Annotated in this window: 54 protein-coding genes, 1 other RNA gene, 1 pseudogene and 1 riboswitch (2 of these 57 running past the window's edge); of the genes and pseudogenes, 18 read left to right on the top strand and 38 right to left on the bottom strand. The window is 68.3% G+C overall.

Going from position 1 to position 55,792, the window contains the following annotated elements:
* The 3 genes in view from ftsL to mraZ are tightly spaced (each overlapping or abutting the next) and all read right to left on the bottom strand, a layout consistent with a single transcriptional unit that may run on beyond the window.
* A protein-coding gene (gene ftsL, locus CSC78_RS05215) for a cell division protein FtsL (RefSeq protein WP_162336844.1) crosses the window boundary here: on the bottom strand, positions 1 to 112 show its start. Its footprint begins 152 nt before the window's first position; 112 of the gene's 264 nt are visible here — the first part of the coding sequence; the start codon lies at positions 110 to 112; its stop codon lies off the left edge, out of view.
* Entirely contained in the window at positions 109 to 1,077 is a 969-nt protein-coding gene (rsmH, locus tag CSC78_RS05210; RefSeq protein ID WP_274379345.1) for a 16S rRNA (cytosine(1402)-N(4))-methyltransferase RsmH, read from the bottom strand. The genes ftsL and rsmH overlap by 4 nt, the downstream gene beginning before the upstream one ends.
* Entirely contained in the window at positions 1,074 to 1,520 is a 447-nt protein-coding gene (gene mraZ, locus CSC78_RS05205; RefSeq protein ID WP_162336843.1) for a division/cell wall cluster transcriptional repressor MraZ, read from the bottom strand. The genes rsmH and mraZ overlap by 4 nt, the downstream gene beginning before the upstream one ends.
* A gap of 319 nt (positions 1,521 to 1,839) precedes the next feature.
* Between mraZ and CSC78_RS05200 the strand changes: the two genes are divergently transcribed.
* Positions 1,840 to 2,610 carry an NRDE family protein gene (locus CSC78_RS05200; protein WP_162336842.1) on the top strand — a complete coding sequence of 257 codons (771 nt, stop codon included), beginning with the start codon at positions 1,840 to 1,842 and terminating at the stop codon, positions 2,608 to 2,610.
* A gap of 204 nt (positions 2,611 to 2,814) precedes the next feature.
* Here the strand turns inward: CSC78_RS05200 and rnpB are convergent.
* From rnpB to rsmI, 4 genes are all read right to left on the bottom strand, one after another.
* Positions 2,815 to 3,164, bottom strand: an RNA gene (gene rnpB, locus CSC78_RS05195) — RNase P RNA component class A.
* A gap of 114 nt (positions 3,165 to 3,278) precedes the next feature.
* The gene (locus CSC78_RS05190; protein WP_202924121.1) at positions 3,279 to 5,072 is read right to left on the bottom strand and encodes a DUF885 domain-containing protein; all 1,794 of its coding nucleotides are present in this window, start codon (positions 5,070 to 5,072) and stop codon (positions 3,279 to 3,281) included.
* 103 nt (positions 5,073 to 5,175) lie between these two features.
* On the bottom strand, positions 5,176 to 6,975 hold the full coding sequence (locus CSC78_RS05185) for a DUF885 domain-containing protein (RefSeq protein ID WP_162336840.1): 1,800 nt from the start codon (positions 6,973 to 6,975) through the stop codon (positions 5,176 to 5,178).
* A gap of 39 nt (positions 6,976 to 7,014) precedes the next feature.
* The gene (gene rsmI / locus CSC78_RS05180; protein ID WP_162336839.1) at positions 7,015 to 7,836 is read right to left on the bottom strand and encodes a 16S rRNA (cytidine(1402)-2'-O)-methyltransferase; all 822 of its coding nucleotides are present in this window, start codon (positions 7,834 to 7,836) and stop codon (positions 7,015 to 7,017) included.
* 215 nt (positions 7,837 to 8,051) lie between these two features.
* On the opposite strand from rsmI, the pseudogene CSC78_RS05175 reads away from it, so the two are divergent.
* The 3 genes and pseudogenes from CSC78_RS05175 to CSC78_RS05165 all read left to right on the top strand — a co-directional run.
* Positions 8,052 to 9,317: pseudogene (locus CSC78_RS05175) on the top strand (penicillin-binding protein activator); the annotation flags it as partial.
* Positions 9,307 to 9,696: a YraN family protein gene (locus CSC78_RS05170; protein WP_162336837.1), complete on the top strand. Its 390-nt coding sequence runs from the start codon at positions 9,307 to 9,309 to the stop codon at positions 9,694 to 9,696. The pseudogene CSC78_RS05175 and the gene CSC78_RS05170, both read left to right, overlap by 11 nt.
* 23 nt (positions 9,697 to 9,719) lie before the next feature.
* Positions 9,720 to 11,108, top strand: a complete 1,389-nt coding sequence (locus CSC78_RS05165) for an FAD-binding oxidoreductase (RefSeq protein WP_162336836.1) — start codon at positions 9,720 to 9,722, stop codon at positions 11,106 to 11,108.
* 139 nt (positions 11,109 to 11,247) lie between these two features.
* On the opposite strand, the gene thiL is transcribed toward CSC78_RS05165, so the two are convergent.
* From thiL to CSC78_RS05105, 12 genes are all read right to left on the bottom strand, one after another.
* Positions 11,248 to 12,201, bottom strand: a complete 954-nt coding sequence (gene thiL, locus CSC78_RS05160) for a thiamine-phosphate kinase (protein ID WP_162336835.1) — start codon at positions 12,199 to 12,201, stop codon at positions 11,248 to 11,250.
* 7 nt (positions 12,202 to 12,208) lie between these two features.
* Entirely contained in the window at positions 12,209 to 12,460 is a 252-nt protein-coding gene (locus CSC78_RS05155) for a helix-hairpin-helix domain-containing protein (RefSeq protein WP_162336834.1), read from the bottom strand.
* 1 nt (position 12,461) lies between these two features.
* Positions 12,462 to 12,929, bottom strand: coding sequence for a transcription antitermination factor NusB (gene nusB, locus CSC78_RS05150; protein ID WP_238391162.1), 468 nt, complete (start codon positions 12,927 to 12,929; stop codon positions 12,462 to 12,464).
* A 22-nt stretch (positions 12,930 to 12,951) separates the two neighbouring features.
* Positions 12,952 to 13,419 (bottom strand): 6,7-dimethyl-8-ribityllumazine synthase, encoded by a 468-nt coding sequence (ribH, locus tag CSC78_RS05145; protein ID WP_162336832.1) that lies wholly within the window; start codon positions 13,417 to 13,419, stop codon positions 12,952 to 12,954.
* 64 nt (positions 13,420 to 13,483) lie between these two features.
* The gene (gene ribB, locus CSC78_RS05140; protein WP_162336831.1) at positions 13,484 to 14,578 is read right to left on the bottom strand and encodes a 3,4-dihydroxy-2-butanone-4-phosphate synthase; all 1,095 of its coding nucleotides are present in this window, start codon (positions 14,576 to 14,578) and stop codon (positions 13,484 to 13,486) included.
* 172 nt (positions 14,579 to 14,750) lie between these two features.
* Positions 14,751 to 15,344: a riboflavin synthase gene (locus CSC78_RS05135; protein WP_162336830.1), complete on the bottom strand. Its 594-nt coding sequence runs from the start codon at positions 15,342 to 15,344 to the stop codon at positions 14,751 to 14,753.
* A gap of 141 nt (positions 15,345 to 15,485) precedes the next feature.
* A riboswitch (FMN riboswitch) is annotated at positions 15,486 to 15,643 on the bottom strand.
* Between the two features lie 81 nt (positions 15,644 to 15,724).
* Positions 15,725 to 16,489, bottom strand: a complete 765-nt coding sequence (locus tag CSC78_RS05130; protein ID WP_162336829.1) for a class I SAM-dependent methyltransferase — start codon at positions 16,487 to 16,489, stop codon at positions 15,725 to 15,727.
* 10 nt (positions 16,490 to 16,499) lie between these two features.
* On the bottom strand, positions 16,500 to 17,597 hold the full coding sequence (gene ribD, locus CSC78_RS05125; protein ID WP_162336828.1) for a bifunctional diaminohydroxyphosphoribosylaminopyrimidine deaminase/5-amino-6-(5-phosphoribosylamino)uracil reductase RibD: 1,098 nt from the start codon (positions 17,595 to 17,597) through the stop codon (positions 16,500 to 16,502).
* Complete coding sequence (locus tag CSC78_RS05120) at positions 17,590 to 18,108, bottom strand: GNAT family N-acetyltransferase (RefSeq protein WP_162336827.1); 519 nt, start codon at positions 18,106 to 18,108, stop codon at positions 17,590 to 17,592. Before CSC78_RS05120 ends, ribD begins: the two co-directional genes overlap by 8 nt.
* Positions 18,109 to 18,111: 3 nt before the next feature.
* Positions 18,112 to 18,645 (bottom strand): transcriptional regulator NrdR, encoded by a 534-nt coding sequence (nrdR, locus tag CSC78_RS05115; protein ID WP_162336826.1) that lies wholly within the window; start codon positions 18,643 to 18,645, stop codon positions 18,112 to 18,114.
* A gap of 9 nt (positions 18,646 to 18,654) precedes the next feature.
* A complete protein-coding gene (gene glyA, locus CSC78_RS05110; RefSeq protein ID WP_162336825.1) occupies positions 18,655 to 19,908 on the bottom strand; it encodes a serine hydroxymethyltransferase in 1,254 nt (417 codons plus the stop codon).
* A 134-nt stretch (positions 19,909 to 20,042) separates the two neighbouring features.
* A complete protein-coding gene (locus CSC78_RS05105; RefSeq protein ID WP_162336824.1) occupies positions 20,043 to 20,540 on the bottom strand; it encodes an RcnB family protein in 498 nt (165 codons plus the stop codon).
* A gap of 216 nt (positions 20,541 to 20,756) precedes the next feature.
* Between CSC78_RS05105 and ettA the strand changes: the two genes are divergently transcribed.
* On the top strand, positions 20,757 to 22,424 hold the full coding sequence (gene ettA / locus CSC78_RS05100; protein ID WP_162336823.1) for an energy-dependent translational throttle protein EttA: 1,668 nt from the start codon (positions 20,757 to 20,759) through the stop codon (positions 22,422 to 22,424).
* A gap of 145 nt (positions 22,425 to 22,569) precedes the next feature.
* Here the strand turns inward: ettA and CSC78_RS05095 are convergent, their stop codons facing one another.
* The gene (locus CSC78_RS05095) at positions 22,570 to 23,412 is read right to left on the bottom strand and encodes a DUF3667 domain-containing protein (protein WP_162336822.1); all 843 of its coding nucleotides are present in this window, start codon (positions 23,410 to 23,412) and stop codon (positions 22,570 to 22,572) included.
* 64 nt (positions 23,413 to 23,476) lie between these two features.
* The gene (pncB, locus tag CSC78_RS05090) at positions 23,477 to 24,646 is read right to left on the bottom strand and encodes a nicotinate phosphoribosyltransferase (RefSeq protein ID WP_162336821.1); all 1,170 of its coding nucleotides are present in this window, start codon (positions 24,644 to 24,646) and stop codon (positions 23,477 to 23,479) included.
* 222 nt (positions 24,647 to 24,868) lie between these two features.
* Between pncB and CSC78_RS05085 the strand changes: the two genes are divergently transcribed.
* Positions 24,869 to 25,954 (top strand): methyl-accepting chemotaxis protein, encoded by a 1,086-nt coding sequence (locus CSC78_RS05085; RefSeq protein WP_162336820.1) that lies wholly within the window; start codon positions 24,869 to 24,871, stop codon positions 25,952 to 25,954.
* A 10-nt stretch (positions 25,955 to 25,964) separates the two neighbouring features.
* On the opposite strand, the gene CSC78_RS05080 is transcribed toward CSC78_RS05085, so the two are convergent.
* Entirely contained in the window at positions 25,965 to 26,288 is a 324-nt protein-coding gene (locus tag CSC78_RS05080; protein ID WP_162336819.1) for a Rieske (2Fe-2S) protein, read from the bottom strand.
* Between the two features lie 89 nt (positions 26,289 to 26,377).
* Between CSC78_RS05080 and CSC78_RS05075 the strand changes: the two genes are divergently transcribed.
* The 4 genes from CSC78_RS05075 (at position 26,378) to CSC78_RS05060 (ending at position 29,387) form a co-directional block, all read left to right on the top strand.
* Complete coding sequence (locus tag CSC78_RS05075) at positions 26,378 to 26,653, top strand: hypothetical protein (RefSeq protein ID WP_162336818.1); 276 nt, start codon at positions 26,378 to 26,380, stop codon at positions 26,651 to 26,653.
* A 63-nt stretch (positions 26,654 to 26,716) separates the two neighbouring features.
* Positions 26,717 to 27,424 carry a fumarylacetoacetate hydrolase family protein gene (locus CSC78_RS05070; RefSeq protein WP_162336817.1) on the top strand — a complete coding sequence of 236 codons (708 nt, stop codon included), beginning with the start codon at positions 26,717 to 26,719 and terminating at the stop codon, positions 27,422 to 27,424.
* Between the two features lie 76 nt (positions 27,425 to 27,500).
* The gene (gene mscL, locus CSC78_RS05065) at positions 27,501 to 27,905 is read left to right on the top strand and encodes a large-conductance mechanosensitive channel protein MscL (protein ID WP_162336816.1); all 405 of its coding nucleotides are present in this window, start codon (positions 27,501 to 27,503) and stop codon (positions 27,903 to 27,905) included.
* A 93-nt stretch (positions 27,906 to 27,998) separates the two neighbouring features.
* On the top strand, positions 27,999 to 29,387 hold the full coding sequence (locus tag CSC78_RS05060) for a M28 family peptidase (protein ID WP_162336815.1): 1,389 nt from the start codon (positions 27,999 to 28,001) through the stop codon (positions 29,385 to 29,387).
* 155 nt (positions 29,388 to 29,542) lie between these two features.
* Here CSC78_RS05060 and CSC78_RS05055 read toward each other — a convergent pair whose 3' ends face one another.
* The 7 genes from CSC78_RS05055 to cysD all read right to left on the bottom strand — a co-directional run bounded on the left by CSC78_RS05055 (position 29,543) and on the right by cysD (position 39,936).
* Entirely contained in the window at positions 29,543 to 30,409 is an 867-nt protein-coding gene (locus CSC78_RS05055; RefSeq protein ID WP_338015130.1) for a TrmH family RNA methyltransferase, read from the bottom strand.
* 1 nt (position 30,410) lies between these two features.
* Positions 30,411 to 31,910 (bottom strand): alanine/glycine:cation symporter family protein, encoded by a 1,500-nt coding sequence (locus CSC78_RS05050; protein WP_162336814.1) that lies wholly within the window; start codon positions 31,908 to 31,910, stop codon positions 30,411 to 30,413.
* A 118-nt stretch (positions 31,911 to 32,028) separates the two neighbouring features.
* Positions 32,029 to 32,580 (bottom strand): GNAT family N-acetyltransferase, encoded by a 552-nt coding sequence (locus tag CSC78_RS05045; RefSeq protein WP_162336813.1) that lies wholly within the window; start codon positions 32,578 to 32,580, stop codon positions 32,029 to 32,031.
* A complete protein-coding gene (locus tag CSC78_RS05040; RefSeq protein ID WP_162336812.1) occupies positions 32,573 to 35,707 on the bottom strand; it encodes an efflux RND transporter permease subunit in 3,135 nt (1,044 codons plus the stop codon). The genes CSC78_RS05045 and CSC78_RS05040 overlap by 8 nt, the downstream gene beginning before the upstream one ends.
* A 5-nt stretch (positions 35,708 to 35,712) precedes the next feature.
* The gene (locus tag CSC78_RS05035; protein ID WP_162336811.1) at positions 35,713 to 36,813 is read right to left on the bottom strand and encodes an efflux RND transporter periplasmic adaptor subunit; all 1,101 of its coding nucleotides are present in this window, start codon (positions 36,811 to 36,813) and stop codon (positions 35,713 to 35,715) included.
* 164 nt (positions 36,814 to 36,977) lie between these two features.
* On the bottom strand, positions 36,978 to 38,852 hold the full coding sequence (gene cysN / locus CSC78_RS05030) for a sulfate adenylyltransferase subunit CysN (protein WP_162336810.1): 1,875 nt from the start codon (positions 38,850 to 38,852) through the stop codon (positions 36,978 to 36,980).
* Between the two features lie 172 nt (positions 38,853 to 39,024).
* Positions 39,025 to 39,936, bottom strand: a complete 912-nt coding sequence (gene cysD / locus CSC78_RS05025) for a sulfate adenylyltransferase subunit CysD (RefSeq protein WP_162336809.1) — start codon at positions 39,934 to 39,936, stop codon at positions 39,025 to 39,027.
* A 204-nt stretch (positions 39,937 to 40,140) separates the two neighbouring features.
* Here cysD and CSC78_RS05020 point away from each other — a divergent pair, with 204 nt between their 5' ends.
* From CSC78_RS05020 to CSC78_RS04995, 6 genes are all read left to right on the top strand, one after another.
* Complete coding sequence (locus tag CSC78_RS05020; RefSeq protein WP_162336808.1) at positions 40,141 to 42,009, top strand: assimilatory sulfite reductase (NADPH) flavoprotein subunit; 1,869 nt, start codon at positions 40,141 to 40,143, stop codon at positions 42,007 to 42,009.
* Positions 42,010 to 42,092: 83 nt separating this feature from the next.
* Positions 42,093 to 43,796, top strand: a complete 1,704-nt coding sequence (gene cysI, locus CSC78_RS05015) for an assimilatory sulfite reductase (NADPH) hemoprotein subunit (RefSeq protein WP_162336807.1) — start codon at positions 42,093 to 42,095, stop codon at positions 43,794 to 43,796.
* Positions 43,793 to 44,506 (top strand): phosphoadenylyl-sulfate reductase, encoded by a 714-nt coding sequence (locus CSC78_RS05010; protein WP_162336806.1) that lies wholly within the window; start codon positions 43,793 to 43,795, stop codon positions 44,504 to 44,506. The genes cysI and CSC78_RS05010 overlap by 4 nt, the downstream gene beginning before the upstream one ends.
* Positions 44,507 to 44,652: 146 nt before the next feature.
* Positions 44,653 to 45,915 (top strand): sensor histidine kinase, encoded by a 1,263-nt coding sequence (locus CSC78_RS05005; RefSeq protein WP_162336888.1) that lies wholly within the window; start codon positions 44,653 to 44,655, stop codon positions 45,913 to 45,915.
* The gene (locus CSC78_RS05000; protein WP_162336805.1) at positions 45,912 to 46,682 is read left to right on the top strand and encodes a LytR/AlgR family response regulator transcription factor; all 771 of its coding nucleotides are present in this window, start codon (positions 45,912 to 45,914) and stop codon (positions 46,680 to 46,682) included. Before CSC78_RS05005 ends, CSC78_RS05000 begins: the two co-directional genes overlap by 4 nt.
* Positions 46,683 to 46,795: 113 nt before the next feature.
* Positions 46,796 to 47,155, top strand: coding sequence for a hypothetical protein (locus CSC78_RS04995; RefSeq protein ID WP_162336804.1), 360 nt, complete (start codon positions 46,796 to 46,798; stop codon positions 47,153 to 47,155).
* A gap of 63 nt (positions 47,156 to 47,218) precedes the next feature.
* On the opposite strand, the gene CSC78_RS04990 is transcribed toward CSC78_RS04995, so the two are convergent.
* From CSC78_RS04990 to CSC78_RS04965, 6 genes are all read right to left on the bottom strand, one after another.
* A complete protein-coding gene (locus tag CSC78_RS04990; RefSeq protein WP_162336803.1) occupies positions 47,219 to 47,863 on the bottom strand; it encodes a histidine phosphatase family protein in 645 nt (214 codons plus the stop codon).
* 232 nt (positions 47,864 to 48,095) lie between these two features.
* Entirely contained in the window at positions 48,096 to 48,416 is a 321-nt protein-coding gene (locus tag CSC78_RS04985) for a type II toxin-antitoxin system RelE/ParE family toxin (RefSeq protein WP_162336802.1), read from the bottom strand.
* On the bottom strand, positions 48,404 to 48,661 hold the full coding sequence (locus CSC78_RS04980; RefSeq protein WP_162336801.1) for a type II toxin-antitoxin system Phd/YefM family antitoxin: 258 nt from the start codon (positions 48,659 to 48,661) through the stop codon (positions 48,404 to 48,406). Before CSC78_RS04980 ends, CSC78_RS04985 begins: the two co-directional genes overlap by 13 nt.
* Before the next feature lie 112 nt (positions 48,662 to 48,773).
* A complete protein-coding gene (locus CSC78_RS04975; RefSeq protein WP_202924120.1) occupies positions 48,774 to 49,157 on the bottom strand; it encodes a ribosomal maturation YjgA family protein in 384 nt (127 codons plus the stop codon).
* Positions 49,154 to 49,549: a hypothetical protein gene (locus CSC78_RS04970; protein WP_162336799.1), complete on the bottom strand. Its 396-nt coding sequence runs from the start codon at positions 49,547 to 49,549 to the stop codon at positions 49,154 to 49,156. Before CSC78_RS04970 ends, CSC78_RS04975 begins: the two co-directional genes overlap by 4 nt.
* Before the next feature lie 30 nt (positions 49,550 to 49,579).
* A complete protein-coding gene (locus CSC78_RS04965) occupies positions 49,580 to 50,563 on the bottom strand; it encodes a LysR family transcriptional regulator (protein WP_162336798.1) in 984 nt (327 codons plus the stop codon).
* Positions 50,564 to 50,689: 126 nt separating this feature from the next.
* Here CSC78_RS04965 and cysG point away from each other — a divergent pair, with 126 nt between their 5' ends.
* Positions 50,690 to 52,189 (top strand): siroheme synthase CysG, encoded by a 1,500-nt coding sequence (gene cysG / locus CSC78_RS04960; RefSeq protein WP_162336797.1) that lies wholly within the window; start codon positions 50,690 to 50,692, stop codon positions 52,187 to 52,189.
* Positions 52,190 to 52,211: 22 nt separating this feature from the next.
* Positions 52,212 to 53,186 carry a cysteine synthase A gene (gene cysK, locus CSC78_RS04955; protein WP_162336796.1) on the top strand — a complete coding sequence of 325 codons (975 nt, stop codon included), beginning with the start codon at positions 52,212 to 52,214 and terminating at the stop codon, positions 53,184 to 53,186.
* A gap of 6 nt (positions 53,187 to 53,192) precedes the next feature.
* Here cysK and CSC78_RS04950 read toward each other — a convergent pair whose 3' ends face one another.
* The 3 genes from CSC78_RS04950 to CSC78_RS04940 all read right to left on the bottom strand — a co-directional run.
* Entirely contained in the window at positions 53,193 to 53,660 is a 468-nt protein-coding gene (locus CSC78_RS04950; RefSeq protein ID WP_162336795.1) for a DUF6265 family protein, read from the bottom strand.
* 226 nt (positions 53,661 to 53,886) lie between these two features.
* Positions 53,887 to 54,273 carry an SMU1112c/YaeR family gloxylase I-like metalloprotein gene (gene gloA2, locus CSC78_RS04945; protein ID WP_162336794.1) on the bottom strand — a complete coding sequence of 129 codons (387 nt, stop codon included), beginning with the start codon at positions 54,271 to 54,273 and terminating at the stop codon, positions 53,887 to 53,889.
* Position 54,274: 1 nt separating this feature from the next.
* A protein-coding gene (locus CSC78_RS04940) for a DHA2 family efflux MFS transporter permease subunit (RefSeq protein WP_162336793.1) crosses the window boundary here: on the bottom strand, positions 54,275 to 55,792 show its 3' portion. 39 nt of this gene lie beyond the right edge of the window; the window shows 1,518 of its 1,557 coding nt (coding positions 40-1,557); its start codon lies off the right edge, out of view — the gene reads right to left on this strand; its stop codon occupies positions 54,275 to 54,277.

Here is a 55,792-nt window from a genome sequence, read left to right as displayed (position 1 = left end):
CGAGGCGCGTCACTTCGTCGAACAGCACGCGGTGGCGGTGGCGCGCATAGACCACGCCGATCGCCGAGGCGATGTTGGCCAGCACCAGCACGAGGATCAGGAAGCGGCTCATGCGGCCACCTCCAGCTTCTCGGCCACCCGCAGCACGGCGCTGCGGGCGCGCGGGTTGGAGGACACCTCGTCGGCTTCGCCCTTCTGCCCGCTGCCGATGGCGCGCAGGGTCGGGGTGAAGTCGATCGCCACGGGCAGGCGGCGGTTGGCCGGCGGCGCCTTGGCGTGCCGGTTGATGAATTGCTTGACGATGCGGTCTTCCAGCGAGTGGAAGCTGATCACCGCCAGCCGGCCGCCGACCTTGAGCCGCGACAGCGCCGCGTCCAGCCCGGCTTCCAGGTCCGCCAGTTCGCGGTTGATATGGATGCGGATGGCCTGGAAGCTGCGCGTGGCCGGATGGATCTTCTCGCCGCGCGGCATCACCGAGGCGATCACGGCGGCCAGGTCGGCGGTGCGGGTGAACGGCTGGGTGGCGCGGCGGGCGACGATGGCGCGCGCGATGCGGCGGCTCTGCTTTTCTTCGCCGTAGGTCCACAGGACGTCGGCGATGTCGCGCTCGTCGGCGCGATTGATCCAGTCGGCCGCGCTCTCGCCGGAGTCTGGATCCATGCGCATGTCGAGCGGACCGTCCTTGCCGAAGCTGAAGCCACGCTCGGCCACGTCCAGCTGCGGCGACGACACGCCCAGGTCGAGCAGCACGCCGTCGAGGCCGGCGGCGGTTTCGTTCCACTGCGCGAGCGAGGCGAAGCTGCCGCGGAAGATCGACACGCGCGCATCGCCCGCGAACATCTGTTCGGCATGTGCGATCGCGTCGGGATCCTTGTCCATCACCAGCAGCCGGCCTCCCGGGCCGAGGTGTTGCAGCACGCCGCGCGCGTGGCCTCCACGCCCGAAGGTGCCGTCCAGATAGGTACCGTCCTCTTTCACCTGCAGCCCTTCCATGACCTGCGTGTACAACACCGGCAAGTGCAGCGCTGGGAGGTGACCGGCCGGCGCGGACTGCCGCTTGCCGTCACCCCGGGTCACAAGCGCAGCTCGAGCATGTGTGCGCTCAGATCATCGTCAGTGAGGGTCTGACGGATCTGCGCGTGGTGCGCCTGTTCGCTCCAGAGTTCGAACTTCTCGCCCATGCCGAGCAGCACGGCCTTCTTCTCGATGCCGACCGCGCTGCGATGGCTGGCCGGAATGCTGATGCGGCCGTTGCCGTCCAGTTCGACCGGCGAGGCAGCACCGATCAGCTTCAGCTGCAGGCTGCGGTGCGCCTTCTGGGTGCTGGGCAGCTTGCTGACGTCGTCGCGGACGCGCTGCCAGACCTTCTCGGGGTACAGGTACAGGCTGCCGCCTTCGAAGGGGTTGTAGGTGATCACCAGGCGGTTGCCGCACTCGCGCGCGACGAGGTCGCGGTACGCGGTGGGCACCGCGAGCCGTCCCTTGTCGTCCACTGTGATGGCGGTCTCACCCTGAAACACAGCCCCTGCCCTTCCCGACACTCATTAGCGATCAATTGAACCACGAAAAACCACTGAAAACCCGGTTTTCCCTCTGTTGCCCACCTTAGCAGCGCGCACAGGGTTGTCAACAGGAAGAACGACCTGAAATCACTTGGCGGATCAATGGCTTGCAACAAACTTCAGAGACTTGTTCAAGCCTTATCCACAAGTTGCTGTTTCGTCTCAAATTTTGAGATTGAGGAACGATTCAGTGAGGTGACCGTCGTTTCACATGAAGGCCGATGCTGACCCGCCGGCAGGAGTGGAACTGCGCAAACCGGGGGGCCAGAATCGGCCCATGTGCCTCGTTGCCCTCGCCTGGAAGGTCCACCCGCGCTGGCGCCTGCTATTGGCCGGCAACCGCGACGAGTTCCATGCCCGCCCCACCGCCCCGCTCGCCCACTGGGCGATGTCGCCGCACCTGATGGCGGGGCAGGATCTGCAATCGGGTGGCACCTGGGCAGGCGTCGAGGCCGGTGGCCGGGTGGCGGTGGTGACCAACGTGCGCGACCCGGCCATCCAGGTGCCGGGCGCTCCCTCCCGCGGCCAGTTGCCGGCGGGGTTCCTGCAATCACCGGACAGCGTGGACCACCGGGCGACCGGACTGCTGGTGGCCGCGGAAGTGTTCGCCCCCTTCAACCTGCTGCTGGCCGACGAGACGGACTGCGAATACCTCAGCAACTACCCGACGCCGCGCCGGATCACGCTCGCGCCCGGAGTGCATGCCCTGTCCAACGGCGACCTCGACGAGCCCTGGCCGAAGACGATGGCGTTGAAGGAACGGCTGGCCGGCTGGGTGGCATCGGAGAGGGACGATGTGGGGCCGTTGTGGGCCGCGCTGACGGACGAGACCCCTGCGCCGGATGAGCACCTGCCCGACACGGGCGTCGGCATCGACCTCGAGCGCATGCTGTCCCCCGCCTTCATCCGCGGCGAGCGCTATGGCACCCGCGCCAGCACCCTGATCGCCGTCGACCATGCCGGCCACGGCTGGATCAGCGAGCGCAGATTCGGGCCGGAGGGGGTGTTTGAGGGGGAGACGACGCTGAGGATCGGGGCTGGTGCGTAACGAGCGCCCGACAGCTGAAACGCCGCGATCGCGACTCACGTCGCTCCCACAAGAGACGTGTCCCTGCGCTGCTTTACCCGCCCCCTGAGTCAGGGGGCGGCGAGCGCGAAGCGCGAGCGGGGGTATGGAGGCCAACGGCCTGGGGCCCAAGGTTTGCGCCGCAAACCTTGGGGCTTTCCAAAGCGCCGATGGCGCTTTGGAAAGCGGCGGAGCCGGCCGGTAAGCCGGGTTCTGTCGTGGACAGTCATTCCTCTAGGCGCAACGTCACCGTTACGCTCAAGCAACCTACCCGGAGACACTGCGGGCTGCAGCATAGCCTCCCTATTTGGTCTTGCTCCCGGTGGGGTTTGCCGTGCCGGTCCGTTGCCGGACTCGCGGTGCGCTCTTACCGCACCATTTCACCCTTGCCGTCCTGCCGAAGCAGTCTTAGGCGGTATCTTTCTGTTGCACTTTCCGTCGGCTCGCGCCGCCCAGGCGTTACCTGGCACCGTGCCCTGTGGAGCCCGGACTTTCCTCGGCATTGTTTCCAATGACGCGACTGTCTGGCCGGCTCCGCCGCGGGCATTGTCGCATGCGCGGCTCACCGCCACACGATTCACCTGGCCGATGATCTGCCACCACCCTTGCAGGCTCAGCGATCTCATTCACCCGCTTTCATGTCGCGGCGCTCAGGTGACTCCAGCCATCAGCGCCGCTGCCCCATCGAGGACTTCCATCGGAAGCGGGCCAGAAGCCAGGATGAAGTCGTTGTAGGCGCGTGCGTCGAACCGCGTCCCCAGGCGCTGTCGGGTCTTCTCGCGCGTAGTCACTATCTGTTGCTTGCCCACCATGAAACTGCACGCCTGCCCCGGGTAAACGCAATAGCGGTCGATCTCGCGCTCGGCAGCGTCGGGATGCTCGCCAGCGTTGGCCACCATCCAGTCGATGGCCTGTTGGCGGGTCCAGCGCGCGTGGTGGATGCCTGTGTCGACGACGACGCGGCAGGCACGGAACAGCTGGCCCTGCAGATAGCCGATACGCCCGACCGGATCACTCTCATAGGCACCGACCTCATCCGCCAATTGTTCGGCATACAGGGCCCAACCCTCGGTCCAGGCCGAGAAACGCACCGTTCGCCGGAACAGGGACAGTCCACCCGCCCCGCGCAGCACACTGTCCTGGAAATGGTGCCCGGGTATCCCTTCATGGTGCAGCAGGGTCGGGATGCGCCACAGAGCGTTCTCCGCGACCGAGCGCAGGTTGAGGTAGATGATCGAGGGCTGGGCGGGGTCGCTGCTGGCGCTGTAGAAGGCACCCGGCGCGCCGTCCTGGATCGCGGGCGAGACACGCTGCACCTCGACCGGTCGGTCCGGAATCACGTGGAAACCACGCGGCAGCAGGCCCTTGATCCGATCCAGGTGTGCGCTGGCGTAGTCGATGATCGCTTGGCGCCCCGCGTCCGTATCAGGCTTGAGGAAGCGCGGATCGCGATCCAGGGCGGCCATGCGCTCGCCCACCGATCCGCGGGCCAGCCCCTGTGCACGCAGCAGCCGATCGATCTCGGCGGACAGTTCCGCCACCCAGGCCAGGCCAAGTTGATGCAAGTCGCCCGGTGCATGGCGGGCCGTGGTGTTCGAATGCAGAGCCGAGGCGTAGTAGGCCTCACCATCGGGCTTGGCCCAGATGCCCGCCCGATCGTCGGCGCGGGGCAGCAAGACCGCGAGCGCCTCGCTCTGGCGTTGCAGGGCAGGCACGATACGCTCGACGAAGATCGCCGAGGCGCGTCGGTCCAGATCGGCAATACCGCCATCGCGTGCACGCGCGAGCGCCGACGTCGTCAGTGCATTGCGGGTCGGCGCAGCATCGCGCAAGGTCGCGAGCTGCTTCAGGGTCTTGGCCAGGATGAAGTCAGGGGGGATGACACCCAGGCCCGCGTCGTGGCGGATCTGTTCGGTCTCCTGGTCCAAGGCCACGGCAAACTGGCCCAGCCTGTCCAGATAGCGGTCGGCATCTTCCGCGTCCTTCATGGGCGAGCGTCCGCCGATGCCGTCTGGCAGCCAGAAGTAGGCACCGTTCATCTGGCTGACGACATAGGGGCTGGGTCGCAGGTTGAGGTCGGAGAAGCCGTAGCGTCCGTACTGGTCTGCCATCGTCTCGTAGACGAAGCGGGCCGTGTCGTAGTCCAGGGAAGCGGCGGCCGAAAGTGCGGCACGGTCGATCCCCCTCAGTTCATCCAGGCGCCGCGCCGTCGCCTGTCGGTGACGCGCGCGTGCGGCCAGCGAATAATCGGCCAGACGGTCCGGCCCACCCTCCTCTGCCTGCAGTGCTTGGGCGTGGCGTTGCAGCAGGTCCGCCAGACGGACGTCCTCGGCGGGTGCATCCCCCGTCGTGTCGGAGACAGGAATCGAACTGGCCATGCGCGCGGCCAGAGGCCACGTCATGCCGAGCGCCACGGCGCCGACCAGCAGTTCACGACGACGCATCAGGTGCACCTCCAAAGCAAGGCGTCACGAGCCTCCCGTGCCGAGAGGGCGAAACGCAGAATGAGATCAGACAGCATCTCCGAACAGGACACACGCTCAGGGCCTACTTCACTGCCCCGCTCGACATCAGCCAGCGGTCGATCTTGGCTTCCAGCACATCTAGCGGCAGGGCACCGGTGTCCAGCACCTGGTCGTGGAAACGGCGGATGTCGAAATCCGGACCCAGGCGCCGGGTCGCACGCCGCCGCAGTTCCTGGAACTTCAGCTCGCCTACCTTGTAGGCGCAGGCCTGGCCCGGATTGGTGATGTAGCGGTCGATCTCGACCGCCACGTCGCGCGGGGCCATGGAGGTGTTGGCCAGCATGTAGTCGATCGCGCGTTGACGGTCCCATTTCAAGGCATGGATACCGGTGTCGACGACCAGGCGCACGGCGCGCAGCATTTCCATGTCCAGATGGCCGAACCATTGGTAGGGGTCGGTGAACATGCCCAGTTCCTGGCCCAGCGACTCGGCATACAGGCCCCAGCCCTCTGTGTACGCGGTGGCCGGGACCTGCCCGAAACGCAACAGCTCCGGCAGGCGCTCGTCCTCCTGGACCAGCGAGATCTGGTAGTGGTGGCCCGGCACGCCTTCGTGCAGCTGTAACGTCTCCAGGGTCGGGATGGGACGCGTGTTCAACATGGCCATGTTGAAGTACAGGACACCCGGCTCCGACGCGTCCGGCGGACCGGCGCGGTAATAGCCCGTGCCCCTCTGGTCCCCGAGTGCCGGCAGCGGACGCAGCTCGAATGCCGCACGCGGACGACGCGAGAACAGTTCAGGCATCCGCTCCCAGACCTTTTTTTCGATCCGTTCGAAGTGGTCGACGAGGTCTTCCGGTTTGGAATAGTAGAACTGGGGCCCGGTGCGGACGTGTTCGAAGAAGGCCGGCAGGTCGCCGTCGAAGCCGGTCGCCTGGCGCGCCTGTTCCATCGCGGCGCGGATCCTGGCTACTTCGGCGACGCCGAGCTGGTGGATCTGCTGCGCGCTCATCGTGGTGGTGGTGTGTTTGGCCAGCAGGGACGCATAGACCCGCTCGCCGTCCTTCATCGCCCACAGGCCTGCGCCATCGGTGGCGCGCGGCAGATAGCGTTCGCGCAGGAACGTGCGCCATCGCTCGTAGGCTGGAGTGGCGCGGTCATCGATGGTCCGGCGATAGGCGGCCTCCAGACGTGCGCGATCTTCCGGCCCCATGGCGTCGGGGAAATGCGTGACCGGCGAATAGAAGGGATTCTGCTCCACCGGCAGACTGAGGAAAGCCTCGACCTGCCCCAGCACGTTGTTCACCACGACCTTGGGCTGGCGGTAGCCCTGGGCCATCCCCTGCTCCAGGCGATCCACCGTGCTGTCCATGAAGTCGGCGAATCCCTTGAGCTGCGCCAGCCCCCGTTCGTAGTCTTCCACCGTCTTGAAGCGGACGCCCGACAGGTAGTCCGGGAACTCGACGTGCAAGCCGAAGGAGGCGTTCAACGGCACCAGGTTGCGGGTCGCGTGGATGCCGCTGTCGATGTCGCCGAGCGCCTGCTCGGCCTGGTAGCGGAACGCGTCGTAGGCAATCTGGTCCTTCTCGGCCAGGGAGGCGCGGTCTATGCCGGCCAGGCCCGATAGCTCGGCACGCTTGTTGGCCGCCAACTGCCGGGCAAAGGCCTCGCCCTGGGGGTCGACGAAAACGGCCCCGGTCGGGGGCAGGCCACGCTTGGCCAGGCGCAGGGGATTGAGCGCGTCGTCGGCCTTCTGGCTCTCCGCCACCAGCACGCCGAAACGCTCGCGGGCGTCCGGCTGGGTCCACGCGATCGCAGCGGGCGATGCCGCCACGACGACCAGCATTGCGGCTGCCGCCGTGAGCCGTTCACGCAATCTCATCTTCATCCCCTTTCATCCGAGTCCAGCCAACAAGGCCCACTATCGCGCGCCATACAACTCCTTTCTCGGCGCGCCGGTGATCTCCGCCGCCAGTTTCGCGGCGGCGGACGGCGGCAGGTGCGCGTTGAGCAGCGCGTAGACGCGACGACCTTCCACCAGTTGCGCTGCCTCGTCGTCGGCGGTCCCCTGCACCATCACGACGAACTCGCCCTTGCGCTGGTTGTCATCGGCCTCGACGCGCGCCTGCAGCTCGGACAGCGTGCCGTCCATGACGGTTTCGAACAGCTTGGTCAGTTCGCGCGCCAGCACCGCGGGGCGGTCGTCGCCGAAGGCGGTGCGCATGTCGGCCAGCGATTCGGTGATGCGGTGCGAGGATTCGTAGAACACCAGCGTGCGCGTCTCGCCCGCCAGCCGCTGCAGCTGTTCGCGCCGCGCCGAGGCCTTGGCGGGCAGGAAGCCTTCGAAGGTGAAGCGATCGCTGGGCAGCCCGGCCACGCTCAGTGCGGCGATGGCGGCACACGCGCCCGGCAGAGGACTGACCTTGATGCCCGCCGCGCGCGCAGCGCGGACCAGGCGGAAGCCGGGGTCGCTGACCAGTGGCGTGCCGGCGTCGCTGACCAGCGCCAGCGAGTCGCCGGCCAGCAGGCGCTCGACCACGCGCTGGGCCAGCGCGTCCTCGTTGTGCTCGTGCAGGGCGATCAACGGTGTGGACACCCCGAAGTGCGCCATCAGCTGGCCGCTGCGACGGGTGTCCTCCGCGCAGATCGCCGCCACGCCACGCAGGGTCTCCAGCGCACGTGGCGTCAGGTCGCCCAGGTTGCCGATCGGGGTGGCGACGATGAACAGGGTTCCGGCTGGCATTCCAGTGGGGCTCGGTGGCTGGGGGTAGAATCGTAGCCGGTTCCCCTGCCTGAACATCGACGATGCCCTTGGACCTGCCTGTCGCACGCACGCTTTCCGCACGCCTCCGTCCCGCACGGACCCTCGTGGCCCTGCTGCTGGTGGCCCTGCTGGCCAGCTGCGCGACCACGCCGGGCGCAGGCCCTGCCACGTCGGCGGCGCGTTTCGCGCCCGCGTTCGCCAATGCCGCCACCCTGGCCCGCCAGGATGCCGCCCTCAGTGGGCAGGCCCGCAGCGACAACGCCCGCGAGATCGACCGCCTGCTGGCAACGCTCGACGACGCCACCCTGACCCGGGATGCCGCCGCGCTGCCGTCCGGGGACCCGCTGTACAACTTCGCAGGTCGCGCGCTGCAACGCCGCGGCCTGCCGCTGCCGCGCCCGTTCGATCGCGGCACGCGGTGGCGCTTCGACGCAGGCAATCGTCCGCCGGCCGAATCCGACGGCTACCGTCCACCGATGAAACTGGCCGTGCTGCTGCCGCTGTCGGGCAACCTCGCCACCGCCGCCGCGCCCGTTCGCGATGGTCTGCTGGCGGGCTACTACGGCGAACGCCGTCGCCGTCCCGATATCCAGTTCTACGACACCACCGGCACCGCCGCGGGCGCGACCGCCGCCTACGCGCGTGCTGCCGCCGAGGGCGCCGATTTCGTGATCGGCCCGCTTGGCCGCGATGAAGTGAGCGCGCTGTTCCAGCAGCCGCAGCTGGCCACGCCGCTGCTGGTGCTGAACCGCGGCACGGTGGCCGTGCCGGAAGGCAATGCCGGATTCTCGCTGGCACCCGAAGACGACGGCCTGGCCGCGGCGGAATACCTGTTCGCGCGCGAGCGTCGTGCGGCGCTGGTCATCGAAGGCAGCGACGACAACGGCCGCCGCGCCTCGCAGGCGTTCGCGGCACGCTTCGCCGAGCGGGGCGGCAAGGTCACGCGCGTGATCCGCGTGCAGGATGCGCCGGGCGACCTGTCGGCCGTGCTGGCCACCGCCGCACAGGAGGGCGCCGATGCGGTGTTCCTGGCCGTGCGTGGCGGCACCGCGCGCGCGCTGACGCCGCAACTGGCGCTGGCCGGCCTGGGCGGCAAGACACGCGTGGGCACCTCGCAGCTGACCTCGGGCACCGGCAAGCCGGAAGAAGACATGGCGCTGGATGGCATCGCGTTCCCGACCGAGGCGTGGACGTCGCGGGGCGTGCCGGCCCTGCCCGCCGCCAGCATCACCGGCGAGCGCGTGCCGACCGCCCGCGGTCCGGCCGCGCGCCTGTTCGCGTTCGGCTACGACGCGTGGCTGCTGACCGCTTACCTGGAAAAGCTGGCGACGGGTGCGAATGCCGAGCTGCGCGGCGCCACCGGTCGCCTGCAGCTGGACGGCTTCGGCAACGTCGTGCGCACGCCGTCGTGGTCGACGTTCGCTGGCGGCCGTCCTGCCCCGATCGCGGATGGCGGTTGACCGGCGCGCCCGCGGGCACGCCGTCGAAGTCGCCGCGCGCGCACTGCTGCTCCGCGCAGGGCTGACGGAGCTCGCCACCAACGCGAACTACCGCGGCGGCGAACTCGACCTGGTGATGCAGGACGCCCTCCGGCCCGGTACACTGGCGGTGGTATTCGTCGAAGTGCGTTATCGCCAGTCGCAGGCATTCGGCGGCGGCGCGGCCTCCGTCGACATCGGCAAGCGCCGCCGGCTGGTGCATGCGGCGCAGCGCTTCCTCCAGGACCATCCTGCGCTCGCCGACGCGCCGTGCCGCTTCGACGTGGTCGACGCGCAGGGCGATCCCGACGCACCGCAGCTCGACTGGATCCGCGACGCCTTCAGGGCCGACGAGATCTGACCGGCGACACCTACAATGGCGCGATGGATGCTCACCTTCCTTCCGCCCTGCACGACGCGATGTCGACCCGCCTCGGCGACGGCTGGCTGACCGGCGAGGCCTGCCGACCCTTCGGCGGCGACGATTCGCGGCGATGGGCCATGCCGGCGGCCGTCGCGTTGCCACGAACGCAGGACGATGTCGTCGCGGTGGTGCGCGCCTGTCGCTCGCATCGCGTGCCGATCATCGCGCGAGGCGCGGGCACCGGAACGACCGGTGCCGCCGTGCCGACGCAGGGCGGCGTGGTGGTGTCGTTCGCGCGCATGGACCGCGTCGTCGACATCCGCGCCGCGGATCGCTGCGTGGTGGTGCAGCCGGGCGTTCTGAATGGCGAACTGCAGCTGGCACTCGCGCCGCACGGCCTGTTCTGGCCGCCGGACCCGTCGAGCGCGGATGCCTGCAGCGTGGGCGGCAATCTCGCCACCAATGCGGGTGGGCCACGCGCGGTGAAGTACGGCACCGCGCGCGACAACGTACTCGGCCTGGTCGCGGTGACCGGTGCGGGCGATCTGATCCGCTGCGGCGGCGCGTACACCAAGGATGCGACCGGCTACGACCTCACCCATCTGATCGTCGGCAGCGAAGGCACGCTCGCGATCATCGTCGAAGCGACCCTGAAACTCGCACCGCGACCGCGTGCGCAGGCCGGCCTGCGTGTGCTCTACCGGGACGCCGCCACCGCGGCGGCGGCGGTATCGCGCATCATGGCGCGGCCGGCGACACCGGCGATGCTGGAATTCATGGACCGCAGCGCCATCGCGCTGATCCGTCACAACGGCAGCGACGTGCCGGAGGCCGGTGCCATGCTGCTGGTCGAAGCCGATGGCGACGAGGACACCTTGCCGTACGCGTTGCAGGCGCTCGCCGACGCCGCGGAAGGCGACGGCATGATGGCACTGGATGTCGCCGCCGATGGCAGCGCGCGCGACCGTCTATGGGCGGCTCGGCGCGCGCTGTCGCCGGCGCTGCGCACGATCAGGCCCGGCAAGATCAACGAGGACGTGGTGGTACCGGTCTCGCGCATCCCCGACCTCGTGGCGGCGATGGAAGCGCTGTCGGTCGACGCTGCGCTGCCGATCGTGGTGTTCGGCCACGCCGGCAACGGCAACCTGCACGTGAACATCATGTACGACGACGGCGACGCGGACGAAACCGCACGTGCGCAGGCGGCGCTGCCGAAGGTGTTCGCACGGGTACTGGCGCTGGACGGCACGCTCTCGGGCGAACACGGTATCGGCCTGAGCAAGCGCGATTACATGGCCGATGCGTTCAGCGCGGCGACGCTCGACGCGATGCATGCCGTGAAGGTGGCGCTCGATCCCGACGGCATTCTCAATCCGGGCAAGGTATTGCCGCCGCGGGAAGCCCTGTAGGAGCGACGTCAGTCGCGACCGCGTACCGTGCCCGACCAGAAGACCACCGACAGCATGTTGCCTCTCGCTCGCCGGCTTTCTGATGATCGACGTGCACCGACGACCTACGGTCGCGACTCACGTCGCTCCTACAACAGGCTCAAAGCGCCGCGAAGTGGTCGTAACCGCGTCGTGGCGGTGACCATGTCCGTCCATCGGCATCCAGCGGATGTACGCCCTCGCCGGTCATGATGCGGCCGATGCGCGTGATCCGTAGACCGAACTGCAATGACACGGCATCGATGCCTGCACGCGCTTCGGGCGGTGCGGTAAAGCAGAGCTCGTAGTCGTCGCCGCCACCGGCCTGCATGGCGAGGCGTGTCGCTTCATCGAAAGACGCGCGCAGCGCCTCCGATACCGGCAAAGCACCGACGTCGACCTGTGCCGCCACGCCGCTGCGCGACACGATGTGGCCGAGGTCGGCCAACAGGCCGTCGGAGACATCGACGCAGGCGGTGGCAATCCCGACCAGCGCGCGACCTGCCTCCACGCGCGGCGTGGGCCGGTCCAGCCGCAAACGCAGCACACCGACCGGATCACGCTCCAGCAGCGCCAGCGCGCCGGCCGCGTCGCCCAGCGTCCCGGTCACCCAGACGTCATCGCCGACGCGCGCGCCGTCACGACGCAGCGCGCGACCGGCATCGACGAATCCCATCGCGGTCACCGACACCGACAGCGGGCCGCGCGTCGTATCACCGCCCACCAGCACGATGCCATGCTCACGGGCCAGCGCAAGGAAGCCATCGAGGAAGCCGTCGATCCACGCCGTATCGCCCTGCGGCAACGACAGCGACAGCGTGCACCACGCCGGTTCGGCGCCCATCGAGGCGAGATCGGACAGGTTCACCGCCAGCGCCTTCCAGCCGAGGTCGGCCGGCAGCGTGCCATGCGGGAAATGGACGCCGTCGTTCAAGGTGTCGGCGGTAACCACCAGATGCCTGCCGGGCGGCGGCGCCAGCAGCGCGGCGTCGTCGCCGATCCCGAGCACGATGTCGTCGCGCGTGCCCGCGCGTGCGCGGATGCGGGCGATCAGGTCGAATTCGCCAGCGCCCATGGCGGCGTCAGGTGCGCGATCGCGCGAAGTCGACGGCGGACTGGATCGCCGCGCGCGCCTGCGGGCTGTTCTTCCAGCAGGTAGACCCGGTGAGGCCGGCCGCGCTGGCGACGATCTCCGATGGTTCCGCCGCGGCCAGTTGCCGCAGCGAGGCGATACCCATCTGTTCGAGCCGTTGCACGACGGTGGGGCCGACGCCCCTCAGCGCGAGCAGCGCATCGCGTTCGTCGCTTGGAAAGCGCGCGTTGCCGGCCGGCACGTCAGCGGCGCGCCTGCGCCTCGGCGGGGCGCCATTCGATGGCGGCATGGTCGAGCACGCCGTTGATGTAGGTGTGCCCGTGCTCGGAACCGAAGCGCTTGGCGGTTTCGATCGCCTCGTTCAGCACCACGCGGTACGGCACGTCGAGGCGGTGGATCAGTTCGTAGGCGGCGATGCGCAGCACCGCACGCTCGATGGGATCGACTTCCTCCACCGTGCGGTCGAGGAACGGCAGCAGCGCCTCGTCCAGCGAGGCGCGATGGCGGACCACGCCGCGCACCAGGTCTTCGAAGTACTCGAGGTCGGCGATCTCGTGCGCCTGCTCGTGCGCGAACTGCGCGATGACCTGGCCGACTTCACCGCCCGACATCTGCCATGCGTAGACGGCCTGCAGCGCGCGGCGGCGCGCACGTGCGCGCGTGACCGGATCGACGCCGTCCTTGCGGTGGGGATGTTGTTGTCGGCTCACGTCGGCTCCTGCGATTCTGGGGTTACGGCAACTGTTCCAGCAGCTGCGCCATCTCGATGGCGGCCAGCGCGGCTTCCTCGCCCTTGTTGCCGTGGCTGCCGCCGGCACGGGCTTCCGCATCCTCGATGCGCTCCACCGCCAGCACGCCATTCAGCACCGGCACGCCGGTGTCGAGCTGCACGCGCATCAGGCCCTCGGCGCAGCGGTCGGCGACATGTTCATAGTGGCGGGTATCGCCACGGATCACGCAGCCCAGCGTGATGATCGCCGCGTGGTCGCCCGAGGCAGCCAGGCGCGCAGCCACCAGCGGGATTTCCCAGGCGCCCGGCACGCGCACCACGTCGATCGCATCCTCGCCCACGCCGTTGCCGGCCAGGCTCTGCCGCGCGCCGGCGACCAGCACATCGGTGATGCGCGGATTCCAGCGGCTGGCGATGATCGCGAAGCGGGCGCCGTCGGGCGCGCGCAGATCGCCTTCGTAGTGGGACATGGCGGGTTCCTTGGGGGTGGGGAAGTCTACCAGCCGGGGCGACCGGCCGGTCTGCCGGGGCCGGTCAGGGCTGGACGTACTCGACCACGTCGAGGCCGAACCCGGCCAGGCCGACCTGCCGCCGCGGCGTGCCCAGCACCCGCAACCGGCCCAGGCCCAGGTCGGCCAGGATCTGCGCGCCCGCCCCGTTGCGGCGCCACTGGCCCACGTCCTTGGCGCTGGCCTGCACCTCGGGCTGCTTGCGCAGGCGCGCCAGCAACGCGTCGGCGCTGCGCGGCTCGGACAGCACCACCATCACGCCCTGCCCTTCGGCCGCGATCGCGCGCAACGCGTCGGTGGCATGCACGCCGAAGTCGTCGCGCCGCCAGTGCAGCAGGTCGCTCAGCGGATTCTCCACCTGCACGCGCACCAGCGTCGGCGTGGCCTTGTCGGGCGTGCCGCGGACCAGGGCGAAATGCAGGTCGTGGGCGATGCGGTCGCGGTAGGTGACCAGTTGGAACGGGCCGAATTCGGTCTCGATGTCGCGCGCGTCGATGCGCTCGACGGTGTGCTCGGTGGCCAACCGATACGCGATCAGGTCGGCGATGGAGCCCATCTTCAGCCCATGCTCGCGCGCGAACACTTCCAGCTGCGGGCGCCTCGCCATGCTGCCGTCGGGATTCAGCACTTCCACCAGCACGCCGGCCGGCTCCAGCCCGGCCAGCAGCGGCAGGTCGCTGGCCGCTTCGGTGTGGCCGGCGCGCGTCAGCACGCCACCCGGTTGTGCGATCAACGGGAAGATGTGGCCCGGCTGGCTGAGGTCGCTTGGCTTCGCGTCGGGTCGCACCGCCGTGCGCACGGTGTGCGCGCGGTCGTAGGCGGAAATGCCGGTGGTGACGCCCTCGGCCGCCTCGATGCTGACGGTGAAGTTGGTGTGGAACTGCGCGGTGTTGGTCTGCACCATCGGGGCCAGTCCCAGCTGCGCACAGCGCTCGCGCGTCAGCGACAGGCAGACGAGGCCGCGCGCATGGGTGACCATGAAGTTGATGTCCGACGGCTTGACCAGTTCGGCGGCCATGATCAGGTCGCCCTCGTTCTCGCGGTCCTCGTCGTCGACGATGACGACCATGCGGCCGTTGCGGATCTCTTCAAGGAGTTCGGGGATCGGGGAAAAAGCCATCTTTCAGTGCTCGGATAACAGAGGGGGAATCGTCATCCCAGCGAACGCTGGGATCCATCTTGATCCTGATGCTTCGTCTGTCTTGGCAGCGAAGTAACAACGTCAACGTGGATCCCAGCGTTCGCTGGGATGACGGCAGGGGAGACGGTGCGATTGACGGGTCGGACGCCACTCAGCGCGCACCCAGCAGGCGCTCCACGTAGCGCGCCACCAGGTCGATCTCCAGGTTCACCGCATCGCCGACCGCGGTGGCGGCGAATGCGGTATGCGAGACGGTGTGCGGGATCAGCGCGACCTCGAAGCCTTCGCCATCCACGTCGTTGACGGTCAGGCTGACGCCATCGACGCAGATCGAGCCCTTCTTCGCGATGTACTTCAGCAGCGGCGCGGGGGCGGCGAAGCGCCAGCGCTGCGCACGGGCATCGTCGTGGACGGACAGCACGCGACCCACGCCATCCACGTGGCCACTGACCAGATGGCCGCCGAGACGATCGGTCGGGCGCATGGCGCGCTCCAGGTTCACGACTGCGCCTTCCTTCAGGCCACCCAGCGTGGTCAACGACAGCGTCTCGGTGGAGGCGTCGGCCTGGAAGCTGGCGGCGTCGAACGCGATGACGGTCAGGCATACGCCGTTCACCGCGATGCTTTCGCCGAGTTGCACGGCATCGAACGGAAGCGAACCGGTGGCCACCGTCAGGCGGACATCGCCGCCCACGGATTCCAGCACGACGATGCGGCCGACGCCTTCGATGATGCCGGTGAACATCAGCAGGCCTCCGGACGGCGGAGGACGGAAAAAGCACGGGTCATCGTGGAAGGCATGGACGTCTCTCGCGACAGCAGGGCGGAGACGCCTCCGGGGCGCGAAGGCAGGCGCACGACGCCACGCTCGCGCGCGGTTCGGCGGTGCCGTCTTCTTTCATCCGGACTATGACCGTCGGCTCCGGCATCTGACCGGATCTGCTGACCCTGCGGTGGCATTGGCTTGCCGCCCGAGGCGCTCGCGGGCTCGTCGCTGGGCGACCTACCGCCGGTGGGGAATCTCGCCCCGCCCTGAAGACGTCGTTGGTGGTGTGCCGGCGGACCGGCCCGCGCATTTTACACGCCCAGCTCCAGCGGCGGCTCTGAACGGAGCGTTCCGCCGGCTCAGGCCGCCGGCTTGCGGCGCAGGTGCAGGATCAGCGGCCAGCGCATGGTGCGCACCCGTTGCGGGTCGCCCCAGACCTCGGCCAGCGCCGGCGTGTGGGCGTAGACCGGATCTTCGCCGGTCGCCGCGCGGTAGCTCCCCGTGGCCGACAGGCTGCCGAAATAGCCCAGCAGCGTGGGCAGGTTCCATTCGGCGGTCAGCCACAGCCGCGGCGTGGGGATGGTCTCGAACGGCCACACGTAGTCGCCGTAGCCCATGTCCACGTCGGCGCGCTCCGGCGGCCAGTAAGGATCGATGTCGTCGCGGACCTTCTCGGCCACCTCGGCCAGGTCGTCCTCGAAGATGATGTCCTGGTACGTCCACGCCGCCAGCACGCCGCCCGGGCGCAACACGCGCTCACAGGTGGCGAAGAAGCGGTACCGGTCGAACCAGTGGAGCGCCTGCGCCACGGCTACCAGGTCAACGCTGCCATCGGCCAATGCGGTCGTTTCAGCAGGCTCGACCTCCAGGCTGACGTTGGCGCCCGATTGTCCGTTCGCCCAGTGTCGCTCGATTTGCGCGGCACTGGGATCGGTGGCGTGTACATGCGCGAAGCGCGCCGCCAGTCCGCGCGTGGCCTGGCCGCTGCCGCAGCCGGGTTCCCAGACCTGCGCACTGGCGGGAACGGCCGACGCGACCGCGTCGTACAGCGCCTCCGGATAGGTGGGGCGCGAGGCGAGGTAGACGTCGGCGACGCCGGAAAAATGATCCTTGAAGGCCACCATGGCGGGCGTTCTAGCGGGCAGGTTGCAGCAGGAGGCGGTGATCTTCGCCAATCATGCGGCTGTCGACAATCTCCAGCTTCAGCCGGTCCGCCATCGCCTGGATGCCCAGGCCGCCGAACAGCGGACGGGCCAGGTCGCCCAGCAACACCGGCGCCACGTACAGCAGCACTTCGTCGGCCAGGCCGGCGGCCAGGAACGCGCCGGCCAGGGTCGCGCCGGCTTCGGCATGGACTTCGTTGATGCCGCGCGCGGCCAGCAGTTCCAGCACCGCCTTCAGATCGAAGTTGCTGCCGGTCGCCGGTGCGACCACGCGCTGGACGTCGACGTCGCGTGGCGGCTTCGCCTCCGCGGTGTGTACGTAAAGCGTCGGCGCTCCGCCTTGGCGCACGTTGCCGCGCGCCACGGTCGCCAGGCCGGGATCGAGCACCACGCGCAGCGGCGGGTCGAACACGGTGTCGTCGCCGAAGCGCACCGTCAGCGAGGGATCGTCGGCCAACACCGTGCCGGCGCCGGTGAGGATGGTCCCGGCGCGCGCGCGCCAGCGCATCACGTCGCGGCGCGAGGCCTCGCCGCTGATCCACTTGGAATCGCCGTTCGCCATGGCGGTACGACCATCCAGGCTGGTCGCCAGCTTCACCCGCATCCACGGCCGACCGCGCTCGACACGCGAGAGAAAGCCGCGGTTCAACCGGCGCGCCTGCGCTTCCATCAGTCCGGACTGCACGGCGATGCCGGCCGCGCGCAGCCGGTCGAAACCGGCGCCGTCCACCTGCGGGAATGGATCGCGTATCGCGGCGACCACGCGCGTCACGCCAGCAGCGACCAATGCCTCCGCGCAGGGGCCGGTCCGCCCGGTATGCGCGCAGGGCTCGAGCGTGACGTAGGCGGTCGCGCCCTTTGCGCGATCACCCGCCGCCTGCAGCGCGAAAACTTCCGCATGCGGACCACCGGCCTTCTGGTGCCAGCCTTCGCCGACGATCTGTTCCCCCTGCACGATCACGCAGCCGACCATCGGGTTCGGCCGCGTCGTGTACGCGCCGCGCTCGGCCAGCCGCAGCGCGCGCGCCATGTGCAGGTGATCGAAGGCGGAGAAGGAGGCGTCAGTCATGCGTCGTCCACGCGGTATCGGGAGGGGCGCCAGTATGCGCCAGACGCTGCGCTGGCCTGATCGACATGATCACCACCGGCGTCCCGTGCAGCGACGTCCGCTCTTCCACCTGCCAGCCGAGCGACGCATAGAAGTCCTCGTGCCAGAGCGTGAACAGGCGCAGCATCGCCACGCCTTCGCGCGCGGCATGCGCGACCGCCGCCTCGACGAGAACACGTCCGCCGCCACGGCCGCGCGCTTCCGGCAATACGAACAGGCTGCCCAGCCACGGGCTGCCGCGATCCTGCAGCGCCGGAGCGTCCTCGACCAGCAGGCTGACCGAGCCCAGCAGGTCCTCGCCGTCCATCAGCAGCAGCGTGGTCGGCACCGACGTACGCGTCGCGTGGCCGGCCAGTTCGGCCGTGGCGGCGTCCAGCGTCCAGTCGTCGTAGAGCGCACCCCATTCCTGGTGGTGCCAGCGCGCGAGCGATCCGATGCACGCCGGGTGCCGCCCGATCGCCTCGATGCGCACGGCTCAGCGCTTCTTGTTCTTGTCCGCGTGCTTGTCGAACGGCACCACGTCGCCACCCAGCAGCGACAACTGGCCGGCGGCGGGCAGGTCGCGTTCCAGCTTCTCGATCTCGTCGCGGAAGTCGGCCACGTCCTCGAAGCTGCGGTACACCGACGCGAAGCGCACGTAGCCCACGTGATCCAGCTTGCGCAGCTCGCCCATGACGAATTCGCCGATCTTGCGCGAGGCGATCTCGCGCTCGCCGCTCATGCGGATCGCGTGGATCACCGCACGCACTGCCGCTTCGATCTGCTCTTCGGACACCGGCCGCTTCTGCAGTGCGCGGTCGAACCCTGCGCGCAGCTTGCGCGCATCGAAGGTATCGCGGCGGCCATCGCCCTTGATGACCGCCGGCAGCTTGATCTCGATGTTCTCCAGCGTGGAGAACCGCTCCCCGCACGCCTCGCACTCGCGGCGGCGACGGATCGTCGCCCCGTCTTCGGACACGCGCGAGTCGATGACACGGGTATCGGTGTGCTGGCAGAAGGGGCAGTGCATCGTCGTCGATCAGCCGTAAACCGGATACTTCCGGCACTGCGCAGTGACGTTCTCGCGCACCTTCGCCAGTACGGCCTCGTCGCTCGGCGCATCCAGCACGTCGCAGATCCAGTTGGCCAGATCGATGCAGTCCTGCTCGCCGTAGCCGCGCGTGGTGACGGCGGGCGTGCCGATGCGCAGGCCGGACGTCACGAAGGGCTTGCGCGGGTCGTTCGGCACCGAGTTCTTGTTGACGGTGATGTGTGCTTTGCCCAGCGCCTCTTCCGCGTCCTTGCCGCTGACGTCCTTGCCGATCATGTCGACCAGCATCAGGTGGTTTTCGGTGCCGCCGGACACGATCTTGTAACCGCGGGAAATGATCGTCTTCGCCATCGCCTGGGCGTTCTTCACCACCTGCGCCTGGTAGGTCTTGAACTCGGGCTCCAGCGCTTCCTTGAAGGCCACGGCCTTGGCCGCAATGACGTGCATCAGCGGCCCGCCCTGGATGCCCGGGAAGACGATGCTCTGCAGCTTCTTCTCGATTTCCTCGCCCGCACCCTGGGCGACGATGATGCCGCCACGCGGACCGCGCAGCGTCTTGTGGGTGGTCGAGGTGACCACGTGCGCGTGCGGCAGCGGGTTCGGATAGACGCCGGCGGCGACCAGGCCGGCCACGTGCGCCATGTCCACGAACAAGTAGGCGCCGACCTTGTCGGCGATGGCGCGGAAGCGCGCCCAGTCCACCACCTGCGAGTAGGCGGAGAAGCCCGCCACGACCATCTTCGGCTTGTGTTCCAGCGCCAGCTTCTCGACGTCGTCGTAATCGATCAGGCCCTGGTCGTTCACGCCGTACTGGATGGCGTTGAACAGCTTGCCCGAGGCGTTGACCTTGGCGCCGTGGGTCAGGTGACCGCCATGGGCCAGGCTCATGCCCAGAATGGTGTCGCCCGGATTCAACAGGGCGAAATACACCGCCTGGTTGGCCTGCGAGCCGGAATGCGGCTGCACGTTGGCGTAGTCCGCGCCGAAGAGCTGCTTCACGCGGTCAATGGCCAGCTGCTCGGCGATGTCGACGTACTCGCAGCCGCCGTAGTAGCGCTTGTGCGGATAGCCCTCGGCGTATTTGTTGGTCAGCACGCTGCCCTGGGCTTCCAGGACGCGGGGACTGGCGTAGTTCTCGCTGGCGATCAGCTCGACGTGATCCTCCTGCCGGCGCGCCTCGTGGGCGATGGCCTGGGCCAGTTCGGGATCGTAGGTTTCGATGCGGGCGTCGCGCGGGAACATCGGGTCTCCGGGGGCAAGGGCGGGCGGGATGGCCGATTGTAGCCCGCCCGGCCCGGGACCACCCTGTTGCACGGGGCCCCGGCAAAGGAAAAGCGCGCCGGAGCGCGCTTTTCGGGGACATCCGGCCGGCTGGCTCAGTGGTGCAGCAGCAGGTCGGCGATGATGCCGGTGGCGATGGCGACCATCAGCAGGTTGCCGCGGTCGTCGCGCACCCAGTGGTAGCCACGGGGAGGATGACGCACGTGGTAGCGGTTGTAGTCGTTCACCACGTAGACCGGGCCCCGGTAGTAGTCACGGTACCGCTGGCCCTTGGCCCACCGGTGGTAACTGGGAGCCGGACGGTAGACGACGCGCGGCGGGGCGTAGTAGCGGCGGTCATCGTAGCGTCGATCATCCCGGCGGCCGTCGTGGTAGCCATGCCGGTAGGCCTGGCGCTGGTCGCGGTGATCGCGGCGGTCGTCACGGCGGTCCTCGCGCCAGTCGCGGCGATCATCCCGACGGTCGTCGCGGCGGTCATGGTGATGGGAACGGCCGCGATCATGTCCGCGGTCGTCGCGCGCCAGCGCGGGGGCGGTGACGGCGAAGGCCAGGACGGCGCAGGCCATGCTCTGGAAAAGACGCTTGGTGTTCATGGGGAAGCCCTCTGTGTGGCACGTGAGCCCATCATGCCGATCACATCTGAACCGATTCCGGCTGGAAAACGGTTACGACGATGTCAAAACCGCGTCGGAGAAATGTATTCAGCCGCCGGTCGGCCCTGCCCGAACGGCTATAATCGCCGCCTTCCCCTTTACCCCATCGCCCGCCGCTGCCCGGCCGGGCGCCGGGGCCTGCGTACCGGAGCCTGCATGTCCTCGCAATACATCTACACCATGAACCGGGTCAGCAAGGTGGTCCCGCCCAAGCGGCAGATCATCAAGGACATCTCGCTGTCGTTCTTCCCGGGCGCGAAGATCGGCCTGCTGGGCCTGAACGGCGCGGGCAAGTCCACGGTCCTGAAGATCATGGCCGGCGTGGACACCGACTTCGAAGGCGAGGCCCGTCCGCAGCCCGGCATCAAGGTCGGCTATCTCGCGCAGGAACCGGAACTCAATCCCGAGCACTCCGTCCGCCAGGCCGTCGAGGAAGGCGTGGGCGACGTGCTGCAGGCCCAAGCCGCGCTAGAGGCAGTGTATGCCGCCTACGCCGAGGAAGGCGCGGACTTCGACGCGCTGGCCAAGGAGCAGGAGCGCCTCGAAGCCATCCTCGCCGCCGGTGACGCACATACGCTGGAAAATCAGCTGGACGTGGCCGCCGACGCGCTGCGCCTGCCGCCGTGGGACGCCATCGTCGGCAAGCTGTCCGGCGGCGAGAAGCGCCGCGTGGCGCTGTGCCGCCTGCTGCTGCAGAAGCCGGACATGCTGCTGCTAGACGAACCGACCAACCACCTGGATGCCGAATCCGTCGAATGGCTGGAACAGTTCCTGGCCCGCTACACCGGCACGGTGGTGGCGGTGACCCACGACCGCTACTTCCTCGACAACGCCGCCGAGTGGATCCTCGAACTCGACCGTGGCCGCGGCATCCCGTGGAAGGGCAACTACACCGACTGGCTGGTGCAGAAGGACGAACGCCTGAAGCAGGAAGACAACCAGGAAAAGGCCCGCCAGAAGGCGATCCAGAAGGAACTGGAGTGGTCGCGCCAGAACGCCAAGGGCGGCCGCTCGAAGGGCAAGGCCCGCCTGGCCCGCCTGGAAGAGCTGCAGTCGGTCGACTACCAGCGCCGCAACGAGACCAACGAGATCTTCATCCCGCCGGGCGAGCGCCTGGGCAACTCGGTGATCGAGTTCAAGAACGTCTCCAAGAAGTTCGGTGACCGCCTGCTGATCGATAACCTCAGCTTCCTGGTGCCCGGCGGCGCGATCGTCGGCATCATCGGTCCGAACGGCGCCGGCAAGTCGACGCTGTTCAAGATGATCACCGGGCAGGAGAAGCCGGACTCCGGCGAGATCGTCAAGGGCCCGACCGTCCAGTTGGCTTACGTCGACCAGAGCCGCGACAAGCTGGAAGGCAACCACAACGTCTTCCAGGAGATCTCGGGCGGCCTGGACATCCTCAACATCAACGGCGTGGAGATCCAGTCGCGCGCGTACATCGGCCGCTTCAACTTCAAGGGCCAGGACCAGCAGAAGATGGTCGGCTCGCTGTCCGGCGGTGAACGTGGTCGCCTGCACATGGCCAAGACGCTGCTGCAGGGCGGCAACGTCCTGCTGCTCGACGAACCGTCGAACGACCTGGACATCGAAACCCTGCGCGCGCTGGAAGACGCGCTGCTGGAGTTCCCCGGCAACACCTTCGTCATTTCGCATGACCGCTGGTTCCTGGACCGCATCGCCACGCACATCCTCGCCTTCGAAGGCGATTCGCACGTGGAGTTCTTCCAGGGCAACTACCGCGAGTACGAGGAAGACAAGAAGCGTCGTCTGGGCGAGGAAGGCGCGCGCCCGCATCGCCTGCGGTTCAAGGCGCTGAAGTAGATTCGGGATCCAGCAGCCCTGTCACTGCTTCGAGCAATCTGTCTCGACGGAAAAGCCCGCGATGAAGCGGGCTTTTCTTTTCCTGAGTGCGGACGCTTCAGCGCGACGTCCATGCTTCAGGCCGCGCAGCGGAGGGACACCACCCTCAACCCGGCAACTGGATCCTTCCACTGCCCACCAGGACACCAAGCACGATCGCACCGATGAGCGTGGCTACCATCAGCACCACCTGGACGATAGCCCAGCCTGCCGCGCCGCGCAGAAAGGCCTTCCATCGCGAATATCCCGGGAAGACCTGAGTCAGCGAAAACACGTTGAGAAGCACCGCCACCAGCACCATCACTGCCTGCGCGTCCGACCACCAGCGCTGAAGCGGCATGAAAACCGTCCATACGACGAACAACTGCGCCATCAGGAACGAAGTGATCACGAGCCATTCCGGGTAGTTGATCTGCTTGAAACGTCGGAACGTCAGCTTGAACGCAGCCGCCTGCACCGGCAGCAACAACAAGGTGATCAAGGTCAGGTGGCGATTCATCCAGTCCTTGACCACCCCGAACACTTTTCCCATCCGGGCCATGGCTTCGGCCTGCTTGGCATTCATGTCGCTTTGATGTCCTGCTCCTGCCTCCATGCCCGCCGTGAGCGACGCCCCAAGCGCATCGCCATCCAGTGCGTAGTGCGCCATCACCGTAGCCGCAGCGCCCGTCATCATGATCAGCAGCAATGGCTTGACGATTCCTGCGCGTCGCCCTTCGATGTAATCACGGATGAGAAGCCCCGGCCGCAGCATCAGCCGTTTCAAGGTGTAGAGGACACCGCGATCCATGTGCAGCACGCTGTGCTCTAGCTCGTGCCCCAGGAAATGCCAGTCGATGCGATGCGCCGGCGTCGGCTGGCCGCACGCAGGACAGAACTTCTGTTCGGGACCGGCCATCGCGCGCGCGCAATTGGCGCACTTCCCCATATCCGACATCGCCATCCCCATGGCATGAAAGCGTCGCATTCTAGAGGGCGGTCCGCCTGTTGTGGAACCGGCCGTGCGAAACCACTCACTCCATCGGCAGGCCGAACACCTTGCGCAGGTAGGCCACGAAATCGGGATCGTCGCTCATGCCCTTGCCGGGTGTGTCGCTGACCTTGGCGACCGGCTGGCCCTGGCAGCGCACCATCTTCAACACCAGTTGCAGCGGCCTGGGGCCGACGTCGTTGGTCAGGTTGGTGCCGATGCCGAAGCCCACCTTGCAGCGCCCCCGGAAATGCGCGTGGATGCGCAGTACCGCCTCGATGTCCAGGCCATCGCTGAAGACCAGTGTCTTGCCCTGCGGATCGATCCGCTGCGACTCCAGGTGCGCGATGACGCGGTCGCCCCATGCCAGCGGATCGCCCGAGTCGTGGCGCATGCCGTCGAACAGCTTGCTGAAGTACAGATCGAAGTCGCGCAGGAAGGCGTCCAGTCCCACGACGTCCGACAGCGCGATGCCCAGGTCGCCCCGGTACTCCTGCGCCCATGCCTCGAAGGCGGCCCGCTGCGAGTCGCGCAGGCGCGGCCCCAGTTGCTGGAACGCCTGCAGCCACTCGTGCGCCATCGTACCGTGCGGGGTCATGCCATACAGGCGCGCGAAATGGATGTTGCTGGTGCCGACGAACTGACTGCCCAGTACCTGCCGGCAGATCGGCAGCAGCCGCGCATGCCAGTCGTGCGAATAGCGTCGGCGCGTACCGAAGTCGGTGATCGTGCAGTCCGGCGCGGCGTCGCGCAGGCGCTCCAGCTTGGTGCGCAGGCGATGCTCGCCCTCCTGCACGTCGCCGCCCGGCTGCGCGCGCATCCAGGTCTCGCTGATGATCGCCAGCACCGGCACTTCGAACAGGATCGTCTGCAGCCACGGACCATCGATGGTCAGGTCGAGCTCACCCGGCACCTGCGTGGAGGGCGCGATGTGCACATGGCGCCGGCGCAGCTGGAACTGCTCGAGGAAGTCGACGAAATCCGGCTTGATGTAGCGCAGCGAGGCGAGAAACCGCAGTTCCTCGTCGCTGAAACGCAGATCGCAGAGCCGGTCGATCTCCGCCCAGATCGCGTCCAGGTGTTGCACCAGATCCACACCCGGCGTGCGGCATTTGAAGCGGTACAGCACCTGTGCACCGGGATGCTGGTGCAGCACCGCCTGCATCATCGTGAGCTTGTAGAGGTCGGTGTCGAGCAGCGAGGGGATCATCATGCCGGTCACGCAGGCGCCGTCAGGGGATGCGCCATGGTCGCACGACCGGCGCGCGCCAATGCGCGCGGCTGCGCTGCAGCGCCCCATCGCGGGGAAAGTCCGCACCGCAACGGTGCCGATTAAAGCACCTCGGCCGCACGCCGATAGCGCTTCAATCACGGGATCGACAGGCGGCCATCGGAATCACGGTCTGTCGTCCTGCCTCTTCGCGCAAGGAGTTCCATGAACGCATGCCCCGCCGCTTCCGTATCCGAGGCCGGCATCGACGACCATATCCAGTCCGTCTCCGGACTGTCGGATTCGCTGCTGAAGCAGTTGCGCCAGTCGCTACAGAAGATCGATGAGATCAACCGCGTCACCCGCATCATCTCGATGAACGCCCGCATCGAGGCCGTCCGCATCGGCACGGCCGGGCGCAGCTTCGGGGTGATCGCGGAAGAGATGGATACGCTGTCGCGGCGGGTCAGCGATACGGCACGCGAGATCGACCAGATGGCCGGCCGCACCAGCACCGACCTGCGCGAACGGCTGGACGAGCTGCAGACCAATGTCCGTCGCACACGGCTCACCGATCTGGCGCTGGCCAACATCGACCTGATCGACCGCAACCTGTACGAGCGCAGCTGCGACGTGCGCTGGTGGGCGACCGATGCCGCGATGGTGGCGGCCGTGCAGGATCCGCAGCCCGCCACGCTGGCGCACGCCAGCCAGCGGCTGGGCCAGATCCTGGACTCCTACACCGTCTACTTCGACCTGGTCCTCGCCGATCTGCAGGGCAACGTCATCGCCAACGGACGGCCGCGCCAGTACCGTTCGGCCGGACAATCGGTGGCGCAGCACGCGTGGTTCCAGTCGGCCATGGCCACCGCCAGCGGCGAGGAATTCGGCTTCCAGTCCATGCACGCCAGCCCGCTGGCGGGCGGCGAGCGCGTGCTGGTCTACGCCTGCACGGTGCGCGAGGGCGGCCGCGTGACGGGCCGGCCGCTCGGCGTGCTCGGCATCGTGTTCCGCTGGGACGCCCTGGCGCAGACCATCGTCGAACGCACGCCGCTCTCGGAGGCCGAGTGGCGACGCAGCCGGGTCTGCATCGTCGATGGGCAAGGGCACGTGCTGGCCGATACCGCAGGGAGCGACGCGGCGTCACCGCGACTGGACTTCCCCGGGCGCGCCGCTTTGTTCGCCCAGTCGCGCGCGGCCGTCGACCTGATCATGGATGGACGTGCGCACTGCATTGCGCATGCGGCGTCACCGGGCTACGAGACCTACCGCACCGGCTGGCATTGCGTGATCGTGCAAGGCGTCGACTGACGCCTGCCGGTCAGGCCAGCCACACACCGTCGTCGCGCACCTGCACGGCGACGGCACGCAGCGCATCGCCGCGACAGGGGCCGGCGACGCAGTCGCCGCGCACCAGTTCGAACGACGCGCCGTGCGCGGCGCAGACCAGATGGCCGTCCTTGCTCTTGAGGAACTGGCCCGGCGCCCAGTCGAGGCGGCGGCCTGCATGCGGGCAGACGTTCAGCCAGGCGCGCACGTCGTCGCCGTCCCGGAAGAGGATCAACGACTCGGCATCGTCGCCGATCGTGGCCTCAACCTCGGCAAAACCGCCATCGACGATGTCGTTCAGTGCACTCAGTCGCATATCGTTTAACGAAGTCCTCACACGGTCACACAACGGTCATCCGATACTGCCGCACCGGCCCCCGCCGCATTCTGTCACGACGCAACGCCATGTACGCACGCCACTTCCAGTTCAACGCCTTCCGTAACGTCTTCGCACCGCGCAAGCCGCGCCATCCGCTGCTGCGGGTCGGCCTGGGCCTGCTGGGCGTCGCGCTGCTGGGCGTGCTGGTGTTCTTCAGCGTGTTCGTGGGCGCCGCGATGATCGCCGGTGGCCTGGTCTACAAGCTGGTCCGCCAGCGCGGCAAGCCGCAGGCCCGCGATGCGCGCGTGGTGGATGCGGAGTACCACGTGGTCCGCAAGCCGGTGCTGCCGCTGCCGCGTTGATGTACCCGCGGGAATGCGGTTCCCGCCTACACTCTGCGACCGTCCTGTTTCTCCACGGCCGCCATGACCGACCTGATTCCTGCCCCGCCCGTCCCGCGCGTACCCGTTCGCGGAGGCGCCACGTTTCCCGTGCGTCGTATTTTCTGCGTCGGACGCAATTTCGCGGACCATGCGCGTGAAATGGGCGCGGCCGCCCCGGCCTCGAAGGCGGAGCGCGGAACGCCCGTGTTCTTCCACAAGCCGGCCGATGCCATCGTTACCGGCAATGCCGACGTTCCCTACCCGCCCGGCACCCAGGATCTGCACCACGAGGTCGAACTGGTCGTCGCGCTGGGTGCGGACGCGCCTGCCGGCACGCTCGCGCGCGATGACGCGCAGGCGCTGGTGATCGCCTACGGCGTCGGCCTGGACCTCACGCGTCGCGACCTCCAGGCCGCGGCCAAGGCAAAGGGCCTGCCGTGGGACACCGGCAAGGGCTTCGACCACTCGGCACCGGTCAGCGAACTGGTGCCGGCGGCCGATGTCGGCGCGCTGGACGACCTCACGCTGACCCTGCGCGTGAACGGCGACACGCGCCAGCACGGATCGCTGCGCGACCTGATCTGGGACGCGCCCGACATCCTGCACGAACTGTCGAAGCTCTACGCACTGAAGGCCGGCGATCTGGTCTTCATGGGCACGCCGGCGGGCGTCGCCGCGCTCGTGCCGGGCGACCGGTTCATCGCCTCGCTGGACGATGTGGTGACGCTGCAGGGCCGCATCACCGCCTGAGCGGTGCAACAGCGGGCGTCATGCGCGCTATAGTCCCCGCCGATGGCGCGACGACGCCGACAGACAGGACAACAGCATGGGCATGATCGGCGAGTTCAAGGAATTCATCGCGCGCGGCAACGTGGTCGACCTGGCGGTCGGCGTGGTGATCGGCGCCGCGTTCGGCAAGATCGTCACCACGCTGGTCGACAAGATCATCATGCCGCCGATCGGCTATCTGATCGGCGGCGTCGACTTTTCGAAGTGGGCGTGGACGCTGAAGGAGGCCACCGTCGACGCGGCGGGCAAGGAAGTGCCCGCGATCGTGGTCGGCATCGGCGAGTTCCTCAATACGGTGATCCAGTTCGTCATCGTCGCTTTCGCCATCTTCCTGCTGGTCAAGGCCGTCAACCGCCTGCACCGCAAGCCCGAGGCCGCACCGGCGGCGCCGCCGGAAGATGTGCTGCTGTTGCGCGAGATCCGCGATGCCCTGAAGAAGTAGGCGGACGCAGCATTCCGAACCGGCAACACCGGCAAAGGAACCACGAGGCCACGGGCTGCTAAGCTCGTGGCCTTCGTTTTTCCGGGATATGCCATGCGCCTTGCTCCGCTGCTGCTCGCCCTGACGTTCGCCGTTCCCGCCCTCGCCGCCCAGCGCGAGACCCGCATTCCCGATGCCGCCCTGGTCACCGCCACCCAGCTGCGCGAACAGGCGCTGGCCGACGACACCGGATGGAAGGTCGTCGAATCGCTGACCACCGAGATCGGCCCGCGCCTGGCGGGCAGCGAGGCCGATGCGAAGGCGGTGGCGTGGGCCGAAGCGAAGTTCAAGGCGCTCGGTTTCGACAAGGTGTGGCTCGAGCCGGTGACCTTCCCGAAATGGGTGCGCCGCAGCGAACACGCCGTCGTGCTGGGCGAGCACGCGCAGCCGTTGACCGTCACCGCGCTGGGCGGCAGTCCCGCCGGCGAGGTGGATGCCGAGATCGTCCGCTTCGCCGACCTCGCTGCGCTGGAAGCCGCGCCGGAAGGTTCGCTGGCCGGCAAGATCGCCTTCGTCGACTACCAGATGAAGGCCGCGCGCGACGGCAGCGATTACCGCAACGGCGGCGCGATCCGCTCGAAGGGGCCGTCGGCGGCGATCCGCAAGGGTGCGGTCGCGTTCCTGATGCGTTCGGCCGGGACCGACAACCACCGCGTCGCGCACACCGGCATCACCCGCTTCGACGACGGCCTGACGCCGGTGCCGTCGGCCTCGTTGACGATCCCCGATGCCGATCAGCTGGCGCGCCTGCTGCAGCGCGGCCCGGTGCGCGTGTCGCTTGCGCTGGATTGCGGCTGGGACGGCGAATACACCTCGCACAACGTCATCGGCGAGATCACCGGGCGCAGCCTGCCGAAGGAGGTCGTGGTGATCGGCGGCCACCTGGATTCGTGGGACCTGGGCACCGGCGCGATCGACGATGGCGCCGGCATCGGCATCACCATGGCCGCGGGCCACCTGATCGGGCAGCTGAAGCAGGCGCCGAAGCGCACGATCCGCGTGATCGCCTTCGCTAACGAGGAACAGGGGCTCTATGGCGGCAAGGCCTACGCCGAGAAACACCTGGCCGACATCACCCGCCACCAGCTCGCCGCCGAGAGCGATTTCGGCGCGGGCCGCATCTACGCGTTCAACACCGGCGCGCCGGCGCATGCGCGCGAGGCGACCGAGCAGATCGCGCAGGCGCTGGCGCCGCTGGGCATCGAGTACGCGCCGGACAAGGGCAGCGCCGGGCCGGACATCAGCCCGTTCGCCGCCAAGGGCATGGCGTGGGCGTGGCTGGCGCAGGACGGCAGCGACTATTTCCATCTGCACCACAACGCCGACGACACGCTGGACAAGATCGACCCGGCCGCGCTGGCGCAGAACGTGGCGGCGTACACGGTGTTTGCGTATCTGGCGGCAGAGGCCGAGGGTGATTTCGGCAGCCAACTGAAGGAATAGCGCCGGTCGTGGGAGCGACGTGAGTCGCGACGGGTTGTCGCTACCGCCGCATGGCTACCCGCTCCCCTCAGCCATGATCGGCCGGCACAGACGCCGGCTTCGATCTTCGCGACTCACGTCGCTCCCACCTGTGATCTGCGCATCGCTTCAGCTACTCAGCGGCTGCGCTGTTTCCACTGCGCGAGGAACACCGCGGTCGCCGCGGCGACGTTGAGGCTTTCGACCGCGCCGCTGCCGGGAATCGACAGACGCGTATCGCAGGCCGCGGCGAGCTGCGCGTCCATGCCTTCGCCTTCGGCACCCATCACGTAGACCAGCCGCTTCGGCAGCGTCGCGGCGAACAGGTCGACGCCACCGCGCACGACGGTGGCCGCCAGCGAGAATCCTGCGTTGCGCAACTGGGCAGCCGCATTTTCAGTCTGTCCCATGCGCACCAGCGGCACCTGTTCGGCACCGCCTTCGGCAACGCGCGCAGCAGCGCCGGAAATCGCCAACGTCGAATCGCGCGGCAGCAGGATGCCGGCCACGCCGAAATGCGCCGCCGACCGCAGGATGGCGCCGAAATTGTGCGGGTTGCCCACACCATCCAGCCATAGCGCGGCCCCCGGCGTGCCGTCGGGCAGCGTGCGCAGCCAGTCGCCCATCGGCATCGGCTCCACCTTCAGCACGTCAGCCACCACGCCTTCGTGGTGGGTGCTGGCGGCGAGGCGATCGAGGTCGCCCTCCTCCACCACGCGGTAGCCGACGCGCTGCTTCACGCACCAAGCCAGCAACGGCTTCAGCGCGGGAATGCGCGACTCGGTCAGGTAGACCTTGCGGATGGCTTCCGGCCGGCGCGCGAACACGGCGTGTACGGCGTTGAGACCGTACAGCCGCAACTCGCTGCGCGACGCGCCCGCAACCCGTTCCTCACGCGGTGCCGGCGCGCGCGCAGAACGGTCTTCCTGCGCGCGTGGCGGACGCCGTCGCTCCGGCGGGTTGCCGGGCGGGCGCGGCGGACGGTTGTTCCAGGGATTGCTCACGTCAGGCCTTCGTCTTCCAGAAATCGGCGTTGCGGATGCCCAGCGCCTCCGGATCGAACACCGGGTCGACGCCCAGCTTCTTCTGCCGCTCGTAATCGCGCAGCGCGATCAGCGCCGGCTTCTGCAGGATCAGGATGGCGATGACGTTCAGCCACGCCATCAGGCCCACGCCGATGTCGCCCAGCGTCCACGCCATCGCGGCGTTGTGGTACGCACCGAAGATCACCATGCCCACGATGCCCAGGCGCAGCAGCAGCGTGGCCAGCGGATGCGTCTTCTTCACGCCGGCCAGGTAGGTGAGGTTGGTCTCGGCCATGTAGTAGTAGGCCATGATGGTGGTGAAGGCGAAGAAGAACAGCGCCACGGCCACGAAGATCGCACCGCCGCCCGGCAGCACCGACTCCACCGCCGCCTGCGTGTACAGCGCGCCCTCGGCCGGCTGCAGGCCGGGGACACCGGTGACGATCGCTTCGAGCTTCTGCACGCCGTTTTCGGTCACGGTGCGGAACGTGTTGTACATGCCGGTCGACAGCACCAGGAACGCGGTGGACGTGCACACAAGCATGGTGTCGAAGTAGATCGCGAACGCCTGCACGTAGCCCTGCTTGGCCGGGTGCGAAACCTCGGCCGCCGCCGCTGCATGGGGACCAGTGCCCTGGCCGGCTTCGTTGGCGTAGATGCCGCGCTTGACGCCCCAGGCGATCGCTTGGCCGATGATCGCGCCGAACGCCGCGTGCGCACCGAATGCGCTGCTGAAGATGTCGGAGAACATGCCCGGCACCTTGTCGGCGTTGAAGATCATCACGAGCACGGCCATCAGGATGAAGGCCAGCGCCATGAACGGCACCACGATCTCGGCGAACGTGGCGATGCGCTTGATGCCGCCGAAGATGATCAGCGCCAGCAGCGCGGCGACGCCTACGCCGATCCACAGCTTCATTCCACCCGTGACGCCGGCCGCCTCGCAGCTGCCCAGGCTGCACAGCACCGTGCTGGCACTGTCGGCGATGGCGTTGGCCTGCACGCCCGGCAGCAGCAGGCCGGTGGCGATGACGGTAGCGACGGCGAAGGTCACCGCGTACCACTTCAGGCCCATCGCCTTCTCGATGTAGTAGGCCGGCCCGCCGCGATAGCGTCCTTCGCCGTCCTTTTCCTTGTATATCTGCGCCAGCGTGCACTCGATGTACGAGGTGGACGCGCCAAGGAAGCCCATCACCCACATCCAGAACACCGCACCGGGACCACCATAGGCGATCGCGGTGGCGACACCGGCGATGTTGCCGATGCCCATGCGGCCGGCCATCGAAATGGCCAGCGCCTGGAACGAGGACACGCCCGCGTCGGACTTCTGTCCCGTCACGGTCAGCCGGCACATCTCGGCGAAGCCGCGCACCTGCATGACGCGGGTACGGAGGGTGAACCACAGGCCGGCGCCCAGGCACAGCGCGATCAGCGCGTTGCTCCAGATGATGCCGTTCAACCAGTTGAAAAAGGCTTCCACGGGGATGCGTCTCCGTTCGTTCGTGCGTGCGCTGGGATACGGGAAGGCGGCGCGGGGCGTCGCCAGGTCCCTGCAAGATAACCGCAACACGCGCCACTGCGCAGTCCCTGCGGACGTTTCAGCCGGGCCAGACCCGCCCGAACAGCCTCAGATCGTGCAGTCCGTCGGGCTTGCGGATCGCGCTGCGGCGGCAGCCCTCCTCGACGAACCCGTTCTTTTCCAGCACCCGCGCGGAGGCCGGGTTGGTGTCCAGCACGTTCGCCTCGACCCGGCGCATCGCGAACGCCGGGACGACCCAGGCCAGGTAGGCGGCGACCACGCGCGTCATGTGGCCTTGGCCCCAATGCGCGCGGCCGAGCCAGTATCCCAGTTCCGCACCATGCGCCTTTTCGCCGCCATGCGGGCGCACCGCAATGCCGCCGCAGGCCTCGCCCTCGATCTCGATGGCGAACACCGGATGCGCCAGGTCGACCACGCGCCCGGCGAGGAAGGCTTCGCCATCCGCACGCGTGTAGGGATGCGGGAAGCGGTCGCTCAGGCCGCGTGGCACCTGCGGATCGTCGGCATGGCGCAGGAGCGATCGCAGGTCATCCTGCCGCCAGGCACGCAGCAGGAAGCCCTCGCCTTCGATGCGCACATCCGCATACGGACGCGCACCGGGATCAGCCATGGCCACCCACGGAGGGCGTTTCCGCCTCGAGCTTGCTCAGCTCGTGCGCCACCGCTTCCGGCGACCGCGTGAAGGGCGCGAGCAGCGCGTAGAACGCCGGCACCACGTACAGCGACAGCAGCGTGGAGAACGTCACGCCGAAGATCACGACCACGCCGATGGTCGCGCGGCTGGCCGAACCCGGTCCGCCCGCCAGCACCAGCGGCACCGCGCCCATGACGGTGGCCACGGAGGTCATCAGGATCGGGCGCAGGCGCACGCGCGCGGACTCGGCGATGGCCTGCGCCACGCTGGCGCCGTCGTCGCGCAGCTGGTTGGCGAACTCCACGATCAGGATGCCGTTCTTCGCCGCCAGGCCGATCAGCATCACGATGCCGATCTGGCTGAAGAGGTTGAGCGTGCCACCGGTGACCCACAGCCCGATCAGCGCGCCCAGCACCGCCAGCGGCACAGTCAGCATGATGACCAGCGGGTGGATGAAGCTCTCGAACTGCGCCGCCAGCACCAGGTAGACGATCAGCAGCGCCAGGGTGAAGGTCAGCAGGATCGCACCGCCGGCTTCCTGGTACTCGCGCGACTCGCCCTTCCAGTCGATCTGCGCGTAGTCAGGCAGTTCCTCGGCCACGGTCTGCCGTGTCCACTCCAGCGCGTCGCCCATGGTGTAGCCGGGCGCCAGGCCCGCGCTGATGGTGATCGCGCGCAGGCGGTTGAAGCGGTTGAACGTGCCCGGCTCGGCGATCTCGCTGAGCGTCACCAGGTTGGACAGGGGCACCAGCGCGCCGTCGCTGCCGCGCACATAGGTGTTCGCGAGGTCCTCGGTGTTGGCGCGCTTGTCGCGGCCGGCCTGCAGCATGACGTCGTACTCTTCGCCGTTGTCCACGTACGTGGTCACCTGGCGCGAGCCCATCATCGTTTCCAGCGTTCGCCCGATCTCCTGCACCGACACGCCCAGGTCGGCGGCGCGGTCGCGATCGATGTTCACGCGCATCTGCGGGCGCGTTTCCTTGTAGTCCGAATCCGGATCCTGGATGCCGGGGTTGCCCTCCATCCGCTGCAGGATGCGGTCGCGCCACTGCGCCAGTTCGGCGTAGTCCGGTCCGCCCAGCACCAGCTGGTAGCGCTGCCCGCGGCTGCCCACCAGTCCACCCGGCACGTTGGCACGCGCCTGCACGCCGGGGAGCTTCGCCAGCTCGCCGCGCAACTGCGCGACCACCTGGTCGGTCGCCACATCGCGCTCATGCCAGTCGTGCAGGAACACGATCACCTGGCCCGTATGCATGTCCTCGCTGCCGCCGAAGCCACGCGGCGTCCGCGAGTTCGCACGGTCGATGGGCTTGTCCTGGCCGACCTGCGCCATGACGATCTTCTCGACCTGCTGCATCTGGCCGACCATGTAGTCGAAGCCTGCGCCTTCCGGACCATCGACCATGACGAAGAAGCGGCCGCGGTCTTCCGCCGGCGCCAGTTCGCTGGGCACGCGCAGGCCGAGCGCGACGATCGCCACGCCGCACAACGCCATCGCCACCAGCACCAGGCCAAGGATGCGCTTGCCGGGCAGCGCGACCAGGCGCTCCACGTGACGCGCATAGCCATCGCTGATGCGGGTCAGCGTGCGGTTGGTCCATTTGTTCAGGCCACGCGGCGCGGTGTGCGGCCGCACCAGCTTCGATGACATCATCGGCGTCAGCGTCAGCGCGACGAAGGCCGAGATCGCGACCGCCGCCGCCAGCGCAACGGAGAGCTCGCGGAACAGGCGGCCGGTGTTGCCTTCCATGAAACCGACCGGCAGGAACACCGCCACCAGCACCGCGGTGGTCGCGACCACCGCGAAGGCCACCTGCGCGGTGCCTCGCCGCGCCGCCACCAGCGCCGGCTCGCCCAGGTCGGCGCGGCGCTGCACGTTCTCCAGCACCACGATGGCGTCGTCCACCACCAGGCCGATGCACAACACCAGCGCGAGCAGGGTCAACAGGTTGATCGAGAAGCCGAACGCGTACAGCGCGATGAATGCGGAGATCAGGCACACCGGCACCGTCACGGCCGGGATGAGCGCGGCACGCAGGCTGCCGAGGAACAGCCAGATGACCAGGAACACCAGCACCATCGCCTCGCCGAGCGTCCAGTAGACACGCTGGATCGACGCGTCGATGAAGGTCGTGCTGTCGTAGGCGATGAAGATGTCGGTGCCTTCCGGCAGCGTCTGCTGGATCACCTCGGCTTCGGCACGGGCGGCGCGCGCGACGTCCAGCGCGTTGGCGGTCGAGGTGCGCACGATGCCCAGGCCGACATTGGGCACCGCATTGCTGCGCAGGTAGGAACGGCGTTCTTCCGCACCCAGCTCGACTTTCGCCACGTCGCCCAGGCGCACCACGTAACCATCCGCGCCCTTGCGCAGGGGCAGCTGCGCGAACTGCTCTGGCCGCTGGTAGCCGCGCTCGACGCGCAGGGTGAAGTCGCGCGTCTGCGACTCGATACGGCCGGCCGGCAGCTCGATGTTCTGCGCGCGCAGCGCGGTCTCGACATCGCCCGTGGTCACGCCACGCGCCGCCATCGCCTCGCGGTCCAGCCAGATGCGCATGGCGTAGCGCTGGCCGCCGCCCAGCTGCACGCGGGCGACGCCGTCCAGCGCGGACAGGCGATCCAGCACGTAGCGGTCGGCGTAGTCGGTCAGTTCCATCGTGTCCATCACGGTGGAACGCATGTTCAACCAGATGATGACGTCGGCGTCGGCCTCGACCTTGGAGATCTGCGGCGGATCGGCCTCGTCCGGCAGGCGGTTCATGACGCGGCTGACGCGGTCGCGCACGTCGTTGGCGGCGGCCTCGATGTCGCGGCTGAGGTTGAACTCGATGGTGACGTCGGCACGTCCGTTGCGGCTGCTCGACTGGATGGTCTTGATGCCTTCGATGCCGGACAGGCCGTCCTCGAGGATCTGGGTGATGCGGGTCTCGACCACCGCCGCCGAGGCGCCGGGATAGTTCACTTCCACCGACACGATGGGCGGATCGATGTTGGGCAGTTCGCGCAGGGTCAGGCGCAGGAACGACATCACGCCCAGCACGACCAGCAGCAGGCTGACCACCACCGCGAAGACGGGGCGCTTGATCGACAGGTCGGAAAGCTTCATGACGCTCAGCCCTGGCTGTCGGCGACGGGCGCGTCCTGCTTCGCCGGAGCCGCCGGCGCCGCGTCGGCCACCTTCACGCCGGGCCGCAGTTTGCCGGTGCCGTCGATGACGATGCGCTCACCCGCCGCGAGGCCCTCGACGATTTCGACCCGGCCGTCGCGACGCACGCCGGCGGTGATCGGCGCCTGCTCGACGCTGCCGTCCGCCTTCACGCGGTAGACGAAGGAATCACGCCCCACCTGCACCACCGCGATCTCGGGGATCACCAGCGCCTGCCGCTCGGGTCGGAACAGGCGCACGTCCAGCAGCATGCCGGGGCGCAGCTTGCGGTCGGGGTTCGGGAACACCGCGCGCACCGTCACCGCGCGCGTGGTCGGATCGATGCGCGCGTCGACGGTTTCGACCGTGCCCTGGAAGGTCTCGCCCGGGTACGCGGTCGTGGCCGCGGTGACCGCATGCCCGGTGGCGACCGAGGCCAGCGCCGCCTCCGGCACCTGGAAGTCCACGTACATGCGCGAGATGTCGTCCAGCGTGGCGATGCTGCTGTTGGCCGTGATCAGCGAACCGGGGCTGACCTGGCGGATGCCGAGCACGCCGGCGAACGGCGCACGCACGCTGCGGTCGCCAATGTCGGCGCGCGCCTGGCGTACGCGGGCGGCGGCAGCATCGCGCAGCGCCAGCTGGGTGTCGAGCTGCGAGCGCGCGATCAGCTGCTGGTCGGCCAGTTCCTTCTGCCGGCGGTAGAGGCGCTCGGCTTCCGCATAGGTGGCTTCGGCCTGCACCAGCGATGCCTGCGCCGCGTCGCCTTTCAGGGTGATGAGCTTCTGGCCGGCGGCGACCTGCTGGCCGCTTTCGAAATGCACGTCCTGCACGATCTCGCTGACCTTGGCGGTCAGGGTCACCGACTCGCGGGCCTTCGCCGTGCCCAACGCCTGCAGGGTGTCGTTCCAGGCGCTGGCCTGGACGACCTGGGTGGTCACCGGGATCGGCCGCTCGGCCGCGTTGCCGTTGGGCTTCGCCTGTGCGCCCTTGTCGTCGCCGCAGGCGGCGAGCAGCAGCAGGGGCAGCGCGACCAGCAACGCGCGGAGGGCGAATCGGTTGAGCATGGAGCGTCCCGTAATCTTCGTTATTCAGGCAGTCTACCGGCCGTACGTGAAACACGCTGCAGCGGATGCGCCGGTTCGTGCGGGAAACGCGCCAAAGGGCATGTGGTGCACATGCCCGACCATGACCAATGACCCTTGCCAGCCGCGGCGGACCGGCCGGGCGACTACTCGAGTCCCAGTTTCGCGAGCACCTGCAGCGCCAGCGCTTCGGGGTCTTGCTCGCCCGCATGCAGGTGCACGTCGGGATGCTCGGGCACTTCGTAGGGCGAGTCGATGCCGGTGAAGTTCGGGATCAGGCCGGCACGCGCCTTCCGGTAGAGGCCCTTCACGTCGCGCGCTTCGGCCAGCGCCAGCGGCACGTCGACGAAGACCTCGATGAACTCGCCCTCGCCAAAGCGCTCGCGCGCCATCTGCCGCTCGGCGCGGAACGGCGAGATGAAGCTGACCAGCACGATCAGGCCGGCATCGGTCATCAGCTTCGCCACTTCGGCGACACGGCGGATGTTCTCCACGCGGTCCTCGTCGGTGAAGCCGAGGTCGCGGTTGAGGCCGTGGCGCACGTTGTCGCCATCGAGCAGGAAGCTGTGGTACCCCAGCGCATGCAGACGCTTGTCCACCAGGTTGGCGATCGTCGACTTGCCGGCGCCGGACAGGCCGGTGAACCACAGCACCTTCGGCGCCTGGCCCTTCTGGCGCGCACGCGCGGCGCGGTCGACATCGACGTGCTGCCAGTGCACGTTGCCGGCGCGGCGCAGGGCGAAGTCGAGCGTGCCCGCGCCCGCCGTGGCGTTGTCGTAGCGGTCGATCAGGATGAAGCCGCCCAGCGCACGGTTGCGCGCATAGGCTTCGAACGCGATGGGCTCGTCGAGGCTGAGATTGCAGTAGCCGACCTCGTTGAGCTCCAGCCGCTTGGCGGCCAGGTGCTCCTGCGTGTTCACGTCGATGCGGTGCTTGATCTCGGTGACCGTGGCGGCGACGGTACGCGCGCCGATCTTAAGCCAGTAGGGCCGGCCCGGCAGCAGCGGCGCATCGGACATCCACAGCACGTGCGCGGCGAACTGGTCCGCCACTTCCGGCGGATCGCCGCCGGCGGCGATCACGTCGCCGCGGCTGATGTCGATCTCGTCGGTCAGCGTCAGCGTCACTGCCTGCCCGACGGAGGCCGAGGCGACCTCGCCATCGGCGCCGAGCACCTGCGCCACCCGCGAGCGGCGCGCTGACGGCAGCACGATGACCTCGTCGCCGGGCTTCACCTTGCCGGCCGCGATGGTGCCGGCGTAACCGCGGAAATTCTGGTGCGGGCGGTTCACCCATTGCACTGGCAGGCGCAGGCCGCCATCGCCCTCCTGCACGTCCACCCGCACCTGCTCCAGGTGCTCGAGCAATGCGGGGCCGGCGTACCACGGCGTGCGCACCGAACGCGACGACAGGTTGTCGCCTTCCAGCGCCGACAGCGGGATGCAGGTGACCTCGGCGATGCCCAGCCGCTGCGCCAGCGCGCGGTAGTCCGCGGCGATGCGTTCGAACACGGCCTCGTCGAAATCGACCAGGTCCATCTTGTTCACCGCCAGCACCACGTGGCGGATGCCGAGCAGCGAGACGATGTAGCTGTGCCGGTGCGTCTGCGTCAGCAGGCCCTTGCGCGCGTCGACCAGCACGACGGCGAGGTCCGCGGTCGACGCACCGGTCGCCATGTTGCGCGTGTACTGCTCGTGGCCCGGGCAGTCGGCGACGATGAACTTGCGCTGGTCGGTATCGAAATAGCGGTAGGCCACATCGATGGTGATGCCCTGCTCGCGCTCGGCCGCCAGGCCGTCAAGCAGCAGCGCGTAGTCGATGCGCTCGCCCTGGGTGCCGTGCTTGCGGCTGTCCTTCTCCAGCGCCGCCAGCTGGTCGTCGAACAGGCGCTTGCTGTCGTGCAGCAGCCGGCCGATCAGCGTGCTCTTGCCGTCGTCCACGCTGCCGCAGGTGATGAAGCGCAGCAGCGGCTTGGATTCGTGCTGCTTGAGGTAGCTGGCGATGTCGCTGGTCGTGCTCATGCTGCCGCCACCTGGAACGTACCTGCAAGAAATGCATGGAATCTGGGTTCGTCATCCCAGCGAACGCTGGGATCCATCTTGATCCTGCAGGGAACCCCGGCAATCGCCACGGATCGCCCGAACATCAACATGGGTCCCAGCGTGCGCTGGGACGACGGCGGAGGGATGACCATCAGAAATACCCCTCCAGCTTCTTCTTCTCCATCGACGCGCCGGGGTCGTGGTCGATCACGCGGCCCTGGCGTTCGGAACTGGTGGTCACCAGCATCTCGGCGATGATCTTCTCCAGCGAGTCGGCCTCGGAGTCGATGGCGCCGGTCAGTGGATAGCAGCCCAAGGTGCGGAAGCGCACGCGGCGCTGCTGCGGCACCTCGCCGTCGCGCAGCGGCAGGCGCTCGTCGTCGACCATCAGCAGCGCACCATCGCGCTCGACCACGGGACGTTCCGCCGCGAAGTACAGCGGCACCACGGGAATGTTCTCGCGGTAGATGTAGAGCCAGATGTCGAGTTCGGTCCAGTTCGACAGCGGGAACACGCGCACGCTTTCACCGGTGTTGATGCGCGCGTTGTAGAGGTTCCACAGCTCCGGACGCTGGTTCTTGGGATCCCAGCGGTGCTTGTCGTTGCGGAAGGAGAACACGCGCTCCTTGGCGCGCGACTTCTCCTCGTCGCGGCGCGCGCCGCCGATGGCGGCGTCGAAACGGTAGTGGTCCAGCGCCTGCTTCAGGCCCTGGGTCTTCATCACGTCGGTGTGGACGGTGGCGCCGTGGCTGATCGGACCGATGTCGCGGGCGATGCCGTCCGGGTTGATATGCACGCGCAGGTCCACGCCGGTCTCGGCGGCACGCTGGTCGCGGAAGGCGATCATCTCGCGGAACTTCCAGCGCGTATCCACGTGCAGCAGCGGGATCGGCGGACGCGCCGGGGCGAATGCCTTCAGCAGCAGGTGCAGCAGCACCGAGCTGTCCTTGCCCACCGAATACAGCAGCACGGGATTGCGGAACTCGGCGGCGACCTCCCGCAGGATGTGGATGCTTTCCGCTTCCAGACGGTCGAGGTGGGACAGGGGGGGTACGGCGGTCATCGAGGCGGGCAGCAGGGACGGTGGATCCGGACGCGCTAGCCTAGCAGGCGTCGCCACGGGGTCCGGGAGGCAGGCCAGTATTCGGCCGGCGGCTCATGCCGGCGAAATAAGCGGGCGACATAAGCCCATAACCATGCGTCCTTTCAGGCCGCATTGGCGTCTCCCTAACATCGGCCGTCCCAGTCGCGCCCACGGGCCATGCCGATGTCCGCCACCCAGCCTGTCCTAGCCCCCATCCCCCTCGCGGAGGAACGGCGGGCACTGCTCGCCCAAGCGGTGGCGGGCCTGGACGGCGCCAGCCTGTGGTGGGTCTCCGGCTACGCCGCCGGCCTGGCCCAGGCCCAGCTCGCGCCGCAGACCGCATCGACGACCGCGTCGCCCAAGGCGATTGCACCCGCCCCCGGCACCCAGACCGCGCAGCGCCTGACCATCGTCTACGGCAGCCAGACCGGCAACGCCCGCCGCGCCGCCGAGGCGCTGGCGCAGCAGGCCGAAGCCGCCGGCCTGTCGGTGCGCCTGCTGCGCGCCGATGCCTACCCGCAGCGTGAACTGGCCAGCGAGCGCCTGCTCTATATCGTCATCAGCACCCAGGGCGAAGGCGATCCGCCCGACGACAGCATCGGCCTGGTCGAGTTCATCGCCGGCAAGCGCGCGCCCAAGCTGCCCGAACTGAAGTACGCGGTGCTCGGCCTGGGCGACTCCAGCTATTCGGACTTCTGCGGCATCTCCCAGCGCCTGGATGCCCGCCTGGCCGATCTGGGGGCGACCCGCCTGCTCCCGGCCGGTGCGGCGGACCTCGACATCGATACCGTCGCCACCCCGTGGCGCGAACAGGCACTGGCGCAGGCCCGCGAGCTGCTGAAGGCGCCCGCAGTCGGCGCCGCGTCGCTGGCGACGGTGACGCCGCTGCGTCCCGGTCAGGCCGCGGTGTGGTCGCACGAACATCCCTTCCCCGCCGAACTGCTGCTCAACCAGCGCATCAGCGGCCGCGACTTCAAGGGCCCGCGATTCGGCCAGCACGGCGTGGCCGACAAGGACGTGCGGCACATCGAACTGTCGCTGGACGGCAGCGGCCTGCACTACGAACCCGGCGACGCGCTGGGCGTGCGCCACCGCAATCCCGCCGCGCTGGTCGACGGCGTACTCGAGGCGCTGCGCCTGGACGGCGAGACGGCCGTCAGCGAGGGCGGCGATACGCTGCCGCTGCGGGAGTGGCTGGCCGCACGCCGCGAACTGACCCGCCTCTCGCGTCCATTCCTCGCCACGCATGCCGCGCATGCGCAGGCCGACGACCTCAACGCGCTGCTGGCGCCCGCGCAGAACGCCACCCTGGCGCAGCTGTTCAACACCCACCAGCTGGTCGACGTACTGCGTCGCTGGCCGGCGGGCTGGTCCGCGCAGGAACTGGTCGCCGCGCTGCGTCAGCTGGCGCCGCGCCTGTACTCCATCGCCTCCAGCCGCAAGCGCGTGGGCGAGGAAGCGCACCTCACCGTCGACGTCCTCGGCTACGACGCCTTCGGCCACGCGCACGGCGGTGCGGCCAGCGGCTTCCTTGCCGCACGCGAGGAAGGCGACCAGGTACCGGTGTATATCGAAGCCAACGAGCGCTTCCGCGTGCCGGTCGACGGCAGCCGCGACATACTGATGATCGGTCCCGGTACCGGCGTGGCGCCGTTCCGCGGCTTCGTGCAGGAGCGCGCGGAAACCGGTGCGCGCGGCCGCAACTGGCTGTTCTTCGGCGCGCAGCACTTCAACCACGGCTTCTTCTACCAGAGCGAATGGCAGGACGCGCTGCGCAGCGGCGAACTGCACCGGCTGGACCTGGCGTTCTCCCGCGACCAAGCCCGCAAGATCTATGTGCAGGACCGCCTGCGTGAGCGCGGCCGCGACGTCTACGACTGGCTGCAGAACGGTGCGCACCTCTACGTCTGCGGCGCCATCGCGATGGGCAAGGACGTGCATGCGGCGCTGCAGGCCATCGTCGTCGAACACGGCGGCTTGGATGAGGAGGCGGCCCGCGAGTACCTGGTGAACCTGCAGACGGAGGGGCGCTACGGGCGCGACGTGTACTGACGACCCGCCCTTGTAGGAGCGACGTGAGTCGCGACCTGCAACCTTCCGGTCGCGACTCACGTCGCTCCTACGGTGGAAACCCAATGAGCAACCATTCCGTCGAAGACATAAAATCCGAGAGCAACCGCCTGCGCGGCAGCCTGCTCGACAGCCTGGCCGACCCGGTCACCGGCGCGCTGCGCGAATCGGACCAGACCTTGATCAAGTACCACGGCAGCTACCAGCAGGACGACCGCGACCTGCGCGACGAGCGCCGCCGGCAGAAGCTGGAGCCCGCCTACCAGTTCATGATCCGCACGCGTACGCCCGGCGGCGTGGTCACGCCGGAGCAGTGGCTGAAGCTCGACGCCATCGCCACGCAGTACGCCAACCACTCGCTGCGCATCACCACGCGGCAGGCCTTCCAGTTCCACGGCGTCATCAAGCGCGAACTGAAGGCGACCATGCAGGCCATCAACGCCGCGCTGATCGACACGCTGGCCGCCTGCGGCGACGTCAACCGCAACGTGCTGGTCGCGGCCAATCCGCTGGAGTCGCGCGCGCATGCGGAAGTGCAGGCGTGGGCGGCGAAACTGTCCGAGCACCTGCTCCCCAACACCCGCGCCTACTACGAGATCTGGCTGGACGAAGAGCGCGTCGCCGGCAGTGGCGAAGAAGAGGAGCCGATCTACGGCGCCACCTACCTGCCGCGCAAGTTCAAGGTCGGCTTCGCGGTGCCGCCGGTCAACGACGTGGACGTGTTCGCCAACGACCTCGGCTTCATCGCCGTGCTGGAGGACGGTGCACTGGCCGGCTTCAACCTGGTCATCGGTGGTGGCATGGGCGCGACCCATGGCGATGCCGAAACCTATCCGCGCATCGGCAACGTGGTCGGCTTCATCACGCCGGACCAGGTGCTGGACGTGGGTACGGCGGTGGTCACCACCCAGCGCGACCTCGGCAACCGCGTGCTGCGCAAGCGTGCGCGGTTCAAGTACACCATCGATGACCACGGGCTGGAGGAGGTGGTCGGCGAGATCGAGCGTCGCAGCGGCGTGACGTTGCAGCCGGTGCGCCCGTTCCGCTTCGAGCACAACGGCGACCGCTACGGCTGGGTGGAAGGCGAGGATGGCCGCTGGCACCTGACCCTGCATCTGTACGCCGGCCGCATCGCCGACACCGCGCACGCAACGCATCTGACCGGCCTGCGCGAGATCGCCAACATCCATCGCGGCGAGTTCCGCATGACGGCGAACCAGAACCTCGTCATCGCCGGCGTGCCGGCAGGCGAACGCGAACGCATCGACGCGCTGGCGAAGACGCATGGCCTGGATGCCGGCCAGCGCTTGGGTACGGCCCTGCAGCGCGCGGCGGTGGCTTGCGTGTCGCTCCCCACCTGCGGCCTGGCGATGGCCGAGGCCGAGCGCTACCTGCCCGACTTCACCGCCAGGCTACAGCCGCTGCTCGAAAAGCACGGCCTGCGCGATACACCGATCGTGCTGCGCATCTCCGGCTGTCCGAACGGCTGCTCGCGGCCGTACCTGGCGGAGATCGCCCTGGTCGGCAAGGCCCCCGGCCGCTACAACCTGATGCTCGGCGGCGACGCACGCGGCCAGCGTCTCAACACGTTGTACCGCGAGAACATCGACGAGGCCGCCATCCTCGACACGCTCGACGGGCTGTTCGCCCGTTACGCCGCCGAACGCAGCGACGACGAAGGCTTCGGCGACTTCCTGCATCGCAGCGGCGTCGTCGCCCTGCCGCCCTACCCCACCCATCGACAGATCGCACTGGAACTGTACGCATGAGCGCTCTCGCCCTCTCCCTCGACACGGACCAGATCGTGGAGCACAACGCAGCGCTCGAGCGACAGACCGCCGAACAACGGGTTGCCTGGGCCCTCAAGCACGGCCCGGCCGAAGCGGCGATGTCGTCCAGCTTCGGCGCGCAGGCGGCGGTGCTGCTGCACATGGTCACCCGGCAGAAGCCGGACGTCCCCGTGGTGCTGATCGACACCGGCTACCTGTTCCCCGAGACCTATCGCTTCGCCGATGAGCTGACCGAGCGCTTGCAGCTCAACCTGCAGGTGTTCCGCCCGCTGGTCAGTCGTGCCTGGATGGAGGCGCGCCATGGCCGCCTGTGGGAACAGGGCCTGGTCGGCATCGAGCAGTACAACAGCCTGCGCAAGGTCGAACCGATGAAGCGCGCGCTCAAGGAGCTGGGCGTGGGCACATGGTTCACCGGTCTTCGCCGCGTGCAGGCCACCAGCCGCGCCAATGCGCCGGTCCTGCAGCAGCGCGAGGAGCGCTGGAAGATCAATCCGATCGTCGACTGGACCGACCGTGACGTGTGGCAGTACATGAAGCAGCACGACCTGCCCTACCACCCGCTGTGGGAACAGGGCTACGTGTCGATCGGCGACTTCCACACCACGCGCCGCTGGGAGCCCGGCATGCGCGAGGAAGACACCCGCTTCAACGGCCTCAAGCGCGAGTGCGGCATCCACATCGACGTCTGAGCCACGCGGGGCGGCCACCGGGCTGATCCGTTCGCACCCAGGCACCCCGGTTTCGTCGCCGCATCGCAGGATCCGTCGCGCTCCCTCTTCCCTCCGAGGACGAGCGGGCTATGCTCCACGGCACTCCCGAAGCCGTGGTGTCCGACGTGTTCCCCAGCCTGCTCCTGATCATCCGCATCCTCATCGCCTGGTTCCTCGCGATCCTGATGGCCGGCCTGGTCTGGAACGGCCTCTTCGAGCGGACGTTCCTGTCCGGCGGCGCGAGCTGGCTGTTCAACCTGGCCGCGACGCTGGTGATGATCTCGGTACTGATCGGCCTGATCAGCCACCTGCGCCGCATCTGGCTGATCACCGGTCGCCTGGACAGCGCCGCCCTGTCGAGCCGGCAGCGCCGGCAGATCGAAGTGCCGCTGGACACCGCCGCGGCGTTCGAGCTGATCGAGGGCGCGCTGCGCGAACTGCCACGCGCCGAGGACGCGGAAAGCGCACCCGACAGCCTGCAGGTGCGGGTCAAGGTGCGCCGGGTGGACAGCTTCGACGGTCCCAGCCAGCCCTCGCGCTTCAACATCATGGCCCGCTTCGCGGTGAAGCGCGACCTGGTGCAGGCAACGGTCACGCCGGGCAACGGCACCAGCAGCATCACCCTGATGGTCGGTCCGGATGCGAGCGCATGGCTGGACCTGTTCGTGCTCGACGACGGCGTCAACGTCGAGAACGCCGAAGCCGTCACCCGCGCCATCACCCGCCGCGTCTCCGACCAGCGCCGGCAGGAGCAGGCCGACGTGGTGAAGACCGTCAGCGAGAAGGAGCTGACCGTCGCACGCCTGAACCTGCTCAATGCGCAGGTGGAGCCGCACTTCCTCTACAACACGCTGGCCAGCGCGCAGGTGCTGACGCGCACCGATCCGCCGCGCGCCGACGTGATGCTCGGTCACCTCATCCAGTACCTGCGCGGCTCGCTGCCGCGCACCGACGACACGCTGTCCACGCTGGGCGAGGAACTGGAACGCACGCTGGCCTATCTCGAGATCCTGAAGATCCGCATGGGCAGCCGCCTGTCGCTGCAGATCGAGGTACCCGACGCGCTGAAGTCGGTGCCGATGCCATCGATGATGCTGCAGACGCTGGTCGAGAACGCGATCAAGCACGGCCTCGAGCCGAAGACCGGCGGCGGCACCATCTGGATCCTGGCGCGCCGGCACGACGACCACGCGACGCTGACCGTCGCCGACGACGGCCAGGGTTTCGGCGGCCAGAGCAGCGGCACCGGCATCGGCCTGAAGAACCTGCGCGAACGCCTGCGCCTGACCTTCGGCAGCGCGGCCTCGTTCGCCATCGTCTCGAACTTCCCCAGTGGCGTGGCCGCCACGCTGACCCTGCCGCTCACGCACGAGGAGACCCGGGCATGAACTTCCGTGGCGTGATCGCCGAAGACGAGGAACTGCTGCGTACCGCGCTTTCTTCGTTGCTGAAAGAGACCTGGCCGCAGATGGAGATCGTGGCCGAGTGCGAGGACGGTGCCAGCGCGCTGGAATCCATCGCCGAACTGCAGCCGGACGTGGCCTTCCTCGACATCCGCATGCCGGGCCTGACCGGCATCGAAGTCGCCCGCGCCATGGCCGAGGCCAGCCCGCGCACGCAGGTGGTGTTCGTCACCGCCTACGACCAGTACGCCATCGACGCGTTCGAGCAGGGCGCCATCGACTACCTGCTGAAGCCGATCACACGCGAACGGTTGCTGGCCACCGTGCAGCGCATCCAGGCGCGCGTCGCCGCCGGACACCCGGACGGCGCGACGCTCGATGCGCTGCTGCGCCACCTGTCGGCGCGCCAGGGCGCGCCTGACAAGCCGCCGCTGGCATGGATCACCGCCAGCGCCGGCAAGGATACGAAGCTGATCATGGTGGACGACGTGGCCTACTTCCAGGCCGACAACAAGTACACCACCGTGATGACGGCGGATGGCGAATCGCTGCTGCGCACGCCGCTGCGCGAACTGCTCGATGCGCTGGACACGAACACGTTCAAGCAGATCCACCGCTCCACCATCGTCAACATGAAGCAGGTCGCCTCGGTCAGTCGCGACGACGCCGGCCGGGGACGGTTGAAGCTGAAGAGCCGACCGGAAGTGCTGACGGTCAGCCAGCCCTTCATGACGCTGTTCCGCACCATGTAGCGCCGCTCTAAACCGGACCGCCCCGCGCGGCATCCAACGTGGCATCGCCGGCACGACGCACGCGCGTCGTGGAGGGCATGCCTTTGCCCAACGGAACACTCGAGGAAACCGCCATGCGCATCGTCACCTCCCTGATCTCCTGCCTGCTCGCCCTGGCAGGATGCGACGACAAGCCCAGCGTCACGACCATCCACCACAGCAGCGCGAACGGCGTGGACACGCTCTTCAGCAAGAGCACGCTGAAGGAAGGCGTGGCCAGGTTCGAGTGCTTCGCCAGCGAAACCGGCCAGTGCCACTACCGCGTCTACACCGAACGCTGCCCCACGCCGGCACCCGGCGAAAACCCGGCCGCCTGCGCCCGCACCACGCTGGAAGACTTCGTGCTGGCGCCCGGCAAGACGCATGAGATCCGTGGTCTGCCGGACGGTTACCGCGAATGCGTGAGCCAGCAAGGCGTCAACGGCTGCACTTGAGCGGTGCAACGCACGTTCCCCCGGCGGCGCCTCGCTGCCGCTGCCCTGACAGGCCATCCGGAACTACAGGGCCTCGAGCGTCCTGCGGTGAGTGTCAGCATCGAAACGGATACGGACGGTGCCCCCTTCGTCCAGGCTCACCCTGTGGCAGCCGCAGTTCGGTAGCGGAATGCCCAACTGATAGACGCGGAAGGCACGCATGTCGTCCGGCGTGGAGGCCATGTTCCTCTCCGTCATCCAGTAGGCGAGTCCAAGCCAGATGCCATGACCGAACACGACACTTCCGTCCTCGATCATGCGCAGCGTGTCGATACCAAGGCGGACCCTGGCGTGGAACTCGGCGAAGGTCTCGGCATTCGCTCCCATCCGTCGCCCGGGATCGGCGTCCGCCCAGTACGCATCCGCAATGGGTCTCCGTTGTGCCCCGCTCATGCCTTCCAGCAGCGCAGGGTCGATCGCCGAGAATTCCTGGAGCTCGTCCAGCACGGTCAGCGGCACGCCGGTGCGCTGGCTGTACGGCTCTGCCGTGCTCATCGCGCGCAGGAACGGCGAGCAATAGATCCGGGAGGGCGAAGCAGGCAGAAGACCGGCAACGATGGATGCTTCGCGTCGTCCACGCTCCGACAGCGGGATATCCGCATGCGGCAGGGTGACGCCGCCGGCATTTGCGACGCTCTCACCGTGGCGGATGAACAGCAGATGTTTCATGGGTCCGGATGGCCTCCCTATGCGGATCGCTCCAGGAGATCGGCGTGACCGACACGGCCCGGACACGTCGTGCTCCACGGCCGCGACCGTAGCCAGCGGCGCGATTCGACCTATGCGCTGCGCGCCCTCGCCTCCCCGCCACGGCGGGAAGAACCGTGATCGTGCGGCAGTCGCTGCGATCGTGCCTGGTGCGACCGGCAACGCCATTCGTGCCCTGCGCTCAAGCGAGGCATCAGCGGGCTTTACCAGAGGTGCGCGGCTTCAGCATGCCAGGGCGCAGCAGGCGCTCGCTGCGGATGACGTGGAGGATCAGCACGCGCCCCGGCTCGTGACGATAGATCACTCGGCATGGCGGCTCGACGATCTGGCGGTAACGCCCGCGCTTCAGTTCGACAGGACGGCTGCCGCTGTCCGGATGCGCAGCGAGATGCTCGACATGCGCGAATACACGGCGCACCAGTTCGGCGGCCGCGTTCGGATTGTCCAGCGCAATGTAGTCGGCAACAGCGTCCAGATCCGCCAGCGCCGGTTCGGACCAGACTATCTCAACCATCTGGCAAGCCGATCCTTGGCTTGATCGTGGGTGACCGTGCGGCCTTCGGCAACGGCCTGCTCGCCACGCGCAATGCCTTCCAGCATCGCCATGCGCGACAGCAGCGTCTCATAGGTTTCCACATCCACGAGATACGCGCTGGGCAACCCATGCTGGGTGATGAGGATGGGCTGCCGATCGCGTTCTATATCGGCCAACAGGTCAGTGGCTTGCCGCTTGAGGGTAGTGACGAGCTCGGTGCGCATGAAGTGACACTACAGTATCACTCGCGTATTCCGCAAGCAGTGACACCGGAAGCGGACTCGATGTCTTTTGGGGCGCATGTGACGAGCGGTAGCGCCGCTGCATCCGCCCCCATCACCGTGCGGGGTTGACCACAGAACGACGTTCCACCACGCAGGCCAGCCCGAAGCCGATCAGGTAGGCGACCACGTCCAGCCAGTCCGGCGTGCTGCCCAGCACGATGCGCAATACGGGCGATGCGACCTGCCAGCCGATCTGCTGGCTGATGTACTGTGCCGCTTCGACGGCCAGCCCGACGGAGAGCGCGATCAGCGGACGCGCCGGTGGGCGCAGCCACACGACGCTGGCCAGCAGGCAATGCACCCAGACCACGGCAAGCACGTCGCCGACGAAACTGCGTATCCAGCCCAGTCCCGCGCCGATGGTCGCCAGCAGGACGAGCAACACGAACAGACCGAGCGCCCACCCCGCCGCGGCAGGGTCGAACCGCCACCTCACGCGCTGCCGCAATGCGCACCCTCGAGGCTCTTGCTGCCGCAGGCCAGGCACTTGCGGTACTTCTGCCGCTGCCGGTTGTAGCGGATGCGCGACATCATGCCGCCACAGGCGCACCGCAGTTCGCGTCCTCGTGCCCAGCGGTAGAGCCGCCAGCTGGAATGCAGGGCCCACGCCGTGCCCAGCAGGATCGCCAGCAGGAACGACAGCGATGCCAGGCGTTGCGGTGTGATCTCGCCGAACGCGCGCTCGGTGCGCGTCACCACTTCCGCCGTGGCGAAACCGCCGACCGCGATCACCACGGCCGGGGCGTACATGCGGGCGACCATCCGGGAGATGCGGTTCATCGGCGACGGGACAGGAAGGGTGGCGTGCAGGCTCGCCCGTGCAGGCATGCCGCGTCAATCACACCACCGAGGGAGCCCTCAGCTGGTGATCGTCTGGGTGAGCGATTGCCAGGTCGGCGGCTCCGGCCAGTCCGGGTCCTGGTTGCCGTCGATCACCCGGCGCAGGTCGCGGCGATCGATCTGCGGCGCCAGCGCGCGTACGAGGTCCAGCGCGTAGTCGCGCAGGACGCGTTCGCGCGGCAGTACCGCCCAGGCGATGCATTCCTTCACTTCAGGCGGCGCCGGCCAGGCGCGCAGGTCGGTGTCGGTGGCATTCACCGCCATCTCGGCGAGCAGGCCTACGCCGAGGCCGGCGCGGACGTAGGTCTTGATCAGGTCGGCATCGAGCGCGGTGAGCGCGATGTTCGGTTCCAGCCCCACCTTGGCGAAGGCACGCTGCAGCGACGAGCCCGGCCGCGTCGACGACTCGTAGCTGATCAGCGGCTGGTCGGCCAGGTCGGCCATGCCCGGCACGCGGCCGAGCTGTTCCAGCGCATGGCCGCGCGGCACCAGCACCAGCCGGCGCCAGCGGTACAGCGGCACGGCGATGCCGGCCTGCGGCTGGTCGCCGGCGGTGCTGACCACGGCCATGTCGGCATCGCCCTGGGTCAGCAGGTCCAGCGCCTGGCTTTCCGGCGCCTGCTGCAGGTGCACGCTGACCTGCGGGAAATCCCGCTTGATCTGCGCGATGGCCGGCGGCAGCACGAAGCGCGCCTGCGTGTGCGTGGTGACCAGCACCAGCTGGCCCTGGCTCTCGCGGCGCTGGTTGGCCGCGTAGGTGCGGATATTGTTGGCCTCGGCCAGTACCAGCCGCGCGCGGTCGATCACTTCCTGCCCGGCCGGGGTCACGCTCTCCAGGCTGCGGCCCTTGCGCACGAACAGCAGGAAGCCGAGCTCGTCTTCCAGCTGCTTGAGCTGCTTGGACAGGCCCGGCTGGGTGGCGTGCACGCGCGCCGCCGCCAGCGTGATGTTCAGGTCGGCATCGGCGATCGCCACCAGGTAGCGGAGTTGGGTCAGCGTCATCGGCGGGAAGGGCGCAGCGGCCCACCGGGAGGGGCCTTGGACTGTAGAGGATTTGCCGGGACCGTAGCCGGCACTGCTTATAACCGCAAGCTATATGGTGTTGGTCGTATGTCATTCCCGACCGCCATGAGCGGCCGGTACGGTCACCAGCCCAACCGCCATCTCCCGACGCCCGTGAGCGCTCCGCTGTTTCCCCTGTTCGCCGACCTGCAAGGCCGCCGGGTCCTGGTCGTCGGTGGCGGTCCGGTGGCGGAGCGCAAGACCGAGGCCCTGCTGCATGCCGGCGCGCTGCCAAGTGTCGGCGCCCCCGATCTGACGCCGCGCCTGCTGGCGTGGTACGAGGCAGGCCGCATCGAGTGGATCGACGGGCGCTTCGATCCGCACTGGCTCTCGGGCGTGTGGCTGGTGGTCGCCGCCACCGACGACGCCGACGTCAATCGCGCGGTCGCCGCCGCTGCCGACGCGAGCCATGTCTTCGCCAACGTCGTCGACGACCGCGAGCTCTCCACGTTCCAGGTCCCCGCCATCGTCGAGCGCGGTCCGTTGCAGGTCGCCATCTCCAGCGGCGGCGGCGCGCCGATGCTGGCGCGGCACCTGCGCCGTCAGCTCGAGACCCTGCTCGACGATTCCTGGGCATCGCTGGCCGAGTTGTTCACCCGCCAGCGCCGGCGCATCCGCCAACGCTTCCCGCAGACCGCCGAGCGGCGCCGCTTCTTCGAAAAGCTGCTCGCCGGACCGCTGCCGCGCCTGTACCGGCAGCGGCTGCATGCGCAGGCCGAACAGCACTTCCTCGCGGTGCTGGACGAGCATGCCACCACGGCACGCGGCTCGGTCGCGGTGGTCGGTGCCGGCCCCGGCGACGCCGGGCTGCTGACGCTCAACGCATTGCGCGCGATGAACGAGGCCGATGTGATCCTGCATGATCGCCTGGTCAGCGAGGACGTGCTGCGACTCGGCCGCCGCGATGCGACGTACATCGAAGTCGGCAAGTCCGCCACCGGCCACAGCACGCGCCAGGACGACATCCACGCGCTGATGCTGGAACACGCGCGCACCGGCAAGCGTGTCGTGCGGCTGAAGGGCGGCGATCCGTTCGTGTTCGGTCGCGGCGGCGAGGAACTCGAGTTCCTGCGCACGCACGGCATTCCCTACGAGGTCGTGCCCGGCATCACCGCCGCGGTCGCGTGCGCCGCCTATGCCGGCATCCCGCTGACCCATCGCGATCATGCGCAGTCGGTGAAGCTGGTGACGGCACACTGCAAGGATTCGTTCGACACCCTCGACTGGCAGTCGCTCGCGCAGGAGCGGCAGACGCTGGCCGTCTACATGGGCGTGGCCGGACTGGAGGGCCTGCGCGACCGGCTCGTCGCGCACGGGCGTGCACCGTCCACGCCGTTCGCCCTGATCGAAAACGGCTCGCGCCGCGACCAGCGGGTGCTGACCGGCACCCTGGCCGATCTGCCGGAAACCGCGCGTTTCCACCAGGTACGCTCGCCCGCATTGCTGGTACTCGGCGAAGTCGCCGCGCTCGCTGGCACCCTGCACTGGTTCGGCGCGCCGCCCGTCTGCGCCGTCGCCCCCACACATTCCCGCAACCTGCCTACGCCCACACTGCAGGCTGCCTGAGCCCACGCCCCACGGAGATCCCATGGCCGTTTACGACAGCATCCTGGACACCATCGGCCGCACCCCGGTCGTCAAACTGCACCGCATCGCGCCCGAGCACGTGACGCTCTACGCCAAGGTGGAATCGTTCAATCCCGGCGGTTCGGTGAAGGACCGCCTGGCGCTGGCGATCATTCTCGACGCCGAAGCCAAGGGCCTGCTGAAGCCGGGCGACACCATCGTCGAAGCGACGTCCGGCAATACCGGCGTGGCACTGGCGATGGTCGCCGCCGCGCGCGGCTACAAGTTCGTCGCCACGATGGTGGAGACCTTCTCGATCGAACGCCGCAAGCTGATGCGTGCCTACGGCGCCAAAGTCATCCTGACGCCGGCCGCCGAGCGCGGCAGTGGCATGGTGCGGCGTGCGGAAGAACTGGCGAAGCAGCACGGCTGGTTCCTTGCCCGCCAGTTCGCCAATCCCGCCAATCCCGCCTACCACCGGCAAACGACGGCGGCGGAAATCCTGCGCGACTTCGCCGGCCAGCGCCTCGACCATTTCGTCACCGGCTGGGGCACCGGCGGTACGCTGACCGGCGTGGGCGAAGTGCTGAAGGTCGCGCGCCCGGAAGTGCGCATCACCGCGTCCGAGCCCGCCGGTGCGTCGCTGCTGCAAGGCAAGGAATGGCAGCCGCACAAGATCCAGGGCTGGACCCCGGACTTCGTGCCGGACGTGCTGAACCGCGAGGTCGCCGACGAGGTCCTGCCGGTCACCGACGTGGAGGCGATCGCCACCGCACGTCGCCTCGCCGCCGAGGAAGGCATCTTCGTCGGCATCTCCGCAGGCGCCACGGTCGCCGCCGCGCTGCAGGTCGCGCAGAAGGCCAAGCCCGGCGACGTGCTGCTGGCGATGCTGCCGGATACCGGCGAGCGCTACTTCTCGACGCCGCTGTTCGAAGGCGTCAACGAGGGCTCGGACGACGAGTGGCTGTCGTCGCTGGGCGACGCCGCGCTGCCGTAAGTGACCTCAGGACGACGGCGGCGCGACGCAATCGCGCCGCCACGTCCATTCCATCGCTTGGCCGTCGTCGCGGCCATCGTCGATGCGCGCGTGCAATGTGTCGACGTCGGGGCGCGAATAGATCACGCGCTTCGGAAAGTCGTGCGCTGGATTGGCGAACACAGCACGGTCCTTTTCCACCCGCTCCGCCGGAAATGCGGTAGCGGCTTTCCCGCCGGGCTGCGCGAGGAATACCCATCGCCCGTCCTGCGCCGCGATGCGCATGAATTCGAATCCGGTCGCCCTGCCGTCGCGCGTATCGCGGTGCATGCCGACCAGCAGGCCGCCGCGCGGCGCCATCCAGGTTTCTTCGCTGAAGGTCTTGCCGCTCTGGCCGCACCAGTGGCCGGCGAGCCAGTCGAGATCGTTGGCCGATGCCGGGACCGCGATTAGTGCTGTCGACACGGACAGAAAAAACGTCGTCAGGCGTCTCATGGGCGTCTCCGCTGCGGCAGATCATATTTCGCGCGACCTTAGCAGGTGCATGGGTGGACAGGCGATCCGAAAAAATCGGTGTGGGAGCGACGTCAGTCGCGATCATGAATTCCGGAGGCCGTGGACATTACTGAAACCCCATGTCTGCTGGTGAGAGAGCCAAGCAGGAATCGCTGCCAGCGATGCCGTGCGATCGCGACTTACGTCGCTCCCACAGAGAGCATTCCTATGCTTCGTAGAGTTCCAGCGGCAGGTCGTCCGGATCCGCGAAGAAGGTGAAGCGGCAGCCGGTGTATTCGTCCACGCGAACCGGTTCGCTCGCCACGCCATGGGCATGCAGATGCGCGACAGCGGCATCGAGGTCGGCGACCCGCAGCGCGAGGTGGCGCAAGCCGCAGGCTTCCGGTCGCGACACGCGGGGCGGCGGCGACGGGAAGGAGAACAGCTCGACCTGCGTGCCGTCCGGCAGCGCGAGGTCGAGCTTCCAGGAGTCGCGTTCGGCGCGGCAGTGCTCGGCGATCACGCGCAGGCCCAGCACCTCGGTATAGAAGCGCTTCGACCGCGCGTAATCGGACGCGATGATCGCGACATGGTGCAGGCCGTCGATGCGCATGTCAGTGGGCCGCGGCGGCGTCTGCGCCTGCATTGCCACCCGACGGCGCCTTGCCGCCGCGCATCAGCAGCACCAGCGGCATCGAGGCCAGGGTCAGCAGCATCATCAGCTTGAAATCGTTGAGGTAGCCGATGGCCGCGGCCTGACGGTTCACTTCGGCATTGAGCAACGCCAGCCCCGTGGCGGTGGAAGGATTCATGGCCGCCGGCAGCAGGGTCGTTTCCGCGCCGAAGGCCGGGATGCGCGCGCCGATCTCGGCATGGTTCACCTGCATGGCGCGCGACAGCATCGTCATCACCACCGAAATGCCGACGGACGATCCGATGTTGCGCACCAGGCTGAAGAGGCCGGCGGCCTCCGTGCGCTGGTGCGGCTCAAGCGTGGCGTAGGCGACGGTGGAAATGGGCACGAACACCAGACCCAGGCCCATGCCCTGCACGACGCCGAGCCAGACGATGGATTCCATCGACGCATTCGGACCGAACTGGGTCATGCCGTGCAGCGAGAAGACCATCAGGCCCATGCCGACCAGGATCGGCCAGCGCGCGTCGATGCGGCCCAGCAGGCGACCGACCACCATCATGCTGAACATCGTGCCGACGCCGCGCGGTGCCAGCACCAGGCCGATGGTCAGCACCGGATAGTTCATCAGCGTGCTGAGGTACGGCGGCAACAAGGCCAGCGTCGCGAACAGCACGATGCCGACCACGAAGATCAGCGCGCAGCCGACGGCGAAGTTCGCGTTCTTCAGCAGGCCGAGGTCGAGCAGCGCATGGTCGCGCCGGCGCCACCACCACAGTCCGTACATGTAGAGCGCGAGGAAGGCGAGCGCGGCTTCGATCTGGATCTCGACGCTGCCGAACCAGTCCTCGCTCTGCCCGCGGTCGAGGAACAGCTGCAGCGCACCGATACCGAGCGCCAGCAGCGCCAGCCCGACGCCATCGAGCGGGCGCTCGTGCGGCACGTCCTTCTTGACGCTGGCCATGATGCCCATCAGCGCCAGGATGCCGATCGGCAGGTTGATCAGGAACACCCAGTGCCAGCTGTAGTTCTGGGTCAGGAAGCCGCCCAGCGGCGGACCGAGGATCGGCCCGACCATGATGCCCATGCCCCACATCGCCATCGCGGCGCCGTGCTTCTCCTTGGGGAAGGCATCGAGCAGCAGCGACTGCGAGATCGGCACCAGCGAGGCGCCGAACACGCCCTGCAGGATGCGGAACATCACCATCTCGCCGATGCCGGTGGCGATGCCGCACAGCAGCGAGGCGACGGTGAAGCCACTGACCGCGATGATCAACAGGCGGCGGCGCCCCAGGCGGCCCGCCAGCCAGCCGGTGACCGGCGTCAGGATCGCGGCAGCGACGATATAGCTGGTCAGCACCCACGACACCTGGTCCTGGGTGGCCGACAGCGAGCCCTGCATGTCCGGCAGCGCGACGTTGGCGATGGTGGTGTCCAGCGCCTGCATCAGCGTGGCCAGCATCACCGAGCCGACCAGCAGCGTGCGCTTGCCGGTGTC

Source organism: Pseudoxanthomonas japonensis (assembly GCF_010093445.1).
In the GTDB taxonomy this organism is placed as follows: Bacteria; Pseudomonadota; Gammaproteobacteria; order Xanthomonadales; family Xanthomonadaceae; genus Pseudoxanthomonas_A; species Pseudoxanthomonas_A japonensis.
Note: the sequence above shows the minus strand (reverse complement) of the source record. Positions and strands in the feature narration are given on the sequence as shown.

Excerpts from the sequence above, each read along its gene's own strand:
- CSC78_RS05200 (WP_162336842.1), top strand. The coding sequence starts at position 1,840 with ATGTGCCTCGTTGCCCTCGCCTGGAAGGTCCACCCGCGCTGGCGCCTG.
- CSC78_RS05190 (WP_202924121.1), bottom strand. The coding sequence starts at position 5,072 with ATGCGTCGTCGTGAACTGCTGGTCGGCGCCGTGGCGCTCGGCATGACG.
- CSC78_RS05185 (WP_162336840.1), bottom strand. The coding sequence starts at position 6,975 with ATGAGATTGCGTGAACGGCTCACGGCGGCAGCCGCAATGCTGGTCGTC.
- rsmI (WP_162336839.1), bottom strand. The coding sequence starts at position 7,836 with ATGCCAGCCGGAACCCTGTTCATCGTCGCCACCCCGATCGGCAACCTG.
- CSC78_RS05170 (WP_162336837.1), top strand. The coding sequence starts at position 9,307 with ATGGCGGTTGACCGGCGCGCCCGCGGGCACGCCGTCGAAGTCGCCGCG.
- CSC78_RS05165 (WP_162336836.1), top strand. The coding sequence starts at position 9,720 with ATGGATGCTCACCTTCCTTCCGCCCTGCACGACGCGATGTCGACCCGC.
- thiL (WP_162336835.1), bottom strand. The coding sequence starts at position 12,201 with ATGGGCGCTGGCGAATTCGACCTGATCGCCCGCATCCGCGCACGCGCG.
- ribH (WP_162336832.1), bottom strand. The coding sequence starts at position 13,419 with ATGTCCCACTACGAAGGCGATCTGCGCGCGCCCGACGGCGCCCGCTTC.
- ribB (WP_162336831.1), bottom strand. The coding sequence starts at position 14,578 with ATGGCTTTTTCCCCGATCCCCGAACTCCTTGAAGAGATCCGCAACGGC.
- CSC78_RS05135 (WP_162336830.1), bottom strand. The coding sequence starts at position 15,344 with ATGTTCACCGGCATCATCGAAGGCGTCGGCCGCATCGTCGTGCTGGAA.
- CSC78_RS05130 (WP_162336829.1), bottom strand. The coding sequence starts at position 16,489 with ATGGTGGCCTTCAAGGATCATTTTTCCGGCGTCGCCGACGTCTACCTC.
- ribD (WP_162336828.1), bottom strand. The coding sequence starts at position 17,597 with ATGACTGACGCCTCCTTCTCCGCCTTCGATCACCTGCACATGGCGCGC.
- nrdR (WP_162336826.1), bottom strand. The coding sequence starts at position 18,645 with ATGCACTGCCCCTTCTGCCAGCACACCGATACCCGTGTCATCGACTCG.
- glyA (WP_162336825.1), bottom strand. The coding sequence starts at position 19,908 with ATGTTCCCGCGCGACGCCCGCATCGAAACCTACGATCCCGAACTGGCC.
- CSC78_RS05105 (WP_162336824.1), bottom strand. The coding sequence starts at position 20,540 with ATGAACACCAAGCGTCTTTTCCAGAGCATGGCCTGCGCCGTCCTGGCC.
- ettA (WP_162336823.1), top strand. The coding sequence starts at position 20,757 with ATGTCCTCGCAATACATCTACACCATGAACCGGGTCAGCAAGGTGGTC.
- CSC78_RS05095 (WP_162336822.1), bottom strand. The coding sequence starts at position 23,412 with ATGGGGATGGCGATGTCGGATATGGGGAAGTGCGCCAATTGCGCGCGC.
- pncB (WP_162336821.1), bottom strand. The coding sequence starts at position 24,646 with ATGATGATCCCCTCGCTGCTCGACACCGACCTCTACAAGCTCACGATG.
- CSC78_RS05085 (WP_162336820.1), top strand. The coding sequence starts at position 24,869 with ATGAACGCATGCCCCGCCGCTTCCGTATCCGAGGCCGGCATCGACGAC.
- CSC78_RS05080 (WP_162336819.1), bottom strand. The coding sequence starts at position 26,288 with ATGCGACTGAGTGCACTGAACGACATCGTCGATGGCGGTTTTGCCGAG.
- CSC78_RS05075 (WP_162336818.1), top strand. The coding sequence starts at position 26,378 with ATGTACGCACGCCACTTCCAGTTCAACGCCTTCCGTAACGTCTTCGCA.
- CSC78_RS05070 (WP_162336817.1), top strand. The coding sequence starts at position 26,717 with ATGACCGACCTGATTCCTGCCCCGCCCGTCCCGCGCGTACCCGTTCGC.
- mscL (WP_162336816.1), top strand. The coding sequence starts at position 27,501 with ATGGGCATGATCGGCGAGTTCAAGGAATTCATCGCGCGCGGCAACGTG.
- CSC78_RS05060 (WP_162336815.1), top strand. The coding sequence starts at position 27,999 with ATGCGCCTTGCTCCGCTGCTGCTCGCCCTGACGTTCGCCGTTCCCGCC.
- CSC78_RS05045 (WP_162336813.1), bottom strand. The coding sequence starts at position 32,580 with ATGGCTGATCCCGGTGCGCGTCCGTATGCGGATGTGCGCATCGAAGGC.
- CSC78_RS05040 (WP_162336812.1), bottom strand. The coding sequence starts at position 35,707 with ATGAAGCTTTCCGACCTGTCGATCAAGCGCCCCGTCTTCGCGGTGGTG.
- CSC78_RS05035 (WP_162336811.1), bottom strand. The coding sequence starts at position 36,813 with ATGCTCAACCGATTCGCCCTCCGCGCGTTGCTGGTCGCGCTGCCCCTG.
- cysN (WP_162336810.1), bottom strand. The coding sequence starts at position 38,852 with ATGAGCACGACCAGCGACATCGCCAGCTACCTCAAGCAGCACGAATCC.
- cysD (WP_162336809.1), bottom strand. The coding sequence starts at position 39,936 with ATGACCGCCGTACCCCCCCTGTCCCACCTCGACCGTCTGGAAGCGGAA.
- CSC78_RS05020 (WP_162336808.1), top strand. The coding sequence starts at position 40,141 with ATGTCCGCCACCCAGCCTGTCCTAGCCCCCATCCCCCTCGCGGAGGAA.
- cysI (WP_162336807.1), top strand. The coding sequence starts at position 42,093 with ATGAGCAACCATTCCGTCGAAGACATAAAATCCGAGAGCAACCGCCTG.
- CSC78_RS05010 (WP_162336806.1), top strand. The coding sequence starts at position 43,793 with ATGAGCGCTCTCGCCCTCTCCCTCGACACGGACCAGATCGTGGAGCAC.
- CSC78_RS05000 (WP_162336805.1), top strand. The coding sequence starts at position 45,912 with ATGAACTTCCGTGGCGTGATCGCCGAAGACGAGGAACTGCTGCGTACC.
- CSC78_RS04995 (WP_162336804.1), top strand. The coding sequence starts at position 46,796 with ATGCGCATCGTCACCTCCCTGATCTCCTGCCTGCTCGCCCTGGCAGGA.
- CSC78_RS04990 (WP_162336803.1), bottom strand. The coding sequence starts at position 47,863 with ATGAAACATCTGCTGTTCATCCGCCACGGTGAGAGCGTCGCAAATGCC.
- CSC78_RS04985 (WP_162336802.1), bottom strand. The coding sequence starts at position 48,416 with ATGGTTGAGATAGTCTGGTCCGAACCGGCGCTGGCGGATCTGGACGCT.
- CSC78_RS04980 (WP_162336801.1), bottom strand. The coding sequence starts at position 48,661 with ATGCGCACCGAGCTCGTCACTACCCTCAAGCGGCAAGCCACTGACCTG.
- CSC78_RS04970 (WP_162336799.1), bottom strand. The coding sequence starts at position 49,549 with ATGCCTGCACGGGCGAGCCTGCACGCCACCCTTCCTGTCCCGTCGCCG.
- CSC78_RS04965 (WP_162336798.1), bottom strand. The coding sequence starts at position 50,563 with ATGACGCTGACCCAACTCCGCTACCTGGTGGCGATCGCCGATGCCGAC.
- cysG (WP_162336797.1), top strand. The coding sequence starts at position 50,690 with ATGAGCGGCCGGTACGGTCACCAGCCCAACCGCCATCTCCCGACGCCC.
- cysK (WP_162336796.1), top strand. The coding sequence starts at position 52,212 with ATGGCCGTTTACGACAGCATCCTGGACACCATCGGCCGCACCCCGGTC.
- CSC78_RS04950 (WP_162336795.1), bottom strand. The coding sequence starts at position 53,660 with ATGAGACGCCTGACGACGTTTTTTCTGTCCGTGTCGACAGCACTAATC.
- gloA2 (WP_162336794.1), bottom strand. The coding sequence starts at position 54,273 with ATGCGCATCGACGGCCTGCACCATGTCGCGATCATCGCGTCCGATTAC.